This is a genomic window from Rhizobium sp. P1_E6 (genome assembly GCF_056405875.1).
This window is the reverse complement of record NZ_JBFUBG010000001.1, coordinates 228,400-283,410: the sequence shown is the minus strand read 5'-3', so window position 1 is coordinate 283,410 and position 55,011 is coordinate 228,400. Positions and strand designations below refer to the sequence as shown.

The 55,011-nt window shown below is 61.3% G+C and carries 62 protein-coding genes (2 of these 62 cut by a window edge); 29 read left to right on the top strand and 33 right to left on the bottom strand.

Annotated features, from left to right (window positions below):
* A protein-coding gene (locus AC1D35_RS01400) for an alpha/beta fold hydrolase (RefSeq protein ID WP_113311080.1) crosses the window boundary here: on the top strand, positions 1-798 show its 3' portion. 153 nt of this gene lie to the left of the window's left edge; the window shows 798 of its 951 coding nt (coding positions 154-951); its start codon lies beyond the left edge, outside the window; the stop codon is at positions 796-798.
* On the opposite strand, the gene AC1D35_RS01395 is transcribed toward AC1D35_RS01400, so the two are convergent.
* Entirely contained in the window at positions 787-1,692 is a 906-nt protein-coding gene (locus AC1D35_RS01395) for a LysR family transcriptional regulator (RefSeq protein WP_113299382.1), read from the bottom strand. The two genes, AC1D35_RS01400 and AC1D35_RS01395, sit on opposite strands and share 12 nt — an antisense overlap.
* Before the next feature lie 247 nt (positions 1,693-1,939).
* Between AC1D35_RS01395 and AC1D35_RS01390 the strand changes: the two genes are divergently transcribed.
* Positions 1,940-2,680, top strand: coding sequence for a carbon-nitrogen hydrolase family protein (locus AC1D35_RS01390; protein WP_113311081.1), 741 nt, complete (start codon positions 1,940-1,942; stop codon positions 2,678-2,680).
* Between the two features lie 74 nt (positions 2,681-2,754).
* On the opposite strand, the gene AC1D35_RS01385 is transcribed toward AC1D35_RS01390, so the two are convergent.
* Complete coding sequence (locus AC1D35_RS01385) at positions 2,755-3,087, bottom strand: low molecular weight protein tyrosine phosphatase family protein (RefSeq protein ID WP_113299383.1); 333 nt, start codon at positions 3,085-3,087, stop codon at positions 2,755-2,757.
* Between the two features lie 235 nt (positions 3,088-3,322).
* Here AC1D35_RS01385 and AC1D35_RS01380 point away from each other — a divergent pair, with 235 nt between their 5' ends.
* The 6 genes from AC1D35_RS01380 to AC1D35_RS01355 all read left to right on the top strand — a co-directional run bounded on the left by AC1D35_RS01380 (position 3,323) and on the right by AC1D35_RS01355 (position 7,348).
* The gene (locus AC1D35_RS01380; protein ID WP_113299292.1) at positions 3,323-3,637 is read left to right on the top strand and encodes a BufA1 family periplasmic bufferin-type metallophore; all 315 of its coding nucleotides are present in this window, start codon (positions 3,323-3,325) and stop codon (positions 3,635-3,637) included.
* 48 nt (positions 3,638-3,685) lie between these two features.
* Positions 3,686-4,612 (top strand): MNIO family bufferin maturase, encoded by a 927-nt coding sequence (gene bufB, locus AC1D35_RS01375; RefSeq protein WP_477853698.1) that lies wholly within the window; start codon positions 3,686-3,688, stop codon positions 4,610-4,612.
* A complete protein-coding gene (locus tag AC1D35_RS01370; protein ID WP_113311082.1) occupies positions 4,599-5,420 on the top strand; it encodes an HvfC/BufC N-terminal domain-containing protein in 822 nt (273 codons plus the stop codon). Before bufB ends, AC1D35_RS01370 begins: the two co-directional genes overlap by 14 nt.
* Position 5,421: 1 nt before the next feature.
* The gene (locus tag AC1D35_RS01365; protein ID WP_477938188.1) at positions 5,422-5,952 is read left to right on the top strand and encodes a DoxX family protein; all 531 of its coding nucleotides are present in this window, start codon (positions 5,422-5,424) and stop codon (positions 5,950-5,952) included.
* A gap of 207 nt (positions 5,953-6,159) precedes the next feature.
* Positions 6,160-6,726, top strand: coding sequence for a sigma-70 family RNA polymerase sigma factor (locus AC1D35_RS01360; RefSeq protein ID WP_113311083.1), 567 nt, complete (start codon positions 6,160-6,162; stop codon positions 6,724-6,726).
* Positions 6,713-7,348, top strand: a complete 636-nt coding sequence (locus AC1D35_RS01355; protein ID WP_477853693.1) for an NrsF family protein — start codon at positions 6,713-6,715, stop codon at positions 7,346-7,348. Before AC1D35_RS01360 ends, AC1D35_RS01355 begins: the two co-directional genes overlap by 14 nt.
* A 234-nt stretch (positions 7,349-7,582) precedes the next feature.
* On the opposite strand, the gene AC1D35_RS01350 is transcribed toward AC1D35_RS01355, so the two are convergent.
* The gene (locus tag AC1D35_RS01350) at positions 7,583-7,813 is read right to left on the bottom strand and encodes a hypothetical protein (protein WP_113299298.1); all 231 of its coding nucleotides are present in this window, start codon (positions 7,811-7,813) and stop codon (positions 7,583-7,585) included.
* A gap of 134 nt (positions 7,814-7,947) precedes the next feature.
* Complete coding sequence (locus AC1D35_RS01345) at positions 7,948-8,121, bottom strand: hypothetical protein (RefSeq protein WP_477853691.1); 174 nt, start codon at positions 8,119-8,121, stop codon at positions 7,948-7,950.
* Between the two features lie 205 nt (positions 8,122-8,326).
* Between AC1D35_RS01345 and AC1D35_RS01340 the strand changes: the two genes are divergently transcribed.
* The 4 genes from AC1D35_RS01340 (at position 8,327) to AC1D35_RS01325 (ending at position 12,458) form a co-directional block, all read left to right on the top strand.
* Positions 8,327-8,527 carry a hypothetical protein gene (locus AC1D35_RS01340; protein ID WP_113311085.1) on the top strand — a complete coding sequence of 67 codons (201 nt, stop codon included), beginning with the start codon at positions 8,327-8,329 and terminating at the stop codon, positions 8,525-8,527.
* A gap of 672 nt (positions 8,528-9,199) precedes the next feature.
* Positions 9,200-9,463 carry a DUF982 domain-containing protein gene (locus AC1D35_RS01335; RefSeq protein WP_113299301.1) on the top strand — a complete coding sequence of 88 codons (264 nt, stop codon included), beginning with the start codon at positions 9,200-9,202 and terminating at the stop codon, positions 9,461-9,463.
* Between the two features lie 123 nt (positions 9,464-9,586).
* Positions 9,587-10,726, top strand: a complete 1,140-nt coding sequence (locus AC1D35_RS01330) for a hypothetical protein (RefSeq protein ID WP_477853689.1) — start codon at positions 9,587-9,589, stop codon at positions 10,724-10,726.
* Positions 10,727-10,973: 247 nt separating this feature from the next.
* Positions 10,974-12,458: a DHA2 family efflux MFS transporter permease subunit gene (locus AC1D35_RS01325; protein WP_477853687.1), complete on the top strand. Its 1,485-nt coding sequence runs from the start codon at positions 10,974-10,976 to the stop codon at positions 12,456-12,458.
* Positions 12,459-12,574: 116 nt separating this feature from the next.
* Here the strand turns inward: AC1D35_RS01325 and AC1D35_RS01320 are convergent, their stop codons facing one another.
* Both AC1D35_RS01320 and AC1D35_RS01315 read right to left on the bottom strand, forming a co-directional pair.
* Positions 12,575-13,441, bottom strand: a complete 867-nt coding sequence (locus tag AC1D35_RS01320; protein ID WP_477938183.1) for an SDR family oxidoreductase — start codon at positions 13,439-13,441, stop codon at positions 12,575-12,577.
* 77 nt (positions 13,442-13,518) lie between these two features.
* Entirely contained in the window at positions 13,519-14,175 is a 657-nt protein-coding gene (locus AC1D35_RS01315; protein ID WP_477853684.1) for an O-methyltransferase, read from the bottom strand.
* A 92-nt stretch (positions 14,176-14,267) separates the two neighbouring features.
* Between AC1D35_RS01315 and AC1D35_RS01310 the strand changes: the two genes are divergently transcribed.
* Positions 14,268-14,894 carry a TetR/AcrR family transcriptional regulator gene (locus tag AC1D35_RS01310; protein ID WP_477938182.1) on the top strand — a complete coding sequence of 209 codons (627 nt, stop codon included), beginning with the start codon at positions 14,268-14,270 and terminating at the stop codon, positions 14,892-14,894.
* A gap of 17 nt (positions 14,895-14,911) precedes the next feature.
* On the opposite strand, the gene AC1D35_RS01305 is transcribed toward AC1D35_RS01310, so the two are convergent.
* Positions 14,912-15,670 carry an alpha/beta hydrolase family protein gene (locus AC1D35_RS01305; RefSeq protein WP_477938181.1) on the bottom strand — a complete coding sequence of 253 codons (759 nt, stop codon included), beginning with the start codon at positions 15,668-15,670 and terminating at the stop codon, positions 14,912-14,914.
* 162 nt (positions 15,671-15,832) lie between these two features.
* On the opposite strand from AC1D35_RS01305, the gene AC1D35_RS01300 reads away from it, so the two are divergent.
* The 4 genes from AC1D35_RS01300 (at position 15,833) to AC1D35_RS01285 (ending at position 20,049) form a co-directional block, all read left to right on the top strand.
* Positions 15,833-16,486 (top strand): dihydrofolate reductase family protein, encoded by a 654-nt coding sequence (locus AC1D35_RS01300; RefSeq protein WP_477938180.1) that lies wholly within the window; start codon positions 15,833-15,835, stop codon positions 16,484-16,486.
* A 290-nt stretch (positions 16,487-16,776) separates the two neighbouring features.
* On the top strand, positions 16,777-18,261 hold the full coding sequence (locus AC1D35_RS01295) for a L,D-transpeptidase family protein (RefSeq protein WP_113311092.1): 1,485 nt from the start codon (positions 16,777-16,779) through the stop codon (positions 18,259-18,261).
* A 248-nt stretch (positions 18,262-18,509) separates the two neighbouring features.
* A complete protein-coding gene (locus AC1D35_RS01290; protein ID WP_162748604.1) occupies positions 18,510-19,010 on the top strand; it encodes a DUF4405 domain-containing protein in 501 nt (166 codons plus the stop codon).
* Between the two features lie 73 nt (positions 19,011-19,083).
* Positions 19,084-20,049: a DMT family transporter gene (locus AC1D35_RS01285; protein ID WP_113311094.1), complete on the top strand. Its 966-nt coding sequence runs from the start codon at positions 19,084-19,086 to the stop codon at positions 20,047-20,049.
* A 19-nt stretch (positions 20,050-20,068) separates the two neighbouring features.
* Here the strand turns inward: AC1D35_RS01285 and AC1D35_RS01280 are convergent, their stop codons facing one another.
* Complete coding sequence (locus tag AC1D35_RS01280) at positions 20,069-20,689, bottom strand: TetR/AcrR family transcriptional regulator (protein WP_113299384.1); 621 nt, start codon at positions 20,687-20,689, stop codon at positions 20,069-20,071.
* Between the two features lie 203 nt (positions 20,690-20,892).
* Between AC1D35_RS01280 and AC1D35_RS01275 the strand changes: the two genes are divergently transcribed.
* Positions 20,893-21,924 (top strand): aldo/keto reductase, encoded by a 1,032-nt coding sequence (locus AC1D35_RS01275; protein WP_477938179.1) that lies wholly within the window; start codon positions 20,893-20,895, stop codon positions 21,922-21,924.
* A 60-nt stretch (positions 21,925-21,984) separates the two neighbouring features.
* Here the strand turns inward: AC1D35_RS01275 and AC1D35_RS01270 are convergent, their stop codons facing one another.
* A complete protein-coding gene (locus AC1D35_RS01270; RefSeq protein WP_113311176.1) occupies positions 21,985-22,725 on the bottom strand; it encodes a gamma-glutamylcyclotransferase in 741 nt (246 codons plus the stop codon).
* 201 nt (positions 22,726-22,926) lie between these two features.
* Between AC1D35_RS01270 and AC1D35_RS01265 the strand changes: the two genes are divergently transcribed.
* Positions 22,927-23,673: an aminoglycoside phosphotransferase family protein gene (locus AC1D35_RS01265; RefSeq protein WP_113311096.1), complete on the top strand. Its 747-nt coding sequence runs from the start codon at positions 22,927-22,929 to the stop codon at positions 23,671-23,673.
* A 12-nt stretch (positions 23,674-23,685) separates the two neighbouring features.
* Here AC1D35_RS01265 and AC1D35_RS01260 read toward each other — a convergent pair whose 3' ends face one another.
* On the bottom strand, positions 23,686-24,216 hold the full coding sequence (locus tag AC1D35_RS01260; protein ID WP_113311097.1) for an SMI1/KNR4 family protein: 531 nt from the start codon (positions 24,214-24,216) through the stop codon (positions 23,686-23,688).
* 247 nt (positions 24,217-24,463) lie between these two features.
* Between AC1D35_RS01260 and AC1D35_RS01255 the strand changes: the two genes are divergently transcribed.
* On the top strand, positions 24,464-24,706 hold the full coding sequence (locus tag AC1D35_RS01255) for a hypothetical protein (protein ID WP_113299315.1): 243 nt from the start codon (positions 24,464-24,466) through the stop codon (positions 24,704-24,706).
* Positions 24,707-24,739: 33 nt separating this feature from the next.
* On the opposite strand, the gene AC1D35_RS01250 is transcribed toward AC1D35_RS01255, so the two are convergent.
* Genes AC1D35_RS01250 through AC1D35_RS01240 form a run of 3 tightly spaced genes read right to left on the bottom strand, consistent with a single transcriptional unit; the run spans position 24,740 to position 26,881 of the window.
* Positions 24,740-25,138, bottom strand: a complete 399-nt coding sequence (locus tag AC1D35_RS01250; RefSeq protein ID WP_113299316.1) for a Fur family transcriptional regulator — start codon at positions 25,136-25,138, stop codon at positions 24,740-24,742.
* Positions 25,135-25,950 carry a zinc ABC transporter permease subunit ZnuB gene (gene znuB / locus AC1D35_RS01245; RefSeq protein WP_477938178.1) on the bottom strand — a complete coding sequence of 272 codons (816 nt, stop codon included), beginning with the start codon at positions 25,948-25,950 and terminating at the stop codon, positions 25,135-25,137. The genes AC1D35_RS01250 and znuB overlap by 4 nt, the downstream gene beginning before the upstream one ends.
* The gene (locus tag AC1D35_RS01240) at positions 25,943-26,881 is read right to left on the bottom strand and encodes an ATP-binding cassette domain-containing protein (RefSeq protein WP_477938177.1); all 939 of its coding nucleotides are present in this window, start codon (positions 26,879-26,881) and stop codon (positions 25,943-25,945) included. The genes znuB and AC1D35_RS01240 overlap by 8 nt, the downstream gene beginning before the upstream one ends.
* Before the next feature lie 102 nt (positions 26,882-26,983).
* Between AC1D35_RS01240 and AC1D35_RS01235 the strand changes: the two genes are divergently transcribed.
* From AC1D35_RS01235 to AC1D35_RS01220, 4 genes are all read left to right on the top strand, one after another.
* Positions 26,984-27,967 carry a zinc ABC transporter substrate-binding protein gene (locus AC1D35_RS01235; RefSeq protein ID WP_113311099.1) on the top strand — a complete coding sequence of 328 codons (984 nt, stop codon included), beginning with the start codon at positions 26,984-26,986 and terminating at the stop codon, positions 27,965-27,967.
* Positions 27,968-28,141: 174 nt separating this feature from the next.
* Positions 28,142-29,347 carry a zinc metallochaperone GTPase ZigA gene (zigA, locus tag AC1D35_RS01230; RefSeq protein WP_113311100.1) on the top strand — a complete coding sequence of 402 codons (1,206 nt, stop codon included), beginning with the start codon at positions 28,142-28,144 and terminating at the stop codon, positions 29,345-29,347.
* Positions 29,344-29,523 carry a hypothetical protein gene (locus AC1D35_RS01225; RefSeq protein WP_113311101.1) on the top strand — a complete coding sequence of 60 codons (180 nt, stop codon included), beginning with the start codon at positions 29,344-29,346 and terminating at the stop codon, positions 29,521-29,523. Before zigA ends, AC1D35_RS01225 begins: the two co-directional genes overlap by 4 nt.
* Before the next feature lie 232 nt (positions 29,524-29,755).
* Positions 29,756-30,055 (top strand): hypothetical protein, encoded by a 300-nt coding sequence (locus tag AC1D35_RS01220; RefSeq protein ID WP_113299322.1) that lies wholly within the window; start codon positions 29,756-29,758, stop codon positions 30,053-30,055.
* Here the strand turns inward: AC1D35_RS01220 and AC1D35_RS01215 are convergent.
* Complete coding sequence (locus AC1D35_RS01215; protein WP_113311102.1) at positions 30,037-31,185, bottom strand: CBS domain-containing protein; 1,149 nt, start codon at positions 31,183-31,185, stop codon at positions 30,037-30,039. The genes AC1D35_RS01220 and AC1D35_RS01215 overlap by 19 nt on opposite strands.
* Before the next feature lie 44 nt (positions 31,186-31,229).
* Positions 31,230-32,126: a LysR family transcriptional regulator gene (locus tag AC1D35_RS01210; protein ID WP_113311103.1), complete on the bottom strand. Its 897-nt coding sequence runs from the start codon at positions 32,124-32,126 to the stop codon at positions 31,230-31,232.
* 117 nt (positions 32,127-32,243) lie between these two features.
* On the opposite strand from AC1D35_RS01210, the gene AC1D35_RS01205 reads away from it, so the two are divergent.
* Positions 32,244-32,915 (top strand): 5-formyltetrahydrofolate cyclo-ligase, encoded by a 672-nt coding sequence (locus tag AC1D35_RS01205; protein ID WP_113311104.1) that lies wholly within the window; start codon positions 32,244-32,246, stop codon positions 32,913-32,915.
* A 75-nt stretch (positions 32,916-32,990) separates the two neighbouring features.
* On the opposite strand, the gene AC1D35_RS01200 is transcribed toward AC1D35_RS01205, so the two are convergent.
* From AC1D35_RS01200 to AC1D35_RS01150, 11 genes are all read right to left on the bottom strand, one after another.
* Positions 32,991-33,323: an RcnB family protein gene (locus AC1D35_RS01200; protein WP_113311105.1), complete on the bottom strand. Its 333-nt coding sequence runs from the start codon at positions 33,321-33,323 to the stop codon at positions 32,991-32,993.
* 201 nt (positions 33,324-33,524) lie between these two features.
* Complete coding sequence (locus AC1D35_RS01195; protein ID WP_113311106.1) at positions 33,525-34,022, bottom strand: GNAT family N-acetyltransferase; 498 nt, start codon at positions 34,020-34,022, stop codon at positions 33,525-33,527.
* 9 nt (positions 34,023-34,031) lie between these two features.
* Complete coding sequence (locus tag AC1D35_RS01190; protein ID WP_113311107.1) at positions 34,032-35,645, bottom strand: glycoside hydrolase family 43 protein; 1,614 nt, start codon at positions 35,643-35,645, stop codon at positions 34,032-34,034.
* Positions 35,646-35,736: 91 nt separating this feature from the next.
* On the bottom strand, positions 35,737-36,768 hold the full coding sequence (gene mgrA, locus AC1D35_RS01185) for an L-glyceraldehyde 3-phosphate reductase (RefSeq protein ID WP_113299329.1): 1,032 nt from the start codon (positions 36,766-36,768) through the stop codon (positions 35,737-35,739).
* 295 nt (positions 36,769-37,063) lie between these two features.
* Positions 37,064-38,197 carry a Gfo/Idh/MocA family protein gene (locus AC1D35_RS01180; RefSeq protein ID WP_113311108.1) on the bottom strand — a complete coding sequence of 378 codons (1,134 nt, stop codon included), beginning with the start codon at positions 38,195-38,197 and terminating at the stop codon, positions 37,064-37,066.
* An 8-nt stretch (positions 38,198-38,205) separates the two neighbouring features.
* Positions 38,206-38,970: a sugar phosphate isomerase/epimerase family protein gene (locus AC1D35_RS01175; protein WP_113311109.1), complete on the bottom strand. Its 765-nt coding sequence runs from the start codon at positions 38,968-38,970 to the stop codon at positions 38,206-38,208.
* Positions 38,971-39,009: 39 nt separating this feature from the next.
* Positions 39,010-41,475 carry a beta-mannosidase gene (locus AC1D35_RS01170; RefSeq protein ID WP_477938176.1) on the bottom strand — a complete coding sequence of 822 codons (2,466 nt, stop codon included), beginning with the start codon at positions 41,473-41,475 and terminating at the stop codon, positions 39,010-39,012.
* 125 nt (positions 41,476-41,600) lie between these two features.
* Positions 41,601-42,692, bottom strand: coding sequence for an ABC transporter ATP-binding protein (locus AC1D35_RS01165; RefSeq protein WP_477832114.1), 1,092 nt, complete (start codon positions 42,690-42,692; stop codon positions 41,601-41,603).
* Positions 42,693-42,696: 4 nt separating this feature from the next.
* Entirely contained in the window at positions 42,697-43,629 is a 933-nt protein-coding gene (locus AC1D35_RS01160; protein WP_113311177.1) for a carbohydrate ABC transporter permease, read from the bottom strand.
* Between the two features lie 4 nt (positions 43,630-43,633).
* On the bottom strand, positions 43,634-44,539 hold the full coding sequence (locus tag AC1D35_RS01155; RefSeq protein ID WP_113299333.1) for a carbohydrate ABC transporter permease: 906 nt from the start codon (positions 44,537-44,539) through the stop codon (positions 43,634-43,636).
* Positions 44,540-44,746: 207 nt separating this feature from the next.
* Entirely contained in the window at positions 44,747-45,982 is a 1,236-nt protein-coding gene (locus AC1D35_RS01150) for an ABC transporter substrate-binding protein (RefSeq protein WP_113299334.1), read from the bottom strand.
* Positions 45,983-46,437: 455 nt separating this feature from the next.
* On the opposite strand from AC1D35_RS01150, the gene AC1D35_RS01145 reads away from it, so the two are divergent.
* Positions 46,438-47,478: a LacI family transcriptional regulator gene (locus tag AC1D35_RS01145; RefSeq protein WP_113299335.1), complete on the top strand. Its 1,041-nt coding sequence runs from the start codon at positions 46,438-46,440 to the stop codon at positions 47,476-47,478.
* Between the two features lie 39 nt (positions 47,479-47,517).
* Here the strand turns inward: AC1D35_RS01145 and AC1D35_RS01140 are convergent, their stop codons facing one another.
* From AC1D35_RS01140 to gndA, 5 genes are all read right to left on the bottom strand, one after another.
* Complete coding sequence (locus AC1D35_RS01140; RefSeq protein WP_113311111.1) at positions 47,518-48,054, bottom strand: GNAT family N-acetyltransferase; 537 nt, start codon at positions 48,052-48,054, stop codon at positions 47,518-47,520.
* A gap of 98 nt (positions 48,055-48,152) precedes the next feature.
* Positions 48,153-48,692, bottom strand: coding sequence for an orotate phosphoribosyltransferase (gene pyrE, locus AC1D35_RS01135; protein ID WP_477938175.1), 540 nt, complete (start codon positions 48,690-48,692; stop codon positions 48,153-48,155).
* Positions 48,693-48,801: 109 nt separating this feature from the next.
* Positions 48,802-49,503, bottom strand: coding sequence for a lysozyme inhibitor LprI family protein (locus AC1D35_RS01130; protein WP_113311112.1), 702 nt, complete (start codon positions 49,501-49,503; stop codon positions 48,802-48,804).
* A 169-nt stretch (positions 49,504-49,672) separates the two neighbouring features.
* Complete coding sequence (locus tag AC1D35_RS01125; protein ID WP_113299339.1) at positions 49,673-50,071, bottom strand: VOC family protein; 399 nt, start codon at positions 50,069-50,071, stop codon at positions 49,673-49,675.
* Positions 50,072-50,165: 94 nt separating this feature from the next.
* On the bottom strand, positions 50,166-51,596 hold the full coding sequence (gene gndA / locus AC1D35_RS01120) for an NADP-dependent phosphogluconate dehydrogenase (RefSeq protein WP_113299340.1): 1,431 nt from the start codon (positions 51,594-51,596) through the stop codon (positions 50,166-50,168).
* A gap of 155 nt (positions 51,597-51,751) precedes the next feature.
* On the opposite strand from gndA, the gene AC1D35_RS01115 reads away from it, so the two are divergent.
* The 3 genes from AC1D35_RS01115 (at position 51,752) to AC1D35_RS01105 (ending at position 53,363) form a co-directional block, all read left to right on the top strand.
* On the top strand, positions 51,752-52,537 hold the full coding sequence (locus AC1D35_RS01115) for a helix-turn-helix domain-containing protein (RefSeq protein WP_113299341.1): 786 nt from the start codon (positions 51,752-51,754) through the stop codon (positions 52,535-52,537).
* A gap of 63 nt (positions 52,538-52,600) precedes the next feature.
* The gene (locus AC1D35_RS01110; RefSeq protein ID WP_113311114.1) at positions 52,601-52,999 is read left to right on the top strand and encodes an SRPBCC family protein; all 399 of its coding nucleotides are present in this window, start codon (positions 52,601-52,603) and stop codon (positions 52,997-52,999) included.
* 1 nt (position 53,000) lies between these two features.
* Positions 53,001-53,363, top strand: coding sequence for a VOC family protein (locus tag AC1D35_RS01105; protein ID WP_113299343.1), 363 nt, complete (start codon positions 53,001-53,003; stop codon positions 53,361-53,363).
* Here the strand turns inward: AC1D35_RS01105 and AC1D35_RS01100 are convergent.
* Positions 53,360-54,064: a PAS domain-containing protein gene (locus AC1D35_RS01100; RefSeq protein ID WP_477938174.1), complete on the bottom strand. Its 705-nt coding sequence runs from the start codon at positions 54,062-54,064 to the stop codon at positions 53,360-53,362. The genes AC1D35_RS01105 and AC1D35_RS01100 overlap by 4 nt on opposite strands.
* A gap of 199 nt (positions 54,065-54,263) precedes the next feature.
* Positions 54,264-55,011, bottom strand: the 3' portion of a protein-coding gene (locus AC1D35_RS01095) for a lipid A biosynthesis lauroyl acyltransferase (RefSeq protein WP_113311116.1). 188 nt of this gene lie beyond the right edge of the window; only the last 748 of its 936 coding nucleotides appear in the window; its start codon lies beyond the right edge, outside the window; the stop codon is at positions 54,264-54,266.

Sequence of the window (55,011 nt, the reverse complement as noted above, 5' to 3'; positions counted from 1 at the left end):
CACAATCCAGCACCGAAAGGCACCGTGCTCTTCCTGCACGGCTTTCCCGAAACCTCCGCCGTCTGGAGCAATATCGCAGCCGCGCTCGGCGACGAATTCGAGGTGCATGCCTTTGACTGGCCGGGTTACGGCAAGTCCTCAAGGCCATCAGCCGAAAACTTCTCCTATTCACCGCGTGATTATGCCGATGTGCTGAAGGCCTATATCGACACGGCCGGCATCGACCGATCGAAGCTGACGATCTATGCCGCCGATATAGGCGCCCTGCCCGCGCTGCTTCTCGCCCTCGATGAACCCGATATCGCACGGCGCATCATCGTCAGCGATTTCGCCCCCTTCAACCGGCCTGATTACATGTATGAGAGCCTGCAGAACCTGAAGACGGAGCCCGCGGCTTCCAGAACCCGCGCCTATATGAACCAGACGAGCGACGAGATCCTCGAAAACACCTACAGGCGCGGCCTGCCTGACGATAAGCAGTTCGATCTTGCCGCGGACGTGAAGGAAGACATGATCCGCGGCTGGAGCCACGGCACCCTCACCCCCGCCGATGCCTTCTACCACTACTATTCGAAATTCACGCGGGATCAGGATTTCCTCGAGGCTAACCTCGGCAGGCTCACGACGCCGGTGAAGATCGTCTGGGGCGAAAAGGACATCTATATCGACAAGCGGATGGGCCTGGAATTGTCAGGCAGGATCGGCGCCACGCTCGATATACTGCCCGGCATCGGTCACTATCCGCATCTGCAGGCGCCGGAACGCGTCGTCGCGGAGGTCCGCGCTTCACTCGATTGAGCAGTAACTGCGACAGGCCTCCCGCAGCCGGGGCAGCGTCCAGTCAATGAAGGAGCGCACCTTGAGCGCCAGAAAGCCCTGCCGCGGATAGACGATATGGATCGGCTGCGGCGCTCCCGCATAGTCACCGAGAACAGGCACCAGAGCACCCGATACAAGCTCGTCGGGGATCTGGTAGTCGAAGAGCCGCGCGATGCCCGCCCCACCAACGGCGGCGGCAACGCAGTTCGCCGCCGTATTGACCTCGATGCGACGGCGCGGGACCACTTCGAACGGCCGGCCATCGATATCGAAGGTCCAGAAGAAAGTCCTGCTGTTGAAGATGATCCCGTCATGATCGGCCAGTTCGCCCGGATGCTGCGGAGATCCGCAGCGCTTGAGATAATCGGGGCTCGCGCAGGTCAGAATCCGGAATTCGGCAACCTTCACCGCATAGAGAGAGCTGTCCGCCAGCGCGCCCAGCCGGATGGCGATATCCACCTGCTCGCTGACGAGATGCACGGTGCGATCGAGCGACAGCATGTTCAGGGAAACCTCGGGATGCTCCGCCAGAAAGCCAAGCGCGATCGGCAGCACATAGCGATTGCCGAACTCCACCGGCATGGTGATCGTCAGCATTCCCCTCGGCCGCTGGTATTCGCCGGAAGCTCGCCGCTCCGCCTCCTCCATGTCAGCAATGATCTTGCGGGCAGCCTCGACATAGTCGCGCCCGGCATCGGTCAGCTGCAGGTTCCGGCTGGTGCGGATGATGAGGCTGGCGCCAAGCAGCCGCTCCAGCTCCGCGACCTTGCGGCTGACGCTCGGCAACGGCGCATTCAGCCGCTTGCTGCCCGCCGACAAACTGCCGGCATCGACAACGGCAAGCAACACGCGCATGGCATCCAGCCGATCCATCCCTGCCGCCTTCATCCCGCTTTTCCGCGGAGAATCTTAAACCTTCGAAACTCTGACCGATAGATGATCCATGTCCATCGCGGCCAAGTCATCAGCTTCACCCGTTCCCCGGAAACGATCCCCCTCGGCCTGGCCGGCTCTGTGGCGGGGCCGGTGTTTATTTCGACGAGGCGATCATGGATGATCGTGGTGGACGAATGTTCATCTGCTCGGCTACGGATAATAGCGAGAGCAACCGGAACCCTGAATGAAAACCGTCCGCATCGCCGCCGCCCAAACCCTGGAATATCGCGAAAATGTCGAGGCCGCCCTGACATGCGCGCTCCACATGATCCGTAAGGCCGAAGCGGAAGGCGCCCGCCTCCTCTGCTTTCCGGAAGGTTTTCTGCAGGGCTACCTGACGGAATACGAAGCGGCACGACGAGCTGCGATGGATCTCGGATCTCAGGCATTCGCAACCGTCATGAGCAGGCTCGCAGATGCCGGCCCCATGATCGTCATGGGCATGATCGAGGTGCAAGGCGAAGCGTTGTTCAACACTGCGGTCGTCATTGAAAAGGGCAAGCTGATCGGCCGATATCGCAAGGCGCATCTGCTCAAGGGAGAAAGGTTCTTCCAGCCTGGCTCCGAGACGCCTGTCTTCACGATCGATGGCCTGCGGTTCGGCATCAACATCTGCTACGACACTGGTTTTTCCGAGGCCGCCCGCAAGGTCGCACTCACAGGCGCATCCCTCCTCGTCTGCTGCGCCAACAATATGATGCCGCGCGCCAATGCCGAGAAATTCCGGGACATGCACAATGCCGCCAGAGGCGAGCGCTGCCGGGAAACCGGACTTTGGCTCATATCCGCCGACGTGACAGGAGAACGCGATGGGCGCATTTCGTGGGGGCCGACGGCGGTATTGAACCCGGCGGGCGAAGTGGAAGCCCAACTCCCCCTCGAATCTCCCGGCCTGCTGATCTTCGATATCGCCGGCGAACTGTAGTCGCCACAGCAGAATTGGTGCCGACCTCAAGCGGAATATACTTCACACCAATGCGCCTTGCCGGCGCAACGCGTTCACAAATACCTCGGAACCTTGCGCTCCAGAAGGCTGACCAGCATCGGATCCATGAACTCGTAATCATCGGGAATGTCGAGGCAGATAATGCGCTTGCCATTCAGCGACTTGCGGAATTTGCGGGTGAGTTTGGCGCGATGCGCCTTCTCCATCACGAAGATGATGTCGGCCCACTCCACCTGTTCCGCATCGAGCGGATTGCAGGCATCATTATTCGTTCCTGCCGACGATACCTCGATGTCCTCGCGCACGGAAAACACCTGCTCGGCGGTCGGGCTTCTCAGCTTGTTCTGGCTGCACACGAACAGCACGTTTCGAGGTTTGATCGACATATCGAAGCCTGTCCGCAAAGTAGGATCGAACGCATGATTGCACCAGCATAAGCACCATCATCGCGCCCGGCAAAGCAGATTCCGTTGCCGGAATAGCGCGGGAAAGGCCGCCTCCGCGCGCCCAAACGCCATCACGCGTTCGTTACCTCCCCGCCTGTAACAACCAGCCCTCTCCTTGCGAATACCCCGACGTGCCCCGCTGAAACAGGGGCATTACGAGCAACGGAGACTATCAATGTTGAAGACTTCCATCAGCACCGCCCTTCTTGCCGGCGCAATCACCTCAGCACTCGCCACGATGGCAAGTGCTGCCCCGCTGACAAAGGCCGAGGCCGCGGCTGCGACCGCTGCCCACAAGGAGAAGTGCTACGGCGTCGCCCTGAAGGGCCAGAACGATTGCGCTGGCGGCCCGGGCACGACATGCCAGGGCACTTCGGTGAAGGACTTCCAGGGCAACTCGTGGAAATTCGTCCAGGGCGGCACCTGCGCCTCGCTTGATCTGCCGGGCGATCGTCATGGTTCGCTGAAGCCGCTGACGCGCGACATCTAAGCACCCGAAACCAGAGCATAAAACCAAATCAGGAAAGCGGAGGCAAACATGGCCAACGTCACCGTGACGACCAACCTTCCCATGGCGACGGAAAGCCCCCTCCGCTTTCCGACACTTCCCGTAGCCGGCCAGGCCGGCACCAGCTTCAAGCCGGAGCATCTTGCAGCCATTGCCGCGGAGACCGGCCCGCAGGGCTTCTTCGAAATCCACGCCGAGAATTACATGGGCGCCGGCGGCCCGCCGCATCGCATACTGGAACGCGTGCGCCGCGACCACCCGGTCTCGCTGCATGGCGTCTGCATGTCGCTCGGCGGCCCGCAGCCGCTCGACCAGGAGCATTTGCAGCGCTTCAAGGCCCTCGTCGACCGTTACGAGCCGGCGCTGGTCTCCGAACATCTTGCCTGGTCGACGCATGTCGATACCTACCTGAACGACCTGCTGCCGCTGCCCTATACGGCTCGGACGCTTGCCCATGTCTGCGATCACGTCGATGAGATGCAGAATGCCATCGGCCGGCCGATCCTGCTGGAAAACCCCTCCACCTACGTGCTCTTTGCGGAATCGGCGATGAGCGAGACGGATTTCATTCGCGAGATATCGCGGCGCACCGGCTGCGGCCTGCTGCTCGACATCAACAATGTCTTCGTCTCCGCCACCAATCACGGCTTTTCGGCGCTGGAATATCTGCGCGACTTTCCGCTCGCCAAAGTCGGCGAGATCCACCTCGCCGGCCATGCCGAACAGGAGGATGACGAGGGCGAGCTTCTCTTGATCGACAGTCATGGCGGACCGGTCGCCGATGCCGTCTGGCAGCTCTATGAGATCGTCATTGCCAGATGCGGGCCGATCCCGACGCTCATCGAATGGGACAGCAGGATCCCCGACTGGCCGGTACTGCGCGCCGAAGCGCTGGCCGCGCAGGCAATCCTCGATCGGCACGCTCACGACCGGGAGACCTCCCATGCGCTCGGCTGACATAGTGCCCATGCGCCGGTGCACACCCGATTTCGCCGGCCAGTTCTCGGCCGCCCTGCTTTCCCCTGATGCCCCGGCGCCTGATCTGGTCACCGGCCCGCGCGGCAAGCGGGCGGAGAAACGCTACGATGTCTACCGCAACAATGTCGCCGTCAGCCTGATTGCGGCGCTGTCATCAATCTTTCCAGCGGTCGAGCGCATCACCGGGACGGATTTCTTCCGCGCCATGGCTCGCTTTCATGTGCGCGAAACACCGCCCGCCTCGCGGCTGCTCTTCGAATATGGCCGGGACTTCCCTGATTTCATCGACCACTACGAATATGCGGCCGACATGCCCTGGCTGTCGGATGTGGCGCGCATCGAGCGCGCCTGGCTGGATGCCTATCACGCCGCCGATGCACCGGCGCTGAGCGCCGCCGCGCTCGCGGCCGTGCCGCAGGAGGATCTGGGCGCGGTGACATTCCGGCCGCATCCGGCAACGCGGATGCTTTCATCGGTTCATCCCGCCGTCACCATTTTCGCCATGAACCGCGGCTCAGAACCGGTCGGCCGCGTCGAGGATCGCCCGGAAGACGGGCTGATCACGCGCATCGACGACGAGGTGACCGTGCGTCTTCTGCCGCCAGGCGGAGCCGCCTTTTTCAACGCGCTCCTATCGGGCGAATGCCTTGCGGCCGCCGTCGCGGCAGGCCTCGATGCCTGGCCTGCTTTCGATCTCTCTGCCGCCATCGGCGAGATGATTGAGGCCCATGCCTTTTCCAATATCAGAGCCTTTTCCGCTATCGAACTGGAGATTTCCGATGTCTGATATGCTTGACTCGCTTTCTCGCAATGGGCCTCATAACGGGCCTCGCAACGGCGCTCTCTCCCCGCTGGCGAGGCTTGTGGCGACGGCTGACGGACTTGTCCGAGCCGTCGCCCAGCCCGATCTTGTCCAGGCCGTCATCCGTCTGGCGCTCGCTGTTCCCTTCTGGCGCTCCGGCATTCTGAAATGGGATGGCTTCCTGCAGCTGAACGATACGGCGATCGATCTCTTCAGCCAGGAATTCATGCTGCACCTGCCGGGCGGGCCTTACCCCTTCCCGGCACCTGCCGTCATGGCCTTTCTCTCCGGCTGCGGCGAGATCATCTTCCCGACCCTGCTCGTGCTCGGCCTCGCCACCCGCTTTGCCGGTCTCGGCCTGCTCTTCATGACCTGCATCGTCGAACTGACAGTGCCCGATGGCTGGCCGATCCACATCACCTGGGCGGCGATGGCACTTGCCATAATGCGCTACGGGCCAGGCCGCCTGTCGCTCGACCATCTGATCGCGCGCATCGCAGGCGCTGCCCATCGCTGACCTGTCGATACGACCCTCCGCTCCAGCCAACCGCCCAGCTCTTCGAGCCGGGCGGCTTTTGCGCTTTGTTGCCGCACTGCTCTTGCCGATTGCCCGCCGATGCGCTCAATAGGCGCCGACGCCGGCTCTGCCTCACGTGCCGCGTCATCAAAATTTTCAGGATGACGGTAACAAACACGTGGCCCCGTGCGTAGAGGTGAGTAGCGGATGAAATATTCGGCCCGCGAAGAGGAATGGGCGGCCTGGATGCGCGCGGCAATGGCCGGCGACGCAACGGCCTATGACCGTTTCCTGAAGGCCGTCACACCCTACCTCCGGTCTATCGCGCGCAGGCGCTGCGACCAGTTCGGTGCCCCGCCGAGCGAGGTGGAGGACGTGGTGCAGGAAGTGCTGCTGGCAGTTCACCTGAAGCGCGCGACCTGGGATACATCCCGGCCGATCGGCCCGTGGCTGTCGACCATCGTGCGCAATAAGCTGATCGACAGCCTGCGCCGGCGTGGCCGCCATGTCAGCGTGCCGATCGAGGATGTGATGGAAACGCTGGAGGCCGACCATCAGGAAGACGGAGCCGATCGCATCGATGTCGACCGCATGCTGGACGGTCTGCGCGACCCGCAGCGCGAAATCGTCCGGTCGATCTCGCTCGGCGGCGCCGGTATCAGGGAAACGGCCGAGAGACTACAGATGACGGAAGGCGCCGTGCGAGTGGCGCTGCACAGGGCGCTCAAAGGATTGGCGGCCCTCTATCGGAGCAACACGCGTGAAAACGGATGACCTGATCAACATGCTGGCAAAGGATGCGCGCGTCCGCCTCCGCTTCGGCCGCGTCTTCCTGATCGCGCTCGTGATCGGCGTTGTGATCTCCGCCGTCCTGCTCATCTCGACCATCGGCATCCGCAGAAACATGGCCGACATGATCGAGACCCCGCGCGTTCTCTTCAAACTCGGCATCACCCTTCTGCTCGCCGTCACCGCCACACGCCTCGCCTTCCGGATCGGTAAACCGGGGCTCTCGCTACGCTCCGCGGCGATGGCGCTTGTGCTGCCACTGGCGGTCCTCGTCATCGGCATCGTCACCGAATTCTTCGTCGTGCCGCAGGCGGACTGGGGGAGCCGTATGGAGGGCCATTTCTCGGCCTTCTGCCTGTTCTTCGTGCCGACCCTTTCAATCGCCCCGCTTGCCGCCATCCTCTATTCGATCCGCCAGGGTGCTCCGGAAAATCCGGGCACGGCCGGCGCGGTGGCAGGCCTTGCCGCCGGCGGCATTGCAGCCGCCATCTATGCCTGGCACTGCCCCGACGACAGCCCGCTGTTTCTGGCGACATGGTATTCGATCGGCATCCTGGTCGCGACGGCAGCCGGCTTCCTGCTGGGCCGAAAGATCCTTCGCTGGTGACGGCGCGACTTCGACATCAGCCGAGCCAGCGAGACAGCCGCAGAAATAGTCATCAGCGCCGGGAACTTTTGGCGTCGACCTCAGTCTGGCATGCGGACTGTACTGCGCGCTTCATCTGATAGAACCATGCACCACAAGGCGCGTCGTGCGATCCGGCCTGTTATTTCCCAATAATTTGGCCCGCTTCGGCGGGCCTTTTTGTGCCTCGGCCGCCGGTAGCGATTGCGACACGCTTTAACGCGTCCGCTTTCCCGTCAGCGCCTGCCAGGCGAGCCGCAGCGTATCGAGGCGGGAGCGAATGCGCTCCTGTTGCGGGATGGCCAGCCGGTTGCGGAAATCGGCAAGCGCCTGGGCTTCAAGTCTGCTTCCCACTTTTTGCGGCAGATGCGGCACGGGTGCACCCGTCAGTCGGTCGATCACAGTCCAGTCGTCGTCGGTCCGACGCTCGATATCGTAGCGGTTCATAGCGGTCAGGATATCTCTGAATTAGAGGTGCGGAGGTCAAGAAAAGCGGCTTTCCCGTACACATGCAATCAGCAAAATGTGAGTGAACGTCAGAAAGTCCGTTCATGGTCAAAATTGCGTTGCCAAAGCCGTCGTCACGCGTTCGGTTTCGTGGTTCTCGTCTTGCCGAGACGCTTGCGAACCTTCGGGGGCCTGGCTTTCAGTTGAGCCTGCGCATACTTCAAATCCAGGAGCGGCAGGGGACGGGCATTGATCGCGGCAATCTCGGCCTCAAGCGCGGCCAGTCCCACCATGATCTCATCGAACATTCTTGCTTCCATATGCCCATCCTCCGCTGCGGCTCATTTCCAGCCGCTACGGTAGCATCCGATAAAATGGCAGGCCAATGCCACATTGGAGCTAGCCCGAATGAACCTCGATTGCCGTCTTTTCGCCATCGCCGCGACATGCATTCATAGCAATAGGGATTTAAGATGCCGCAAGCGTCGGAAAACCAGTCACTGGAGGATAACCATGCACGAGATGACCCCATCGGAAATGCTGAAAGATCCGCTGATCCGCCAGATGCTTCGCGCCGACAAGATCAGCCTGGCAGCCTTTGCCGCCCTGCTCGACGCTGCCGTCCGTCAGCACGCCCGTCCCTCAAACGACGGCACCTTTGCGACGTCGAGGATGTCGGACGCCTGGACCGTCGATGCCGCGGCCTTTATCTGATCGACCGTTTTTTTGCCGATGCCCGTCCGACTCCGGGCACCCCTGAGGCCCGCTCCAAGTGAGCGGGTCCTTTTTATTTGCGACGACGTGAGCCCCGGCTTACCTTCGCATTCCCCCTGGACCCCCGATTTGCTGGAATAGGTCGATGAAGGCGGCAGGCCCTCATGCACGCCTGCCGCCTCCCACCTCCGAGCGTCCGCCGCCCAGCGCTCAAGGAGGGAGGGCCACAATAGCCGGGCATTGTGGCCTTTAGGGGCAGTTGCCCGGAAGATATTCCCGGTGTCATCGGGCGGTAACATCACCCATCTGGAGCAGCCCGATCGCTTTCAGACATATGTCGTTGAAAGCGTTGGGGGAGATCGGACCGCGCCTGTGGATAAGCTGTGGAAACACTGTGGATCAGAGGCCGCATGCGGGCGCAGGTCCGGTGCCGGGCGTTGCCATTTCGTTCCAAATGCAGTCTTCTGATCAGGCCTGCCGTCGGCCTCCGCCGCACCTGAAGCCGACGCAGCCACAGGGCGCTCCGACATGAGTCGTGGAGCGCCCTTTCTTTTGCCGCGGCAAATAAGTCACGTGATCAACATTCACGYATTCCGCAACTCCGAATTTCATAATTCACGCGTATAGTGTGTTCGAGGGTCTCAATCTCCGTGCCTTGAGGGGTCGAGGACAATGAGCTGGAACACGTCATCGGCATTCGCGCCGGTCGGCTTGGTTTTGCGCGGTCGGGAGACGCACACTGTCGTGCGTACGCTCGGCGATGCCGCATACCTGCTGATCCGGGACTGGCCTTTCGATGATGGCGAGGAATATATGATCGCCGTCAAAGCCTGCATCGACGCCATCTGTGGAGACGTTGCCCCGGAACAATTCCGGGAGGCGTTTTTGCGCGCCGCAGACGAGGCTGGTATCGCCGCGTTGACCATCGTTCATTGATGGGCGTCCATTGATGGGCGTCCATTGAGGCAAAAGGCACAGACCGCATTGATTTTCTCGGAAAAACCGTCATCTGCTGCCGGCGGCGCGATGATGCGCGCAGGCTGAAACATCCGAGAAGCAATGAAGACAGCAGCAATCATCGGCGCAATCGCCTGCATGGCCCTCGCGGAGGTCGCAGTCGCGCAGTCGGATCTCAATGCCGCCCCGATCCAGCCGGATTACGTCGCCGTCATGCAGGCGCTCGACAAGGACGGCAAGCCGGTTGATCCGACTGTCACCATTATCCATCACGACGGCATGTTTCTGAGCGAGACGCTGCGCGACGACCGGGCCAGCATCGGCTTCGGACCGGACAGGGACAGCCCCGTCCTGCGCTGGAGCAGGCAGGCGGATGGCGAGGTGACCTTCCTGGAGCTTCTTCTTCTCTACCGCAAACCGGATACCGCGAAAGCCGAAACGCCTCAGGCGCTCGCCGAGGTTTCAAACGTCGCCGGCGAAAACTGCATGTGGCGCGAAACGGCGAGCAACCCGCCCTCATCAGGAACGTTCATTGCGCGCGAGCAGAACTGCATCACCGACGACGGCATTGTTATCGAAACAAAGCTGCTGACGCCGAACGACGCGCCGATCTATCACACCCGCCTCGCCAGACTGGACCGCCGCACCGTCGCTCCCGAAGAGATCTACCCGCCATCGGAGATCCTGACCCCGGAATTCTGGCTGAGACCGATCCGCAGCCACAGTACCGATCCTTCCCAGCCCGATTTCGACATCGCGCTGGAAAGCGTCGGCGGCTCGACGATCCGCTTGCTGCGGCATTATCCCTGGCACTTTTGGGAAAAGCGGGACCGTGGAGGCTCTGTTCGCATCAAGATCTGGAACATACTCGACGAGGCTCAGGGCATTTCCTATCAGCAGTCTGGCAGCTATCGCAGGCTCACGGCCGGACGTCCGGCAGCCGATGGCTCTGCCTCTCTCAAATTCGATGAGACAACCGGAAAGGTCTCGCTCGGCAAGAGCGAAACCATCCTCGGCGAGACCTGCGAATGGTTTGATCTGATGCCGGGAGTTGACGATGCCGGAAACAGCGAGTGCCTCACAGGCGACGGGCTGCCGCTCAAGCTTGATATCAGCGGGATGAATCTGGCTTTCCCTTACACGGCCACATCATTCCGCCGCCGCCCTGTCGCTCTCTCGGAGATGCGCTTGCCAGCCGAAGCATTTTCGCTGGAAGAATGGGGATTGCCCGCGGCGCAGTGATGCCGATGCGGGATGTCGTCTTTTACGTCGTGCCGCGGGATATCCCCTATTGCTGCGTTGTAAAAAGCCAACAAAGCAGCCTCTTCCCTCATAAACACACCCAATTTCCATGCGCCCGCTACAAATCGCCTTGCATCCCAGCGACAGCATAAAGACATAGGAAATACGCATACCCGGTGTCGCAATTAGCCCGGCACTTTCGTCTTAAGGCAGAACTCCTTCTTTCAGATATGGATATAGGAACGCCATGACCAGTGAACCCTTGCTTTCAGAGATCGAAGAACAGGCCGAATTGCCGGTCGAGGACCATAGCGCCCGCAACAGGCTGGTGATCGGCCTGCTGCTCGTCTCCGCCTTCGTGGTCATCCTCAACGAAACCATCATGGGTGTGGCGATCCCGCATCTGATGACGGATCTGAAGATTCCGGCGAGCTCCGCCCAGTGGCTGACCTCGGCCTTCATGCTGACCATGGCCGTCGTCATCCCCGTTACCGGCTATCTGCTGCAGCGGCTGAACACGCGGCCGGTCTTCATTCTCGCCATGTCGCTCTTTTCCGCCGGCACGCTGGTTTCCGCTCTCGCGCCCGGTTTCCAGGTACTGCTCATCGGCCGCATCGTCCAGGCATCCGGCACGGCGATCATGATGCCGCTCCTGATGACCACGATCATGAACCTCGTGCCACCGCATTCGCGCGGCAAGACGATGGGCAATATCTCGATCGTCATTTCAGTGGCGCCGGCGATCGGCCCGACGATATCAGGCCTCATCCTCTCCTCGCTCGACTGGCGCTGGCTCTTCCTGCTGGTGCTGCCGATCGCGCTGGCCGCCCTTGCCCTCGGCGCCTCGAAAATCGAGAACGTTACCGTCCCATCAAAGGCGCCGCTCGATATCCTTTCTGTCGTGCTCTCGGCGATCGGCTTCGGCAGTTTCGTCTTCGGCGTCAGCGAACTCGGTGCCCCCGAAGCCGGCGTGACACCTCTCGATCCCCGCGTGATGCTCGTCGCTGGCGCCGCCGTCATCGCCATCTTCATCTGGCGGCAGATCCATCTTCAGAAATACGAAAAGGCGCTGCTCGACCTGCGCACCCTGCAGACGACGACCTTCACCATTGCCGCGGGCATGATGGCGATCCTGATGATGTCGATGTTCGGCGTCTTTATCCTGCTGCCGATCTATCTGCTCTCGGTGCTCGGCCAGACGACACTCACGACCGGTCTGCTGCTTCTGCCCGGCGGGCTGATCATGGGCCTCTGTGCCCCCTTCGTCGGCCGCCTTTTCGACCGCTATGGGCCTGCCCGCCTCGTCATCCCCGGCGCCATACTGTTTAGCGGCGTGATGTGGAGCCTGACCTTCATCTCCACGACGACCCCGGTCTGGGTGGTGCTCGCCATCCACATCGTCCTCAGCATCGGCCTTGCCCTGATGTTCACGCCGCTCTTCACCGTCAGCCTCGGCTCCCTGCCGCCGAAACTCTATTCCCACGGCAGCGCCATCATCGGCACCACCCAGCAGGTCGCCGGTGCCGCCGGCACCACGCTCTACGTCGCCATCATGACCTGGCGCGCCGGCATCCTGACTCAAGGTGAGACAGATGCCGCTACGGCAACCGTCGGCGGCATGCAATCCGCCTTCTTCGTCGGCGCGCTGATTTCGCTGGCGGCCGTGGTGGCATCCTTTTACGTCCGCCGCCCGCCCGGCCAGCCTGAGGGGCAGCCGATGGGCGGCCACTGAAATCATTCACCGAAGCTGGAGCAATTCCGGCAAAATTGTCCGGCGGATTTGTGCCGGAAATTATGTGAAAACAAACAGATAGAGGGTTTCCTTAGTTCGGAGAAAACGGAAATCCTCTAGCGCGCGTAATAGCCGGGCTGATCGAGATCATCGATCAGGCCTCGGCACGTCGGCTGCCAGCCGAGCAACCAGCGTGTATGGGCGCTGGAGGCCGCCATGTTCGTCGCCGCCATATTGGCAAACCAGCCGAAATGTTCGCGGGGGCGAGACTCCACCGGCAGGCCGAGCTGGCGTCCGATCACCTCGGCGATCTCTCGGAACGGCACTGCCTCGTCGGCGACGGCATGATAGGCGGCTTCGGTCACCCCGCTTTCGAGCGCCAGCCGATAGAGGCGTGCGGCATCCAGCCGGTGCACGCCCGACCAGCAATTCCTTCCGTCATCCGGATAGGCGGATACGCCGGTCTCTCGGGCGATGCGCACGAGGATCGGGACGAAACCATAGTCACCGATACCGTGTACGCTCGGGGCAAGACGCACCGTGGCCGCGCGTATCCCCTGCCCGGCAAGTGTGCGGGCGGCAACTTCCGATTTGCGAGGAGATGCCGGGTTTGGCAGATCCGCTTCCGTTGCACCGAGCGGAAAGCCCAGCAGGCCTGATGTGACGATGAGCGGACGATCCGATCCGGCAAGCGCGCTTCCGAGCGCATGGATCGCGCGCTCGTCCTGTGCGGCATTGTCGAGAAACTTCGAGAAGTCATGGTTGAAGGCGGTATGGATCACTGCATCAGCCTTGGCGGCCGTCTCGCCGAGAAGGTCGAGATCATCCAGCGATCCCGGAACGAGTCTTGCGCCGATGACCGCAATGGCCTTGGCTTTTTCGATCGAACGGACAAGCCCGCTGACCTTGTGACCGGCGCGGACCAGTTCCTCGACGATGGCGGTGCCGACCCAGCCGGTCGCGCCCGTTACGAATATGTGCATTGCTGCGATCTCCATTGCGGGCACCCCATCGGGCAGCCCGTGTTGACGTTAGGGTGTTGTGCGGGAAGTAGTCGAAGTCAGGCCACGCGCATCGACAGCTCGATGTCGTCGGCAAACGGCGTGGACATGTATCCACCTGCGGGCGAACGGACATGATCCAGATATTGGGGGCAGTAATCGGCATCGTCGGCGATCACGAGCGCACCGGGCCGAAGCCGGCCTTCGACCAATGCCAGAACCTCAGGATAAAGCGACTTCGCTCCGTCAAGCAGAAGCAGGTCGATATTGTCAGGAAGATCGGTGCTCAATGTCTTGAGCGCATCGCCTTCCCGGATTTCGACGAGATCGGCAAGGCCGCCTTCGACGAGGTTCTGGCGAGCCCGCGCAACCTTCGAAACCTCGAATTCGCTGCTGATCAGCCGCCCGCCGCCATTGTCGCGGAGGGCCGCTGCAAGATAAAGCGTCGAAAGGCCGAAGGACGTACCGAACTCCACGATGGTCCTGGCATCGGTGCTGCGCGCCAGCATGTAGAGCAGCTCTCCCGTCTGGCGGGAAACCGGCAGCCACAGGTCCTTCATGCGTCCGTAGAAATCGAGATATTCGGTCTTGCTGTGCATGAGCCGTTCCCGCTCGTCGCGGGAGAGCGCAGCCATGGCCGGGCTGGTGGCTTTGTCGGCCTCGGCAAACAGTTGATCGAGAAGCGGCGCGAGCGGTGCGCTTGCGAGGGTGTTCATCAGAGAAATCCTTCATGTCGAGATGGCTTGCTTTCGAAATGAAAATACGAATAATCCGTCGCATTCGCTAATCGCATTTGCGGAACACCTCGATGGCCGATCGCCCAAGTCACGGAATTTCTTCGAGAAAATCGCCCAGACAGGCGCGCTCTAATGAGCTCGTAAACACCATTCTGCAAGCTGCTGTTCAGGTTTTGGCGCAGGAAGGCGCACAGCGTTTCACGACCGCCAGGGTGGCTGAAAGAGCCGGCGTCAGCGTCGGCTCGCTCTATCAATATTTCCCCAACAAGGCGGCCATCCTGTTCCGGCTCCAGAGCGACGAATGGCGGCAGACCTCCCATTTGCTGGGCGAAGTCTTGAACGACACCGCCCGCCCGCCCCTCGACCGGCTACGATCGCTCGTCCACACCTTCATTCGCTCAGAATGCGAGGAAGCCGCCGTCCGTGTGGCGCTGAACGACGCGGCACCTCTCTATCGCGACGCCCCCGAAGCCCAGGAGGCACGGCAGGCCGGCGACCCCATTGTCGAGCAGTTCATGCGGGAAGCGCTGCCCGATGCATCGGACGCAATCCGCACCATGGCCGGAGACCTGGTCACGACGACGATGAGCACGGTCGGAAAGGAATTTTCGGAAACAGCGCACAACGAGAGCGAGATCTCGGCCTTCGCAGACGCCATGGCCGACATGTTCTGCGCCTACCTCCGCAGCCTGGGCTGAGCGAGCCGCTCACCGGCTTAATGATATGTCACAACCGGATCGAACATCCTTTGCAGAAAGGAGCGCTGCGCCGCCTGCGCATATTCCCGGGGAATGTGGTGCCCGCATTCGAAGACGTGGAGCATGACCGGCACTCCGGCATCCGACAGCGCATCCGAGAACCGTTCGGCCTGGACAACGGGAGCACGCTCATCGAGCCTTCCGTGCAGCAGCAAGGTTTCCGCCCGGATTTTCGGTGCGTGATGCAGGGCCGAGCGGGCCAGGAAGGCTTCGCTCGACAGGCCCGCTTCCTGCTCGATCGCCCGCCGCAAACCTTCCCAACTGGCCTCATAGGCAGCTTTGAGATCGTAGATACCGCTGCGCAGAATGACGGCTCTGAGATCGGGAACCTGGGCTGCGACCATGGCCGAGGCGACCGCTCCCCGGCTGTTGCCATAGAGAAGGATGCGGCCAGGGTCGACGCAAGGCTGCTCCCGCAGGAAGGAGAGTGCGGCCATGATCGCCCGCTGGGTGTTCGGACCACAGAAATCCGCCGGTCCATCAGAAGCCCCGAAGCCCGGCTGCGAGACTGCCGCCGCGGTGATATTCAAACCGGCACAGAACCGGAGCAGCGTACCGGTATCGACGGCCTCTTTCGCGCCAATGAGACGGCCGCCCTGATTGCCGTGGACGAACAGGATGGCTCCTGCAGGCGTTTTGCTCTCAGGCTGAGCTTGAAAAAGCTCCACACTTGCCCCGTCGCCTCTGTCGATGAGATGTCGTGTCACATCAGGCATTTTCACCCTCGAGTTCCAGCAATAACGCGCAATGAAACTCGCATGTGCGGACAGGCAAGTCTCCTATAAATTTCTGCGGAATTTGTCGGTGCGATGTTCCCTTCTTCGTCCTTAGGCCGAGATCCGGCCCTACTAGCAGGATCACCAAGAGGAGAAGCATCCATGAGAAAGATCATCGCCTCGACATTCGTCAGCCTCGACGGTGTCATGCAGGCACCCGGCGGCCCTGAAGAGGATCCCGTCAACGGTTTCAGGTTCGGCGGCTGGGTATTCCACTGCTGGGACGACGCGCTGGGCGGCGTGATCGGCGTGCTCTTCGCAAAGCCCTTTGCGCTGCTGCTCGGCCGCAAGACCTACGACATCTTCGCCGCCTACTGGCCCTATCAGAAAGATTCGATCGCCGACGCCTTCAATCCCGCAACCAAATATGTCGCGACGCACCGGCCTGAAGCCCYCACCTGGCAGAATTCGCAGGCGCTCGGACCTGACGTCATCGCGGCACTACAAAAAATCAAGCAGGAGAACGGGCCGGACCTGCTGATCCAGGGATCGGGCAATCTCATCCAGACCCTGCTTGCCAACGACCTGATCGACGAAATGACGGTGCTGACCTTCCCGCTGCTTCTCGGCAAGGGCAAACGGCTGTTCGAGGGCGGCGGCGCGGCACCTGGCGCCCTCAAGCTCACGAGATCGGCGGTGTCGAGCACCGGCGTCATCGTCGCGACCTATGAGCGGAACGGCGAAGTCCAGGCAGGCTCGTTCGTGTCTGATCAACCGTCCGAGGCCGAGCTCGAACGCCGCCGGAACTGGCAATAGCCGTGCTGTCATGGTCGCCGCGGCCTCCGGCGGCGGGACCCAAGCTTATGCCGATTCCGCCGCCATCATAATGATGCCGCTGCCTGCCCGGTATCCAGGCCGCTCGGTGCTGCCGAAAAAGTGATTTCCTTCCAACGGCTTCTGTTCTCTATGGGCTTGCCAGAAACGCTCTACGCCCATCTTCTGCCCGAATGTTGGCGTTCTAGTCAGGCTTCACCCTGGACGGGCTGCCCATGCGGACTGAATACGCGCCGCGACAGTATTTTTTATCAGGTTTCGAGGACATCAGAATGCCACTGAGAACATCTTCCCGCTGGATCGCACCGCTTGCCGGCCTGCTGGTGCTCTCGGGAAGTGCAATTGCCGTGCGCGCCGAGCCGCAGCCGGCACCGCCGGTCACACAGGCCAGCCCAAGAATCGGCTACACGGTCCCCGCCCGCCGGCCGGCCCATATTTCCAGGCAGGATACGAGCTCCTCGCTGTCTGCGCTCTTTGATTCCGCCAGCGGCAATCAGGCCAAGGTGTTGAACGAAATGGGCGGACTGTCGGTCTCGATGAACAATGACATCGCCGATGCGATCGAAGCCTATTACGCCCAGCCGAAGGCAAAGCTCATCTGGATCGATGGCAGGGGGCCTACCCCCAAGGCAGCACAGGCGCTCAGCCTTCTGAAACAGGCCGACGACTGGGGATTGAATGCCGGCGACTATGCCGTTGCCCCTCCTCAGAGATCGGATGCGAAGTCGCTGTCCGAGTTCGAAGTCTCCCTCTCGGCCAAGATGCTGATGTTCCTTCAGGACAATTTCCGGGGCCGCATCGATCCCAACAAGCTGTCGAACTATTATGATTTCAAGCGCAAGCCGGTCGATCTGAAGGGCACGATCGCCCAGCTCTCGGCCACGCCTGATCTGATGGTGGTCTTCGACCGCCTGCTGCCGAGCAACCCGAAATTCGCCCAGCTCGCCGCCGAGCTGCACTACCTGCGCACCTCAGGCCAGGGCGGCGATAGCGCCGCCAACATCAACAAGGTGATCGTGGCAATGGAGGAAATGCGCTGGCTGCCGCAGGAATTCCCGGAGCGATATGTTTTCATCAACCAGCCGGCCTACATGGCCTACTATTATGAAAACAGCACGCTGACGCTGTCGATGAAGGCCGTGATCGGCCAGCAGGACCACCAGACGAATTTCTTCGACGCCTCGATCAAGACGGTCCAATTCAACCCCGACTGGGGCGTGCCGCAATCGATCATCCGCAACGAGATGCTGCCGCACCTGAAGCGCGACCCCGCTTATCTGGACAAGGAAGGCTATGTGGTCTCGGTCAAGGGCAAGACGATGCCGTCCGCCAAGGTCGACTGGTCGCAGCCGCTCGAAAATATCGGCGTCGTCCAGCCGCCCGGAGCGGACAATGCGCTCGGCCAGTTGAAGATCCTCTTCCCGAATTCGCACGACATCTACATGCACGACACCCCCGCCCGCGGTAAATTCGCCTCGCAGGACCGCATGTTCAGCCATGGCTGTGTGCGCCTGGAAAACCCGAAGGCGATGGCAGCCGCAGTCCTGAAAACCTCGGTCGAGTTCGTCGATCAGCAGATCGCGGACGGCGCCAAGAAGGATATGCCGGTTCCGGAACAGGTTCCGGTCTATGTCTCCTATTTCACCGCATGGCCGACCGACGATGGCGTCATCCACTATTTCGACGACATCTATGGCCGCGATGCGGAAACGCTGACGGCGATTTCGGCGACGACCGCAAGCCGCGCTCGATCGTAAATCGGCCGGGGCTATGCAGCCCCGCATCCTCCATCGCCCTGTCTATCGGTCTTCCGCAGCCACCAGATATGTGCGCTTTACACATATTTGTTGACGGCGTTTTCCGCTCCTGATATATGTGCATTATACACACAATGGAGCGGATATGGCACAGGAAATCTCAACCGGCGCACGGATGTGCGGTGCCGGCGCGGCAGAACCGCGCCTGGCGATCAGGCCGGTCGACACGATCATCCGGAGTGGCTCCGATGGCCGCTAGGCTCACGACACGCAGTTGGGCGACACCGCTGACGATCGGCTCCTTCCTGCTAATGGCAGGTACGGGCGTCATGATGTTCTTCGAGTGGGAACGAGGCCTGATGACCGTCGTTCACCAATGGTTTTCCTGGTTCTTCGTGGCAGGCGCCATCGGTCACATCGTCGCGAACATCAAGCCCTTCAAGTCGCATCTGAAGGCACGATGGGGCCGCTACAGCATTGCCGTTTTCATGATCGTGCTTATCGCCTCCGTCTTCAGCTGGGGGCAGATCACCGGGCCGCAGCTGGAGCGGCCGATCGAACAGGCGCTGATCTATGCCCCGCTCTCGGCTCTTGCTGATGTCACCGGGCAGTCATATGCAGAGCTCATCGCAAAGCTCCGGGAAAAGGGCATAGAGGCCGAGGCACATCAATCCGTCGCAGACCTCGCCCGCCTGCACGACATCGATGAGAACCGCGCGCTCGCAATCATCTTCGGCGTCGATGGATAGGCCTTGATCTTACCGCTTATTGCGACGGTAACCTCACCTGTGCGGCGCCCGGAAACTGTGGCATAACTAGCCGATGGCGATACATGTCTTGGCAGTCCATCGTGATACTGTCGGGACGGAACAGGCGGCAGGCGGTTCGCTTGCAGGGGCCTATTCCGTGGGCGTGCTCTGCTGGCTCCTGTCGGCCGGCATCTATATCGCCGCCAAATGGGTCTCGACGGAAATGCCGCCCTGGGCGCTCTGCTTCTGGCGCGTGCTCATCGCCTTCGCGATCCTGCTGCCGATCGTGCGCCACCATTTTTCCGAGATGCTAGCGCTGGTCCGGGCGCGCGGCCTGGAACTGCTTTTCATCGGCGGCATGGGACTGGCCGTCTGTCAGGGCCTGATCTTTGTCGGCCTCGAACATGCCGATGCCACCACGGCCGGCATCATCATCGCGCTGATCCCGATCATCACCATGATCCTCGCCCGCCTGATGCTGGCAGAGCCGATGGGAAGCTGGCAGGTGGCCGGCTCGATCCTCGCCTTCCTCGGTATCGTCGTCATCATCGTCAAGGGCAGTCCGGCAGCACTTCTGCGCCTCGACCTCAATCCCGGCGAACTCTGGATCGTCGCCGGCGCCTTCTGCTTCAGCCTCTACACCGTGCTGCTGCGCCGGGCGAAATTCGATCTGAACCGCCTTGCCCTGCTCGTCCTGCTGCTCGGCGCCGCTGCGCTGACCGCACTGCCCTTCTATCTCTACGAACTCGCCTCCGACGAACGCACGACGCTGAATACGAGCGGCCTCATAGCGCTCGCCTATGTCGCGATCCCTGGCGGCGCGCTCATGTATTATCTCTTCAATCGCAGCATCGAGGCTCTTGGAGCCGCCCGCGCCGGCGTGCTCCTCTACGTCCAGACGATCTTCATCGCCGTACTCGCCTACCTGATCCTCGGCGAGAAGCTGCAGACCTATCACCTCGAAGGTGCGGCCCTCATCATCGCCGGGCTGTTGCTGATCATCCTGCTGAAACCGAAGGCGAAGACCGCAGCCGCCTAACGCGGCGGGCAAAGAAACCTCAGCCCTTCACGTCAGCCCCATAACGCAGCCCATCCACCAGCAGCGCAATCATCCGCCGGGTCTTGGCCGGATCATCCCCCTGCCCGAGATTGGAAAGCTGTGCGCCGGCGCGGATGAGTTCGCTCGCCTCGACATCGCCGCGCGCTGCTCCCGCTGCAACGGCTCTATCCAGCAGGCCCTGCAATGCCGGGATCATGCGCTGATCGAAATAGACCGGCAGCGCCTGATAGGCCGGGTCGCCGGAATGCAGTGCTGCAGCAAGGCCGCGCTTGGCCATGATGAAATCAGCAAAACGCTGCATCCACAGCGAGAGCGCCTCGCCGGGCTCATGCTCGGCGGCAAGCGTCACTGCCGCATCGGCGCAGGCATCCACCTCGTTGCGCATGACCGCCTTGATGAGATCCGAGCGCTGCGGAAAATGGCGATAGACAGTGCCGACGCCCACGCCCGCCTTTTCCGCAATCTCACGCACCGGCGCATCCACGCCCGAGGTCGCAAACACCGCCAGGGCAGCTTTCAGCAGCAGATCGAGGTTGCGCCGCGCATCCGCGCGCACCGGCCTTTCATGGCCGCTATCAGCCTCGCGCGCCTCGCCCGGGCTGTCCGTCCCGTCAGTCACATCAACACCTCTTGCAAAACGGAACATTGTTCCGTATAAACGGAACCGCGTTCCGGATGCGCCCTTATACCCTGTTTGCCAGGACTTTGCCAACAGCAAAGCCTGTCCGTCAGGGCTTTTGACAGATTCAAAACCTGCCCTCGCGGGCAGCGCAGGTTCAAGCCTGCCCTCACGGGCAGCTCAGATTAAAAGAGGAAACGAAGATGCAATACCGTCCCCTTGGCCGCACCGGCATCATGGTCAGCCCCTATTGCCTTGGCGCCATGATGTTCGGCGCCATCGGCAATGCCGATCACGACGATTCCATCCGCATCATTCACAAGGCACTCGATACCGGCATCAACTTCATCGATACCGCCGACATGTATAGCCATGGCGAATCCGAGGAGATCGTCGGCAAGGCGCTGAAAGGCCGGCGCGACAACATCGTGCTCGCCACCAAATGCTTCATCCCGATGGGCCAGGATCCGAACCAGCAGGGCAGCTCGCGCCGCTGGATCTACCGCGCCGTCGAAGATTCGCTGCGCCGCCTGCAGACCAATTATATCGACCTCTTCCAGATGCACCGCCCCGCCCCCGATACCGATATAGAGGAAACGCTTTCGGCCCTGACCGACCTGATGCGCGAAGGCAAGATCCGCGCCATCGGCTCCTCCACCTTCCCCGCCTCCGATATCGTCGAGGCACAATGGGTGGCCGAAAAGCGTGGCCTCGCCCGCTTCCGCACCGAGCAACCGCCCTACTCCATCCTGCATCGCGGCATCGAACGTGAGGTCCTGCCGACGCTCGAACRTTACGGCATGGGTGCGCTGGTCTGGAGCCCGCTTGCCATGGGCATGCTCACCGGCCGTTACCGCCGTGGCGCTGCCCAGCCGGACAGCACCCGCGTTGCCTATTTCCCCAAGCAGATGTCGAATGAAAACAGCCTCGATGCCGTCGAGCAGCTCATCCCGCTCGCGGAAGGTGCCGGCATCTCGCTCACCCATATGGCGCTTGCCTTCGTCATCGCCCACCCGGGTGTCACATCGGCGATCCTTGGGCCGCGCACCATGGAACAGCTCGATGATCTCCTGGCCGGCGCGCAAGTCCGTCTGAGCGACGAACTGCTCGATGCCATCGACGCAATCGTACCATCCGGCACCGAAACCGGTCCGCTGGAAGCCAACTACAAGACCCCGGCGATCCAGACCGCGAGCTTGCGCCGCCGTCCGCCCGCCGAACGCGCCGCCGCTTGATCGACAAAGCAGCCTCCGAAGGCTCCGCTATGCCAGCGGAGCCTTCGGCACGACGGCGGATCAACGCTCGTCGGCAGGCAATTGCTGCAGCCTGCGCTGCGCTTCCTCCACCTCGATGGCGAGCTCGTCCAGAAACTCGTCCCACATATCGAGCGCCCTCAAGCCCTCACGCGTGCGAAACAGATAGTCGGCCGAACTGCCGATGCTGCCCGAAGCCGTCGCAAGCCGTTGAATAGTCGCCTCGCGGGAAAGCCCGCCGGCATAGGTATTTGCGAGCGGGTTCATGGTGAAAGTGATGCCGCTTCCAAAGCGGATACCCCCTTCATCGAGAAGGTCGACCCACCGAGGAATATAGGCCTCGGCCACCATCTCCCGCCGCCACAGCAGCTCGAGTTCGTGCAGAAGATCCTCTTCCTGCAGCCGCAGCGCGACGCCATCGCAGGCTCCGCCCGCATCAAGGCCGAGCACGAGACCTGGATTGTCGGGCGAACCCCGCCCGGACGTTGTGGCAAGGCAAAAGGAGCGGCGCCAGCCTTCGATACGGGCTTTCCGGCTTTCGACGCTGAGAATGATCGGATTCCAGATCAGCGAACCATAGGCGAAAATCCAGACATCGCCCGCCGGCCGCTCCGCAAGTATCGATGCGAGAGATGCCTGTCGCTCCTCGTCGCTGAGAAGTTTGAGCGACGGCGCCTCCCCGGCAATCAGGTTTGCGAATGTGCCGCTCAGCAGCAGCTCGCGCGACAGGATTTCCTCGCCACAGCAGGCGATCGCATCTGAGCTTCTATTGTTGATGGTCATGACGCCCCCATTCTCGGCCATGCATATCAGCAATGGCCCTGTTTCGCCGCCATCATCCACGGCTAGCGCGCCGGATAAAGCCTGCCAGCGCAGACACAGTGTCTCCGCAGCCGCAACAATCGACGCATCATCATCCCTCTTTCCGCCACGGAAATGAGCACCACATCGTTTGAAACACACCCTAGGAAATGGGAGCCCGACATGAGCGAAATTGGCCGTCTGCTCGGCGCCGGTAAGGAAGCGGAAGTCTATGAACATGGCAGGCTGGCCCTGAAGCTCTACAGGCCCGGCCGCCCGAAGGCCCCGGCCTTCCGCGAGGCCGCCAATCTGGCGATCGTCGAACGGCTCTCCCTGCCCGCGCCCAGGGTCCACGTCGTCGGCGACTATCATGGGCGCTGGGGCCTGCTGATGGATCGCGCAATCGGCAGAAGCCTTGCCGACGAGATGTTGCCGGAGCCGCCGCTGTCAGCCATCAAGGAGATGGCAGCACTCCACCAGTGCCTGCACCGCGAGCCCGGCACCGGCCTTCCCTCATTGAAATCAAGACTGTCGGCAAATATCGAGCGCGCCGAACCTCTAACACCGGACCTGCGCGACCGGTTGCTTCTGGCGCTTGCCGCCCTGCCAGATGACGACAGGGTCTGCCACGGCGACTTCCATCCCTGGAATATCCTGGGCTCCGGCGACGACGCCATGATCGTCGACTGGCTGGACGCCTGCAGCGGCAATCCGGCCGCCGATGTCTGCCGCACCTATCTCCTGATGCGTCGTGTGCTTCCGGCGATCGCCGAAGCCTATGTCGTCACCTATGCGAAGGCGGCCGAACTGACACCGGACGAAATCTTCACCTGGCTGCCGGTCATCGCCGCCGCCCGACTTGCGGAGGATGTGCCCGAGGAAAACGAGGATCTGCTACATCTTGCAGCACTCGCTCCCTCGGAAGCATAGGCTGGATGCCCCTCACAGACGACTTGGAGTCAGGCCGGTGAGGAATGTCTCGAAATCATCCGCGACGTGGCCGATCTGTTCCCACCCATAGCCCCGATCGCCGAAGGTCTTCGCCTTTATGACGATGTAGAGAATGCGGCCATAGCTGTGCGCATTGAGGTCCAGCAGGCAATGCCCGTAGCCGGCGTCGAAGGTGAGCGGGTAGAGTGCCGCGGGCAGCCGCGGACCGGAATTTCCATAGAGCGGGTCCATGTAGCGCTGCCGCGCTTCGATCATGGTGCGTGGATCGGCAACCACGCCGACATCCACCCTCTTTCGCTTGCCGTTCGGGAACGTGGCTTTCGTCTGGAAGCTGAAGACCGTTTTGCTGTTGAACTGCCGCCCGCCGTAGCGCTGCCAGTATTGTTTGAGCGCATCCGGCAACGCCACACCCTCTGAATGTTCGAAGCCCTCGACCTCCTGCGGTGTTACCGGCTCCTCCGGCCTTCCCCATTCATCCGGCGCTTCGAGAAAACGGTAGATTGCTGCATTGGCGACATCCATTCCGCGTCCGGCCTCCTCATGCCGTTGTAGACGGCATGGGAGATAAGGCGGGAAGGCGTGTTGCAAAGCCCCTGCCCGTTCAGACGCCCGATCTGACAGGACTGCTGATTTCAGTTTCGAAATATTCGTATTCAGTTGCGAATAATTCTCAATTATGCTTTGCTAATGCAAGTGATTAGCAATTGCATTTCAGTCGGCCTCTAGAATCGTTGGTGCGGTCGTGTCCAAGACAAAGGGAATCGATGAAATGACGAGGGACGAGATCGAGCAGCTGCTGCATAAGCTCAGCGACACGCTCCATCTTTCCTCACCGTTCGCCAGCCGGCAAGGTGGCAGCCTCTCGCAGGCGATGGAAAACCTTGCCGACCTGCTGCAGAATTACGAGACCATTTCCGGCGATCCGGACGAAGTCGCAAACCGCATCGCCGAAGCGATCAAGATGGTCGGACAGGCCCGATTTAGCCGCCCCGACGAAGGGACAGTCCACTAAGCAAAGGCCAAATGCCCTGCTGTTGCTGTCGGTTCACGCAGCACAGGCCTCGCAGGTGCCGCGGATTTCGATCGTCGTCTTCGCCGGCTTGAATTTTTGGCTGCGCACCCAGCCCATCAGGCGGTGATCCACCTCATGGTCGTGGAACTCGATCACCTGGCCGCAGCTTTCGCAGATCGCGAAAGCGACGATGCCATGGCTGTGGCAGTCCTCGCCGGGATGGGCGCAGGCGACGAAGGAGTTGATGCTCTCGAGCCGATGCACCACGCCGAATTCGAGCAGCTTTTCCAGCGCCCGGTAAACCTGCAGAGGCGCGCGGAAACCCTGGTCGCGCAGCTTGTCGAGGATCGTATAGGCGCTGAGCGGTCCCTCGGCCTTTTCGAGCACATCGAAAACGAGTGACTGGTTGCGGGTGAGTTGAGGTGCGTTCATGAGCCTTGTCCTTGCAGGTCCCTGCGCCCGCGCCAGGCGGGAAGCAGGCTCAGAATGAAGAGAATGAGAGCGGCGACGACAATCGACGGCCCGGATGGCGTGTCATAAGTCAGCGAGCCAAAGAGCCCGCCGACGACTGCGACTGCGCCGATCAGCGAGGCGAGAACCGCCATCCGTTCTGGCGTCGAGGAGAAGCGCCGCGCCGCTGCCGCCGGAATGATCAGCAGCGAGGTGATCAGCATGATGCCGACGATCTTCATGGCAATGGCGATGACGACGGCCATCAGTAGCATGAAGAACAGCCGCGCCCGCTCCGGCTGCAGGCCCTCGGCCTCCGCCAGTTCCGGATTGACGGTGGCTGCAAGCAACGGCCGCCACAGCCAGGCGATCGCCACTAGCACCAGAATGCCGCCGCCCCAGATCATCGCGATATCCGTGGTCGAGACTGCCAGGATATCGCCGAACAGGAAGGCGATGAGATCGATGCGCACCCAGGACATGAAGGCGACCATGACGAGGCCGATCGCCAGCGTCGCATGTGAGAGAATGCCGAGCAGCGCATCGGCCGACAGCGCCTGACGCTTCTGCAGGAGGAGCAGCAGGATCGAGACGGCAGCGGCGACGACGAAGACGGCCAGTGTCAGGTTGAAATCGAAGAGCAGCGACAGTGCGACGCCAAGCAGCGCCGAATGGGCAATCGTATCGCCAAAATAGGCCATGCGCCGCCAGATGATGAAGCAGCCCAGCGGCCCTGTTGTCAGCRCCAGACCGACGCCAGCCAGGATTGCGCGCACGAAGAAATCGTCAAGCATGGCGGCCCTCCCCGCTTTGGGAGTGGGAATGGGCGTGAGCATGGGCCTCGGCATGCGCATGCCCGTCGTGATGGTCGTGAGCATGGTCATGCCCGTGCTCATGATGATGGCCATCGTCAGGGTGGCAATGGTCCGTTACCGAACCGTCCTCATGCAGAACGCGCCCGTCGGGCAGATGCGTATGGTCGTGGTGATGGCTGTAGACTGCAAGCGTCGGCGCCGCGCGGCTGCCGAAGAGGCGCACATATTCCGGGCTCTGGCTCACCGCCTGCGGCGTGCCGCGGCAGCAGACATGGCCGTTGAGGCAGATGACGGTATCCGTCTCCGCCATGACGACATGCAGGTCGTGCGAGATCAGCAGGATACCGCAGCCGGTGGTATTGCGGATCGACTTGATAAGTTCGTAAAGCGCGATCTCGCCGGCGAAATCCACACCCTGCACGGGCTCGTCGAGAACGAGAAGATCGGGCTTGCGGGCAATGGCGCGTGCCATCAGCGCCCGCTGGAATTCGCCGCCCGAGAGATGCTGTACCTGTGCATCCAGCATATGCGCCATGCCTGATGCTTCGAGTGCCACCATGATATCGGCCTCGGGCAGAGGCCCGGTCAGCGTCATCAGCCGGCGCACCGAAAGCGGCAGCGTCCAGTCCACCGCAAGCTTCTGCGGTACATAGCCGACCTTGAGGCCGGTCTTTTTCGTCACCCTGCCCTCATCCGGCTTCAAAACGCCGATCRCAGCCTTGGCGCTGGTCGACTTGCCGGAGCCGTTCGGGCCGATCAGCGTAACGATTTCGCCGCGCGACACGGAGAAATCCACACCGCGCACCAGCCAGCGACCGCCGCGACGAATGCCGAYATTGTCGAGCGAAACCAGCGGTTCGGCGCGGATACTTGCGGCGTTACCAACGGGGTTATCTGCGGGAGAGAGCATCAATTTTTCCGAAAGTGCTGTTGCGTCCTGCTATTGCACACGTTATAGCATAACGCAATTGATGTAATAACATTACAACTGCAATTCAAGCGGAGCATGCTGATGAAACTGGCGATGGGCCTTACCCTCGCAATCCCGGCTTTCCTTTTTGCCGGGTCCCTCCAGGCTGCTGAGGCGCCCGTCGTCGTCACCTCGATCAAGCCGATCCATTCGCTGGTTTCGGCCATCATGCAGGGCGTCGGCAAACCGGAACTGATCGTCGATGGCGCCGCCTCTCCGCACACCTATAATCTGAAGCCTTCCAATGCCCGCGCTTTGCAGGCAGCCAAGGTGATCTTCTGGGTCGGCCCCGGCCTCGAAGCCTTCCTCGAAAAGCCGCTGGAATCGCTGGGTTCCGACGCCATCGTCGCCCGGCTCGACAATGCGCCGGGTCTGGTGAAGCTGCCTTTCCGCGAAGGCGGCGCCTTTGAAGCGCATGATGACGGCGACCAGGATAGTGCTTCCGCCGATGAACATGCTGATGCTGGTCACGATCATGCCGAAGCAGATCATGACCACGACCACGGCGCCTTCGACACCCATCTCTGGCTCGATCCGGTCAACGCCAAGGCGATGGCCACCGAGATCACCACCACGCTGGTTGCCGCCGACCCCGCCAATGCGCTGACCTACGAGGCCAATGCCAAGGAGCTGGATGACAAGCTCGACGCGCTCGACAAGGAAATCGCCGCAACCGTGTCGCCGGTGAAGGACAAGCCCTTCATCGTCTTCCACGATGCCTACCAATATTTCGAGCATCGCTACCATATCCGCGTCGCCGGCTCGATCACCGTCAGTCCCGAGACCATACCGGGTGCGGAGCGCGTCTCGGAGATCCACAAGAAGGTCGGCGATCTCGGCGCAACCTGCGTCTTCGCAGAGCCGCAGTTCGAACCGCGCCTCGTCGATGTCGTCATCGAAGGCACCAGGGCGAAATCAGGCGTGCTGGACCCGGAAGCCGCCACCCTGCCCGCMGGCCCCGATCTCTACTTCACCCTCATGCGTGGCATCGCCGACAGCATGAAGAACTGCCTCGCCAGCGCATAAGCGGAGGATCGGCAAGGCGTCGGCACTGCTTGAACAATCACGGGGCGTTACCAGCGCATCCCGTCGGACTTGCAGCCCTCCCGCGAGGTCTGCGGCGAAAGAAGGCGGCGACACCCCCGTTCCGCCTTTTTTTGTGAGTGCATTTGTTACGTTATAACATAATAGGATGATATTATGGACAAGAGACTTCCCGTCACCGTGCTCTCGGGCTTCCTCGGCGCCGGCAAGACCACGCTGCTCAATCATGTGCTCGGGAATCGCGAGGGCATGCGCGTCGCCGTCATCGTCAACGACATGAGCGAGGTGAATATCGACGCGGCACTTGTGCGCGATGGCGGCGCCAATCTCTCTCGCACAGACGAGCAACTGGTGGAAATGACCAACGGCTGCATCTGCTGCACGCTGCGTGACGACCTGCTCAAGGAGGTGCGCCAGCTTGCCGACCAGGGCCGCTTCGATTACCTGCTGATCGAATCCACAGGCATTGCCGAGCCCCTGCCCGTTGCCACCACCTTCGAATTCCGCGACGAAAATGGAAGAAGCCTCTCGGATGTCGCCCGCCTCGACACGATGGTGACCGTGGTCGACGCCGCCAACCTGCTTGCCGATTACGCCTCCGTCGATTTCCTCGCCGATCGCGGCGAAACATCAGGCGATGGTGACAACAGAACCATCGTCGACCTCCTGGTCGAACAGATCGAATTCGCCGATATCGTCGTGTTGAACAAGATCGGCACGGCGAGCGAAGACCAGCGCGATGCGGCCAGAAAGATCATCACCGGCCTCAACCCGGATGCCCGCATCATCGAAACCGACTTCGGCAAGGTGGCGCTGAAGGATGTGCTCGGCACCAACAGCTTCGATATCGACAAGGCCGAGACCCATCCGCTCTGGTACAAGGAACTGCATGGCTTCAAAGACCATGTGCCGGAAACCGAGGAATACGGCATCCGCTCCTTCGTCTACCGCGAAAGGCGCCCCTTCCATCCTGGGAAATTGCAAGCCTTCCTCGACCGCACCTGGCCGGGTGTGGTGCGCGCCAAAGGCTTCTTCTGGCTGGCGACCCGCCCGCACCATGTCGGCGAAATCAGCCAGGCCGGCGCCCTCGTCCGCACCGGCAAGATGGGCCTCTGGTGGTCCGCCGTGCCGCGCGAACAATGGCCGGAGGAGCCGGCCTTCATGCGCGGCATCGGCCCCTATCTCGACCCCATCTGGGGCGACCGCCGCCAGGAAATCGTCTTCATCGGCGCCAACCCGATGGACGAGGCCTGGATCACGCGGGAGCTCGACGCATGTCTGGTGGAAAGCAAAACATTCACGCCTGAGCGCTGGCGCAACCTGCCTGATCCCTTCATCAGCTGGAACCGGCAGGCGGCATGAAGGCGGCGGCAATCAGACCCTATCGATGCCTGTGCATCGAATGCGAGCCCCTGCCCCCAATCCAGGGCTTGCATCCGCTGACCTATGGAGATCAGGCCGACGGTGAGACGCGAAAACCGAGAGGAATTCTTGCTTTCATCACCGAACGCGTGATGCCGTCGCGACGGCGAGACTAGGTGTGTCGCACATAGGCCCTTCGGCATGCCGGAGGGCCACAGCGCTAAAGATGAATTATGATGCAGATCTATCTTCTGATTGTTTTTTCATCACCCTGAATGCAATAAATGGGCACGGAGGCACGAAGCTCGGCCCTTCGCCGCCCAATCCCCGGCAGCCACAGAGCTCCGCGACAATTCCCCAACTGGCACATGGCTTGCACYGGCTTTAGCAGAAACCACCGGGTCCACCATGCCACCTATCCTGACTGACCTTCTGCTCGCAGTCACCCTCGCCCTCAGCCTGCGGCGCTTCATTCTTCCTTATGTTGTGGAAGATGACGTCCTGCGGGCTTCAGCGCCGGTGACGATGGTGGCCAGCGCCGTGTTTCTTGCCGCACTCGCCCTCACCTGCTCGGACAAGACATTCTGGAGCGCGACCATCACGCTTTCAGGCGGAGCGCTAATGGCCTTCTTCTTCGATGACAGATGGCCGAAGCTCGCCATCACCGCTGCGGCGGCCTGCCTGCTTGCCTATCTCGGCATGCGCTGATTGTCTTCAGGCCGCGTCATCGGTCCGCTTGCCCCCTTGGGTAATGCCCGCGCAACAGCGCTCAGCAGATCCGTCTGCGAAATCAGCCCGACAATACGCCTCGCCTCATCGACGATAATGACGGCATGGGCGCGCCCATCCGTCAGATCCGGCAGCAAAGCCATCGCCACATCGCCAGCACGCGCCGTCGTTGCCGGTGAGACCAGCCGCTCCACCGAACCCGAGGCGACCGCAAGCTCCCGAAGGCCCACCGTCCCGATCAGCTTTCCGGCCTCATCGCGCACCGGCAATGTCCGGATATTGTGGTTGAGCAGCAGCCACCGCGCCTGCTCGACCGTAGCATCCGCATCGATCGCAATCACATCGCGCGACATTATATCGGCGCAGCGGATCTCCGCGTTGGAGCGGGCTACCGCCTCGAACTCTACCTGACGCAGGAGCCGGGCCAGATCGGCGCGGTCGATATCGAAAGTCTCGTTGAGCTTGGCGAGTGCCGCATCGATATCCTCTTCCTGGAAACCGGCGCGCTCCGCCGGGGGGCGGTCTGCCGTCAGGTGCGTATTGACGGGTGCGGCCACCACATGCGGGTAATTGTGCCGCGACAGCTTGTGAAAGACGAGGCCGAGCGCCACCAGCAGGCAGGAGTTCAGGGCGACGGGCACGAAGGGAAAGAGCATGCCCCAGCTGGCAACGACAGGACCGCCGAGCACCGCCGTCAGTGCCGCCGCCCCACCCGGCGGATGCAGGCAGCGGGTAAAGGACATGGCGGCGATCGCCAGCGACACGCCGACACCCGTCGCGATGATCGGATCACGGATCAGGCTTGCAGCCACAACACCCATGATCGCCGAGATCGTGTTGCCGCCGATGATCGACCAGGGCTGCGCAAGCGGGCTCGCCGGCACCGCGAAAAGCAGCACGGCCGACGCCCCCATGGGCGCCACGATCAGCGGCAGATGCGACCCCTCACCGAGGAGCGCGCCGCAGAGCAGGCCGGTGAGCGCAATGGAGACGAGTGCGCCGAGACAGGCAAGCATCCGGTCGCGCAGCGTCGCACCGGCAAGAATGGGATGGAACAGCCGCGAAATGGATGACCGGCGGGGCGTCTCGTCGGGATTTGGCATGCGCATGGAATACTCTTTGAAGAAGGCTGTGAGCGATGTTGGAGGCGCTGCTATTGCAGCATGGAGGGCGGATGGGCCGACAGGAGCATGATCTGCTCGAAGGCCTGCAGCGGATCGGAGCGCTGCTGCCGCCTGGAAATCAGCAGCGTATCGACGGCTCCGAGCCGGTGGACATTGACCTCGGCTCTCCAGGGCAGCATGTCGAGCACCGAGCGCGGCATGACGCCGACGGCATTGCCGGCGATGACCTGCGCAAGGATAGCGTGATAGGACGTCATCTCCACTGTCGGCAGACTGGCGCCGCCGCGGATCCAGCGCTCGGCAATCTGGCGGTAGGTACAGCCGGGCTCCAGCGCAGCAAGCGCCGGAAGGCGGATATCCTGAGGTGCTGTGACTGAAGCATGATGAGGCGGCAGCACGAGCAGCAGGTCTTCCTCGTAGACACGCGCGGAATGGAGATCATCGGCGTCGAAACCCGCAGACGACAACCAGCCGGGCTCGCCCTGCGGTGTGGCGATCAGCGCGCAATCGAGCTCGCCGGATAAAACGGCCCTGGTCAACTCACGCGTGGCGCCGAGCGTCAGCTTCAGGGCAATATCGGGGTTCTGGCCGTTGAAGCGCGCCAGCACCGGCGGAAGACGGCTCGCCGCGGTGCTCTCCATCGTGCCGAGACGTAAGCTCGGCTGCGGGCGGACGCCCTTCAGGGCAAGCTGTGCCTCCCCGGCAAGCGCCGTCAGTCGTCGCGCATAGGAGACGAAGAGCTGTCCCTCTGATGTCAGCGTCATGCGCTTGCCGTCCCGGCTGAACAGAGCAGCATCCATCTGCCCTTCCAAAGCCTGAATGCGGGTCGTGACATTGGACGGCGCGCGCGAAAGCCTCTTGGCTGCGCGGGTGACGCTGCCCTCTTCGGCAACGACGAGAAAAATTTCCAGAGAAGACAGATCCACATCGATCTCGCTTGATGAACGAACTTGTCTATTATTCTAAATCAGAGAATGATCGCAATCGCCGAAGCGTTCAAAATCGTCGCATGAACTGAAAACTTCTTCCGATCGGACCGCCAGATGCAGAAAGACGAACCAGACGATTATGCCTCGCCGGCATGCCTGATGCACGAAGTCGATCCCGCCTATATGGGCTTGGAGGAGCCATGGGAGCTGGTGCGGGAATGGCGCCGCGGCGAGCGCATGCGGCTGATCGACGCCCGCAAACGAATAGAATCGGCCGAGCGGGAGCGGAAGACGGCGCTGATCTCATCGCATCTCGACCGGCTCCTGGGTCCCGTCATCACGGGAAAAACTGTCAGCATCTACTGGCCATTTCAGGGAGAGCCGGATCTTCGTGGCTGGATGGCCGCAATCGCCGGGCGTGCGACATGCCTGCTGCCGGTCGTGGCAGAGAAAGCAAAGCCCCTGACATTCCGGGTCTGGACTCCGGGCGTGAAGCTGGAACGCGGCGTGCTCGGCATTCTCATCCCCACCGAGGGCGAAGAGCGACAACCCGATATCGTGATTGCCCCTGTCGTCGGCTATAGCAGCGGCTGTTATCGCCTCGGCGTCGGCGGCGGTTATTTCGACAGGACGCTGGCGGCGCTCTCCCCCAGGCCGCTCGCCGTCGGCATCGGATTTTCGCAACAGCAGATCCGTACGATCAAGCCGCAGCCGCATGATATCCCGATGGATGCTGTCATCACCGAGGATGGGGTGATCAAGCGCTCAGCCGGCCTCTTCGCCTGACGACAAGGATATCATGTCCACACTCCCCAAACAAAAWGGGCGGCCGAAGCCGCCCTGTTTCTGGTGCACCTGAACTCAGCGATTACCGGCAATGATGCTGGAAATCAGGCCGGAAGCGACGCCGACGAGAAGGTAGTCGTTATCGGCCTTCACCCAGTGATAGCCACGCGGCGGCGGTGCGAGGCGATAGCGGCGGTAGTCGCGGACTTCGCGGTAGCGGCCGCGCTCGGCAGCCGACATGCGATAGCCCCTGGACCAGCGATGCTGACGGTCGACCTTTTTGTGGATGACGACCTTCTCCTTAACGACAACCGGCGGACGACGATGATCGGCGGCGCTGGCTTGCGATGCAACGATCGGCGAAAGCAGGAAAGAAGCGGAAAGAAGAGCTGCGAAAATCTTTTTCATGGGGTTTCCTCGTGTTGAACACGCCCCGAAACTACGTCCGCGAAAATGAACGAAATCTGAAAATAAAATTAAAGATTTGTAATGGAATCGGGTACTTATGCCAGATTCCTAATGTCTTAACCCGGACCTAACGCAACGTTGCAAGATCATGGCAGCGGCAATCACGTCTGCGTAATCGGTCGTGATGAAGACGGCATTCACCTACCGCAAGATCAGCGCCATATTGATCACGTCCTTGTAATCGCCATCGACATGGAACGCATCACGGCTAACCCCCTCTTTCACGAAACCGACCGTCTCATAGAGCCCGATCGCCCGCGCGTTATCGGCATGTACGCCGAATTCGATGCGGATCATGCCGGCCTCGCGCGCCGCCGATATCGCCGCCTCGATCAGCCGACGGCCAAGCCCCTGTCCGCGAAAGCCGGGAAGCAGGCCCATGCCGAGCGAGCCGCGATGGGCATGCGAGGGAAAGAAATGCCGGCGGATATCGCACCAGCCAATCACCTCGCCGCCATTGAGGGCGACGAGATTTACATTGCCTGATGCGATCGAAGAGAGCGCGAACTGGCGCGTCTCCTCAAGCGGCCGGGCTTCGAGAAGGCTGAGATATTTGCGTTCGCGAGCCACCGTATCGAGCACCAGGTGGAAGGCTTCTATATGGTCTGGGGCCATTGGCTCGATGCGGATATCAGCCATCGCCCCGTCTCACAGCTCGTCGTAGTTGAACCAGTCGAAATCGGCCGTCTTTGCCCGCCCCGACGTATCGAAGGCGAAGACGCCGGCAAAAGCGCCGGTAAACGAGCCATGCTCGCCGCGCCCGCCCTCGTCGGAGACGACACCGGCATCGAGAACCGGGCCGATCGGCTGCCACGCGCCCTTGCCTTCCGTCTGCCAGAAGAACTGCAGGTCGTTATCGCGGATCTCCATGGCTAGCTGCACACGGCCATCGGCAGGGATCGCCACGCCGGCCTCGGCGGGGAAACTCATGCGGCCGTTCGGATAATCGCCGTTGCAGGAAAAGATCGTGACGCAACGGCCAAGCTTTTCATGCAGTGTCACGACGACGGCATGGAACTTGTGGCGGTTATAGTAGTGGGTCAGACCGGCCACCTGCTGATAGGTGTCCGGCGTAAACTCCACGACCGTCTCGGCACGGAAACTGTGATGCTCCTGCCGGCGGGCGACGAGTGCCTGCTCGAACCAGGAACCGACGCTTTCACGGCCGATCAGCCTGAGATGGCCGGGGCGGTCAGTCAGGTTGAAGATGCGTTCCGGCTGTGGCGTGCGCAGCCACTGAAAATCGGCGGGCAGTTTACCGCCATCGAAATTATACCCGCTACGAACAGGCTTTTCCGCCCGCGTAGCACCACCAAGGCCGGGCACCTCTACATCGGGGACCGTCGTGCCGTTTTCGAGGTAGAGCCAGCCATCCTCGCGCCAGACGCATTTCTGCAGCGCCGTCTCGCGCCCCAGCGTGCAGCGGCGCTTCGGCGGCAGCGGCCGGCCGCAGAGATGGGTGTGATAGACTTGGCCATCCGGCGTTTCGACATATTGCCCGTGCCCTGCCCGCTGCAACACCGCTTCCGGATGGTCCTTGGAAGTGATCAGGTGCCGGTTGGGATGCAGTTCATAGGGGCCATCGATAGTGCGCGAACGCGCCATCGTCACCGCATGGTCGTAGCCGGTGCCGCCTTCCGCCGTCGTCAGATAATACCAGCCGTTCTTCCGGAAGAGATGCGGTCCCTCGACGAGGCCGAGCGGGCTGCCGGCGAAGATATTCTTGATCGGCCCCTTGAGCGATTTCGTCTGTGCATCCCATTCCTGCAGCAGGATGCCATCGAAGGCCGGCGATTTCGGCGAGCCGCCGTAGCTTTCCGTCCGGTGGTTCCACTGCATGTTGACGAACCACTTGCGGCCGTCCTCGTCATGGAAGAGCGACGGGTCGAAGCCCGAGGAATTGACGTAAACAGGCTCGGACCACTCACCCTCGATGGTGGGCGCGGTCACGATGTAGTTATGCGCATCCTTGAAGTTGCCGTCGAAGCGCTTCACGTCGGTGTAGACGAGCCAGAACTGGCCGTCGGCATAGGAAAGACATGGCGCCCAGATGCCGCAACTGTCAGGATTGCCCCGCATGTCGAGCTGCGAGGCGCGCTCGAGAGGCCGGCGCACCAGCGTCCAGTTCACCAGATCGCGCGAATGGTGGATCTGCACGCCCGGATACCATTCGAAGGTGGACGTCGCGATGTAATAATCGTCGCCGACGCGGCAGATGGACGGGTCGGGATTGAATCCGGGCAGGATTGGATTGCGGATCATGGCGGCTCCTCCTTTTGAGCAACAATTTCTGCTGCACGTACATCAGATTATATCAGAAAAACGCCCGGGGTTTTGCCCCGGGCGGTGAAACTTATTCCAGCTCTGCGGACTTCGCCCAGAGATTGATGTCGGCCTCCTTGGCATAGACATCGATCTGCTTCAGCTCTTCGGCCGTAAACTCGAGATTGTCGAGCGCATTGACGCAATCGACGATCTGCGAGGATCGGCTGGCGCCGATCAGCGCCGAGGTTACGCGATCGCCCCGCAGCACCCAGGCGATCGCCATCTGCGCCAGCGTCTGGCCACGCTTTTCGGCGATCTCGTTGAGTTTCCTGATATTGTCGATGATCTGCGGGCGGATGAAGTCCTTCTTGAGGAAGTGGTTCTGCGCCGCACGGCTGTCAGCGGGAATGCCGCCGAGATATTTCGTCGTCAGCATGCCCTGGGCAAGCGGCGAGAAGACGATCGAGCCCATGCCGACCTCATCGAGCGCATCGAGCAGCTTGTCGTCCTCGACCCAGCGGTTGAGCATGGAATAGCTCGGCTGGTGGATGAGGCAGGGCGTGCCCAGATCCTTGAGAATGGCCGCAGCCTCGCGGGTGCGCTGCGAATTATAGGAGGAGATACCGACATAGAGCGCGCGGCCGGAACGCACGATGTAGTCAAGCGCGCCGCAGGTTTCTTCCAGCGGGGTGTCCGGATCGAAACGGTGCGAATAGAAGATATCGACATAGTCGAGACCCATGCGCTCAAGGCTTTGGTCGCAGGAAGCGATCAGGTACTTGCGGCTGCCCCACTCGCCGTAGGGACCCGGCCACATGTCGTATCCGGCCTTGGAGGAGATGATGAGCTCGTCACGCAGACCCGCAAAATCGGTGCGCAGGATTTCGCCGAAAGCGGTCTCGGCGCTGCCGGGAGGCGGGCCGTAATTGTTGGCGAGGTCGAAATGGGTGATGCCGAGATCGAAGGCCGTGCGGCACATGTCGACCTTGCGGTCATGCGGGGTGTCGCCGCCGAAATTGTGCCAGAGGCCGAGGGAAACGGCCGGCAGCTTCAGGCCGGAACGGCCCGTGCGGTTATACTTCATCTTCGAATAGCGGTCTTCGGCCGGTTGCCAGCTCATCTGAGGTCTCCTCAACCTGTAAAAAGTGCTTCTCTTTCGTATCCGCACCGAGCGGCGGTCGAAAGCTAATAACGTCGCGGCCCTCGTGTCGGGCGCGCCGGCACTATTGGAGCAAGCGCCCCGTTACGGCAAGCGCGTGGCGCATGTTCTCGACAACTTCACATACTGACGTTGCTTGATAGGCCCTGCCCTCAAACACCGTCATCCTCGGGCTTGTCCCGAGGATGACGACGTTAGCGTGGTGCCTCACGGCAATCCGGAGCCGACCGTACCGACCCCGGAAAGCTCTCTCGGCTTACTTCAACAGCGCCAGTGCTTCCTCGATGCCCAGCGCCGCCGGCTGCGTGCAGGTCGTCGTCAGATCGACGAAACGGCCTTCCGCACCCGACTTCAGGATCGAGGTCATGATATCGACGCCGTGCAGCGTGCGGTCGAGCGAGCAACGCGCATCGCGGCCGTCGATTAGCGACATGGCCATGTCGGCAAGGCCGGCCGTGCGGTAGTTGGCGCGCGGGCCGTTCGGGCTTTCCTGGTTGAACTTGCCGAAGGGATGATCCCAGGCATCCAGCGCCTTGATCTCCTTGTCGCGGCCGCTTGCCTCGACGACACCGCCGAAGAAGTTCGGGTCCGGCACGTAGAGCGAACCATCAGTGCCATAGAGCTCCATATTGGCGTGGCGGTGCGACCAGACATCCCAGCTTGCCGTCAGCGTCACGGTGGCGCCGGAGACGAATTCGAGCAGCGCCTGGATCGTCGTTGGTGTCTTGACCGGGATGGACTCGCCATTGCGCGGCTGGCTGGTGATGGTGCGGGTTTCCGATGCCATCGAGGTCATGCCGGCGACGCGCTTCACCGGTCCGATCAGGTTGATCAGGTTGGCGATATAATACGGCCCCATGTCGAGGATCGGACCGCCGCCCGGCAGGAAGAAGAAGTCCGGGTTCGGGTGCCACATTTCCATGCCCGGGCCCATGACGTAGCAGGCGCCCGACGTGATACGGCCAACGCCGCCGTCATCGATGAACTTGCGGGCAAGCTGATGTGCGCCGCCGAGGAAAGTATCGGGCGCGCAGCCGACGGAAAGTCCCTTCTCCTTGGCGATGCGGCGAAGCTCTTCGCCCTGCTCCAGCGAGAGCACGAGCGGCTTTTCCGAATAGACATGCTTGCCGGCTTCAAGGGCCGCCTTCGATACCGGATAATGCGCATCCGGGATCGTCAGGTTGACGACGACGTCGATCTCGTCATTGGCGAGAAGCTCGTCGATCGTCTGTGCCGTCACATTGTATTCTTCGGCGCGCTGCTTTGCCGCCTGCACGTTGATATCGGCGCAGGCGAGCACCTTCAGCCCCTTGAAGAGCGGTGACAGCGAGAAGTAGGTGGTGGAGATATTGCCGCATCCGATGATGCCGACGCCAAGTTCCTTGGTCATGGTCTGCCTCAGTAGGTCTTGAAGGAAGCGATCGAGCGCGTGATGTTGCGGTCGATATCATTGGGATTGTCGTGCTCGACGACGAAATGCTTGGCCTTGGTGCCGGACTTGACGGCCGGAAGCAGCTTTGCCCAGCCGATCGTGCCATGGCCGACATCGGCCCAGCCGCCTTCGTCAGTGGCTTCACCAGCCGGCGCGATGTCCTTGACGTGGACGGCGCTGATGCGCGAACCGAGCTTTTCGACCCAGGCGTAGGGGTCCGCACCGCCGCGAACGACCCAGGCAATGTCAGCTTCCCAGGAAATGTCGGGCGCGCCTTCGAAAATGCGCTCGATCGGCAGCGAACCGTCGGAGAGCTTTACGAATTCGAAGTCGTGATTGTGCCAGCCGAATTCATAGCCCGCATCCTTGTAGGGCTTGCTCATGGCCTGCAGGCGCTTGCCGAAGGCGAGCCAGCCGGCAGCATCCGTCGGGCGCTGGTCGGGCATCAGGTGCGGCGCATAGATGGAATCCATGCCAAGGATCTTGGCGATCTGCAGCGACTTCTCGACGCTGCCTTCGAGGAAGTCGGGGCTGAAATGGCCGGTCGCCATCACGAGGCCGTTCTTGTCGAGATCGGCGCGCAGGCTCTTGAGGCCCGCCTCGTCGAGTTCGGCATAGATGCCGCCGAAGCCTTCGACTTCGCCATAGCCGGCCTTGCCGAGCTTTTCAAAGATCGCCGACAGCGGCGGGAAATTGCGGGCGCTATAAAGCTGATAGCTGAGCTTGGTCATGTCATCCTCCTCGGGCCTCGTGCCCGTTCTCACGTAAGATCAATCTGCCGACTGGCAGGAATGCAGGTCATAGAAGCGGAATTCCGGCAGTTCGCCCTTTTCGAGCGGCTTGGCCGGGGTAAAGGTGATGCGGCGGCTTTCGCCGGCCGCAAGGTCGAAGGCATTGTCGGAATATTTGCCATCGGTGTCAGTCTCGATCATCACGAAGAGCGCCAGGCCATTGGCGGTGACGTCAAGGTCGATCGAGCCGTTCTCCTCGACGAATTCGCGGATGACGGAAAGACCCGCCGGCTCCAGTTCCAGCGCCTTGTAGGTGCCGTTGACATGATGCCCCTCGCCGCCCATGCCGTTGGACGCGGTGAAGCGCCAGGCGAGCAGCGTGCCCTCGGGGATCTCGGACATGTCGAGCGTCGCGGCAGTGCAGGCCGCATCGGGCGCGCACATGGCCTGCACATTCCTAAGGTTCTTGCGCTCGCCCTTCATCGTMAGGATCGAGATCGACAGATCGACGCTGACATCGGCAAGCGTGTCGTTGACCAGCGAGAAGCGGATCGACTTGCCGTCGTCAGAGGGGATTGCCGCCACTGCCACCGGCTGGAAGAAGCGCTTGACGAGATAGTGCATCGCCTTCCAGCGGCCGCCGTAATCGAGGCTCGACCAGGAAGCGACCGGCCAGGTGTCGTTGAGCTGCCAGTAGATCGTGCCCATGCAATGGGGCTTCAGCGAGCGCCAGTATTCCACCGCCGTCTTGATCGCCAGACCCTGCTGGATCTGGCTGAGATAGACGAAATTCGGGAAATCCTTGGGGAAGCGGAAGTAGCGGAACATCGTGCCGGCAATGCGCTCGTTGCCGCCGGCATTCTTCTGATGCAGCTCCATGACGGGCGACGCCACGTTCATGTCCTTGGCATCAGCATAGGTCTTGATGACAGGCAGCGACGTATAGGACTGGAAGCCGAATTCCGAGCAGAAGCGCGGCCGCACCGAGCGGTAATTATCGAACGACTTGTTCTCGTGCCAGACCGACCAGTAATGCATGTCGCCGGAACCATCGGCATGCCAGGCATCGCCGAAATCGAGATAACCGGAAGCCGGGCTCGACGGCCACCAGAGGGCGCCGGRCATCGCCTTCTTCACCGCCTGTTCGATCGTGCGGTTCAGGCGATCGTAGGAGACGAGATAGCGGTCACGATCCCTACGGGACTCCTCGAACCAGGTGAGCGCGCCGACGAGCTCGTTGTCGCCGCACCAGAGTGCGATCGAAGCATGCGAGGAGAGCCGGCGGACCTGGTAATCCACTTCGACCGCGACATTCTCGAGGAAATCCTCGGTCGAGGGATAGAGGTTGCAGGCAAACATGAAGTCCTGCCAGACCATCAGGCCGAGCCGGTCGCAGATGTCATAGAACCAGTCGTGCTCGTAGAAGCCGCCGCCCCAGACACGGATCATGTTCATGTTGGCGGCCTTGGCCGAGACCAGCAGGTCCTCGGTCTTCTCCTCAGAGGACAGCGAGAAAAGCGCATCGGCCGGGATCCAGTTGGCGCCGCGGCAGAAGATTTCACGGCCATTGACCTTGAAGGCGAAACGGCTGCCGGCGGCATCAGGCGTGGTGATGAGCTCGATGGTGCGAAGGCCGATCTGCTTCGTCACACTCTCCGAGGGCAGTTCGACCGAAAGCGTGTAGAGCGCCTGCTCGCCGCTGCCGGACGGCCACCAGAGGCGCGGATTGTCGATCTGGAAGACATGGTTGACGTGGGTCTCACCGGCATTGACGCCGACATCGAGCCGCACGCGCTCGCCGTCGAGATCGAAATAGATCTGAGCGATGCCCGGATCCCTGGCAAACAGCGACGCCGTGACCTGCAGCTCGACGGAGCCATCGGCATTATGCGTCTGGCGCGTCAGCACATGCTCGATGCGCGCCGTCTCCAGCTTCTTCAGTGCGATCGTGCCGTAAAGGCCGAGCGGAGCAATGGCGATATTCCAGTCCCAGCCGAAATGGCACTGCGGCTTGCGCAGCATGTTGCCGTCAGGAATCGGCGAGTTGCCCGTGCTATAGGGAATGTAAAAGGGCTGCTGCTTCTGCCGCGCAGCACCGACAGCGACGTTGGAGGCAAAAACGATGCGGATCGTGTTTTCGCCCTTCTTCAGCATGCTGGAAACATCCGGCCGGTAGCGCCGGAAGCTGTTATCGGCCTCGAGCGCCAGGAAGCCGTTGACATGAACGCTTGCGACCGTGTCGAGATAGTCGATGTCGAGATACCAGTCGCCCTCGGCATCAGGAAGCGTGAAGCTGCGCTCGACCACCCATTCGCGCTGGGCAACCCACTGCACCTTCTCCTCGTTGCGGCCGAAATARGGATCGGGGATCAGCCCCGCGCTGTGAAGCGCCGTGTGTACGTCACCCGGCAGCGTGATGACGCTGCGGATCTCGCCATCGGCGGAGGCAAGCTGCCACGAACCCGAAAGCTCGATGTTGAAACCGTTCTTCGGCAAGGATGTCATAGTCTTATCCTGATCGGGCCGCTCCTGGGAATGCCGGACAAGCCGGACCGCGGCCGAATTTGGCTGGCCTGACGGCCGATTGGAGGACCGGGCGGCGCCGTTTTCGGCACCGCCCGCAGAACTTTCTAGAGGCGCAACTCGCTTTCGGCATCGAAGACCGAGGCGAGCGACATGTCGAAGCTGAGCTTGACCTTGCTGCCGACGCTGAAGCGGCGCGCACCGTTGATGCGTACCGACATCGTGTGACCGGCATGTTTCAGCCACAGAAGATTGTCCGCGCCCATCGGTTCCTCGATATCGACGGTGGCGTCATGCTCTTCGCCACCGGCATTCTCGTTGACCTTGATGTGTTCGGGGCGAACGCCGAGCACCACCTTGCGGCCCGGCTGCAGCTTCTCGTAGCCATCATAAGCGGCAAGCGAGAAATTCACGCCGTTGGCGGTAAAGGCGATACCGTCGCCTGATTTGACCAGTTCGCCGCGCAGGAAGTTCATCGACGGCGAGCCGATGAAGCCGGCAACGAAGAGATTGCGCGGCCTGTTGTAGATCGTCGTCGGATCGTCGAGCTGCTGGATAATACCGCTCTTCATGATGGCGATACGGTCGGCGAGCGTCAGTGCCTCGATCTGGTCGTGCGTGACGTAGATCATGGTATTCTTGAGCGACTGGTGCAGGCGCTTGATTTCGACGCGCAGTTCCGATCGCAGCTTGGCGTCGAGGTTCGACAGCGGCTCGTCGAAGAGGAAGACGTCGACATCGCGCACCAGGGCACGACCGATCGCCACACGCTGACGCTGACCACCGGAAAGCTCAGCCGGCTTGCGCTTTAGAAGCGGCTGGATCTGCAGGATCTCGGAGGCACGCGCCACCCGCTTGTCGATCTCGACCTGCGGCACCTTGGCGACGCGAAGGCCGAAGGAGAGGTTCTTTTCAACGGTCATCTGCGGATAAAGCGCATAGGACTGGAAGACCATGCCGATGCCGCGGTCCTTCGGCTCTTCCCAGGTGACATTTTTGCCCTTGATGAAGATCTGCCCTTCCGAGGCGTCGAGCAACCCGGCGATGCAGTTCAGCAAGGTCGACTTGCCGCAGCCGGACGAGCCGAGCAGCACCAGGAATTCGCCGTCGTTGATGTCGAGGTTCAGATCCTTGAGCACGCTGACCGCACCGAAGTTCAGCGACAGGTCCTTGATGGAAACACTTGCATTCATGTTCATGGGATCAACCCTTCACTGCGCCAGCGGCGATGCCACGGACGAAAAGCCGTCCCGACACGAAATAGACGACGAGCGGTACAAGTCCCGTGAGGATCGTTGCCGCCATGTTGACGTTGTATTCCTTCACTCCCTGGACGGAATTGACGATGTTGTTGAGCTGCACGGTCATTGGATAGGTATCCGGCCGGGTGAAGACCACGCCGAACAGGAAGTCGTTCCAGATGCCGGTCACCTGCAGGATCATCGCGACGACGAAGATCGGCAGCGACATCGGCAACATGATCTGCAGGAAGATCTGCCAGAAGCCCGCCCCGTCGACGCGCGCCGCCTTGAAGAGTTCCTCCGGCAGAGACACGAAGTAGTTGCGGAAGAGCAGTGTCAGGATCGGCATGCCGAAGATCGAATGCACGATGACGAGCCCCGTGAGCGACCCGTAGATGCCGATTTCGCGCAGGATGATGACGATCGGATAGATCATTACCTGATAGGGAATGAAGGCGCCGATGATGAGAACAGAGAAGAAGAATTCCGATCCCTTGAAGCGCCAGTTCGCCAGCGCATAGCCATTGACCGAGGCGATCGCGATGGAGACGATGACCGAGGGAACGGTGATGCGGACCGAGTTCCAGAAACCGCGCGAAAGACCGTCGCAGTTGAGGCCGGTGCAGGCCGTCGCCCAGGCCTTGACCCAGGGTTCGAAGGTGATTTCTATCGGCGGCGCAAAGATGTTGCCGAGCCGGATCTCCGGCATCCCCTTTAGCGAGGTGACGACCATCACGTAAAGCGGGATCATGTAATAGACCGCGGCCACGAAAAGCGTGCCGTAGACAATGATGTTGCGGCCCGAAACGACCGGCCGCGGCTTTGGTCCGGCCGAGCCGGAAACCGCCTTCTTCTCGAAGGGAATGCCGCCGCCATCGACGGCCTTGAGAGCGATCTTGTCAGCCACGTTTGCGCCCTCCGCCAAATTCCAGATATGCCCAGGGAATGACGATGATTGCCACTGTCAGCAGCATCATGGTCGAAGCTGCAAAGCCCTGACCGAGATTCTGCGCCTGGAACATGTAGTCGTAGACGTATTTTGCCGGCACTTCCGACGATATGCCCGGACCGCCGCTGGTCTGGGCGACGACGAGATCGTAGACCTTGACGATGCCGCTGGCGATGATGACGAGCGTGGTGATGAAGACCGGCCGCATCATCGGAATGATGATGAAGAAATAGGTCCGCCACATGGGAATGCCGTCGACACGGGAAGCCTTCCAGATATCCTCGTCGATGCCGCGAAGCCCTGCGAGCATCAGGCACATCACGAGGCCGGTGCCCTGCCAGAGGGCGGCGATCAGCACGCCGTAGATGACGATTTCAGACGTATAGAGCGGATCGAAACTGAAGCTCGTCCATCCCAGTGACCGCACGACCGCCTGGACACCGAATTCCGGATTGAGGATCCACTGCCACACCAGACCGGTAACGATGAAGGATAGCGCGAAAGGATAGAGGAAGATCGTGCGGAACGTGTTCTCGAAACGGATCTTCTGATCCATGAGAGCCGCCAGCATGAAACCGATGACCAGGCTGAAGATCAGCGACAGAATGCCGTAGATCGCCAGGTTCTCGATGGACACGACCCAGCGCGGGGCAGCCCAGAGACGCTGATATTGCTCTATGCCGACGAAGTTCAATCGCGGCAGGAGCTTGGAATTGGTGAAGGAATAAAACACCGTCCAGATCGTGCCACCGAGAAAGATGACCATGGCGGTGAGGATCATGGGAATAGAGGCAATCTTCGAATTCAGATTGCGAAACAATTTAAACGGTCGGCCTGCTTTCGCTTGACCTGTCATTGAGTTCCTCCTGAAGCATAGTCGCTTCGGTGACCGGGGCTCCATCCGAAGACGACCGCCCTTCCCGTCTCTGCCGCAACCGCCATGCGGTCTTGGCGCGACCGCAGCCGGTGTGACGTGCCGTCGCCGCAGGGGATCAGAGATCCGGCGGCGCGATCCGGCCCTGCAACACGCAGGACCGGACCTGATGGGCTTGAGGACCGAGGATCAGTCGGCGGCGGCGATGATGTCGGCGAAGCGCTTCTGCGCTGCGTCGGGCGTCATCGTGGTATTGGCGAAGAACTCGGCGAAGAGGTCTTCGATCTGCTTTGTCGTATCGGGCGATACGAGCTGATCGGAGCTTGTGACGATATTGCCCTTGGCGAGAATATCGAGACCCTTCTTCATGCAGTCGTTGGCGGCCGAGATATCGACGTCGCCGCGAACCGGCAGCGAGCCCTTCTTCAGATTGAAGGCAACCTGGGTCTTCGGATCGAGAAGTGTGGCGGCAAGCACATCCTGAGCCTTCGCCTTCTCGGCATCCTTCTGGAGCGGGAAGTAGAAGGCGTCGCCGCTGGTCGAGATGATCTCATTCACGCCGAGGCCAGGAAGGCAGGTATAGTCCTTGCCGGCAACCTGCTTGGCAACCTGGAATTCGCCCTGCGCCCAGTCACCCATGATCTGGCCGCCGGCCTTGCCGGTGATGACGAGGTTGGTGGCCTGGTTCCAGTCCTGCACGTTGCTGCCCTTGGACATGCGCCGTGCATCGTCGGCAGCCTTGAAGACCTTGGCGATCTCGGGGCCGGCAGCCAGTGTGGCATCCTTGTCCTTGAAGACCTTCAGGTAGTTGTCCTTGCCGCCGATAGCGATCATCAGAACGTTGAAGGCGCCGCTTGCCTGCCAGCCCTGACCGCCGACCGCAAGAGGAACGATCCCGGCCTTTTCCAGGGCCGGAGCGGCAGCGACGAATTCATCCCAGTTCTTCGGAACCGCAACGCCGGCCTTCTGGAAGGCGGCATTCGACAGCCACAGCCACTGCCAGGAATGGATGTTGACGGGTGCGCAATAGATCTTGCCGTCGATCGTGCAGGAATCGAGCAGGGTCGACGGACGGATGATTTCCTTCCACTTGCCTGCGGTCGCCACATCGGTCAGGTCCTTCATGAGGCCGGCCTGGACGAGTTCCTCGGCCTGACGGCCGTGGTTGAACTGGGTGGCACCCATCGGGTCGCCGCCGGTGATGCGGCTGATCATGATCGGACGTGCGGTGCTGCCGGAACCGGCGATTGCGCCGTCCACCCAGTGGTTACCGGTGGCATCGAAAGCCTTTGCCAGCTCCGCCACAGCGGCAGCTTCACCGCCCGAAGTCCACCAATGGGTGACTTCGAGATCGGTCGCATTGGCGGCGCCGAACGGAATGGCTACGGTAGCGGCAAGCACGGCCGCCATCATACGGATTTTCATGAGTTCTCCTCCCTCACTGAAACGTTGCCGGAAAAACTTAGAGCAATCGATTTATCCGCGCAACCGCCCGCTCGTAAAATTTTCTGTGACTGACGTTATTACAGCTTATAAGAGCATTCTTCGGTTCCGCCATTGCGCTATGAGAAGAGCGTAAGCAAGCGGTTTCGCAAGTGCGGCATGTCGATATATATCTGATTTTGCTATTTAATTTTTAATTAATCTGACAATTTCGGCTTTTCACCATTTCGCGGTCGCAAAAAAACACGGGACGAACAGCGGATTCAACCAGAGAGAACCACTCCGCAACGTTGATCAGAAAAAGGGCTCGACATTTCTACTGTATCGTTACAGATTGCCCTACTCAGGGAGGAGAGCTTTTTGAGCGGCGGCATACTTACAGTGCGCCAAAAAGCCTCTATAAGGCGAAGCAAATCGCGTGAGGCGGGCCTAGAGGGATGGAAAACAACGGAAATTTCGGCGGAGCGGCATCCGGTTCCGTTCAGCGTGAGCGCCCGACACTGAAGACGATCGCCTTCATGACGGGCCTCGGCGTGACGACCGTGTCGCGGGCGCTGAAAGATGCACCGGATATTGGCGCTGAAACGAAGGAACGGGTGCGTATGGTTGCCCGTCAACTCGGTTACCAGCCGAACAGGGCCGGCGTGCGCCTGAGAACCGGCAAGACGAACGTCATTGCCCTCGTGCTCAGCATCGACGAGGAGATCATGGGCTTTTCCAGCCAGATGGTCTTCGGCATTTCCGAGGTGCTGACCGGCACGCCATACCATATCGTCGTCACCCCGCATTCGCACAGCAAGGATCCCATGCTGCCGGTGCGCTATATCCTCGATACCGGCTCCGCAGATGGTGTCATCATTTCGCGCGTCGAGCCTGACGATCCGCGCGTGCGCCTGCTGGCCGAAAGCGGCATGCCCTTTACCACCCACGGCCGCACGGATGGCGGCCTCGCGCATCCCTATCACGATTTCGACAACGAGGCTTACGCCCATCAGTCCGTGCAGAAGCTCGTCCAGCGCGGCCGCAAGCGCATCGCCCTGCTGCAGCCGCCGAGCAAGCTTACCTATTATACCCATACCCGCATCGGCTTTCAGACTGGTCTGCATGACTACGGCGCCGAGGAAGTGCCGCTGCGTGTCAACATCGATGCCCCGCTCGCCGAAATCCGTGACGCCGTGGAGCAGCTGATGCTTTCGCCCGGCGCGCCCGACGGTATCGTCTCGTCGGCCGGCAGCGCCACCATCGCCGTCAACGCCGGCATCGAAGCCGCCGGCAAACGCCTCGGCCACGACGTCGACCTCGTCTCCAAACAATCCGCCCCGATCCTCAACTGGATCCGCCCGGAGATCATCACCGCCTACGAAGACGTCCGCCACGCCGGCCGCGAGATGGCGAAACAGGTGATCGCGCGGATCGATGGCGTGGATGCGGAGCTGCTACAGAGCATCAGCAAGCCGGAATGGCCGGCAGGGCGGTAGGAGCTTTCCTGCGGGATAGCATCCACGAGAAGCACCAGTCTATGCCTGCGCCGGAAAATCCGTCTCCAGCAACCCCATCATCATGTCGTCGTGCCACACACCGTTCACAAAGGCGGCTTCCCGCTCCCTGCCTTCGATCGTGAAGCCGCATTTCTCATAGGCCCGGATCGCCCGCGTGTTGTAGGCAAGTACCCTTATCCCGATCCGGTGCAGCCGCAACTCCGTGAAAGCATGGTGCAGGACGAGGCAAATAGCCTCGCTCCCCAGCCCTTTTCCCAGCAATTGCGGATCGTAGATGCCGATTGCCATCAAGGCGCGGCGATCGATGACATTGAGCCTGTCCAGCCGGATATCGCCGATCAGCCGGCCTTGAAAGGCGATGATCCAGGCATTCGGATGATCGATGAGATTTTGAACCCAGCGAATGGCTCCATCCCTGGTCAGCGGCTTCACATCGTCCTGGCCAATGCCGAACATCTCGACAATCTCTGCAGGGTTTCCGAGAGACAGGCGGGCATCGACGTCACCGAAAGACGCCGGCCGCAGCTCGATATTCCGACCGTTCAAACGCACCATGCTCGCTGCCAACAACCCGGACTGTTTTACCATCAGGCAGTTTAGAGCCTATCGCAACGACCGCAACTGACACATGGCGGAACCGGGAAACACATTGTCTACCGCGCATTCTCCAGATCCGCCCGCGTAAACACCGGAAACACCGCAAGCCCCGGCACTCCTTCGATCCGCGCTGCACCCTCGCCGCGCCAGATCGCGCAGACGACACCAAGCACCTCCGCCTTCTCGTCGATCGCCATCCGCCAAGCGTCCGCCACCGCCCCGCCGGTGCTGATCACATCCTCGATGAAGGTCACGCGGCGGCCTGTCACATCCTGGCCCTCGATCGCCCGGCAGGTGCCGTAGGTCTTGGCCTCCTTGCGGATGAAGGCGGCGGGCAGGCCTGTCTCCAGCGAGATCGCGGTCGCGAGCGGAACGCCGCCGAGTTCCAGCCCGGCGATGATATCGGTATCCGCAGGCAGAAGGGCGGCCATTGCCTGCGCCAACGGCTTCAGGAGGGCCGGCGTGCCTTCGAAGCGGTATTTGTCGAAATAGCGGTGCGACACCTGGCCGGAACGGAGCACGAATTCGCCCTCCAGCGTGGCGATGTCAGCGATTTGCCGGGCCAGCGCCGCATGGTCGATGGATGCCTTGATCATTTTACCTCCTGCCAAAATAAGTCCAGACGGCGCTTGCTCGCCGTCAGCCATTAGATCCTGGCCCTGCCCTTCCAGAATCGGCGGCGCGCTACGAGATACGGAAACCCGTTCAGCCCCCGCACTTGTGCTGCGCATCGGGCAGTATCCAGCTTTCCTTCGTCCTGCCATTGGTGACGAGGAAAAGCCGGCCACCCTCATCCGGCTCGCAGTCGCGATCAATCTCGACCAGGCATAGGGCGACGGGATCGCCGGGCTTTGAGCGGATCAGCATCTCCTCGCGGCTATACGAGACCTGGTAGCCGTCATTGGCATAATCGATGCCCGTGCCATTGCCAAAATCCTCATCGGTCGCGGGTGCGTCGCCACTCTCGACGCGCGGATGCACCGCCAGGATCGTGGTTGCAGCGCATTGCCCGGCCTTTGTCGGGATGTCCGAAGTCCCGGGCTGCTTGCCGCCCGTCAGCGACTTCGCGGAGATGCCCCGCATGAAGCTGCTTTTGTCCGGCGAGATTTTCCAGAGAATGGCGAGATAGGCACTGAGGATACAGGCCCGGTCGCTACCGCAATCATGCCGGTCGGCCAGGAAATTACGGGCCGCGTGGACGACATCATCCTCATCGGGAGCTGTCTTCCGTGCCGCGCCATAGCCGGCATTGAAGACATCGTCGAGGTGGGAAAGCTGAGTATCGCCGCAGACGATCTTTTCGTCGGCGCTGGCTGCCTTGGCGCAATCGAAGCCCGCGGCTTCTGCTGATGCGGTGAAGAGGATGCCGAGGCAGAAGGCGATGAGGAAGGTGGAAATGGATCGCATGATGGTCCCTCGGTCCGGCAGGTCGGCCTCAACCTAAATGCGGCGGCGAGCTTGTGTGAGTGTTGTGCAGCGTCGTTCGAATGTCTGGCGGGGTATTCCACATCACAACGTGAACTGAGGCATACCGGATATACGTCCGCTCAACGCTATTCCAATCGGCCCGCCAGCCTCATTCCACCTGATTGAAAACCGCCTCGATACGATACCCATCGGGATCGATGACAAAGGCAGCAAAGTAATTCGGCCCGTAATGCTGTCTTAGCCCCGGCGCACCGTTATCGACGCCACCCTGGGAAAGCGCTGCGGCATGAAAATCAATGATCGACTGCCGATCCGGCGCGGCAAAGGCCAGATGGAAGCCCGCACCCGGCGCACCCTGCCCCGCCTCGATCGATTTGATCGCCAGCTTATCGCCGCCGCCGGGCACACCATAGCCGACGGCCTGTCCGGCCTCACCGGGGCGCAGATCCTCCCAGACGCGGATATAGCCAAGCGCGCCGAGGGCGGCATCATAGAACCGCGCGGCTCGTTCGATATCGGCCACCCCGAAAGATGCATGGTGGAGCATAATATGGACCTCCCGATTGCAATCACCCGCTTCGCGGCAGGATAACAAAAAGCCCGGCGCAATGGCCGGGCTTTCAACTCTATTTTCGCAAACCTCAGAAGGTCGATGCACCGCTGCCCCAGGGGCCGTGGTGGAAATCCTTGCCGTCGAGGCGGTCGAAGCCGTGGGCGCCGAAGAAGTCGCGCTGCGCCTGGATCAGGTTGGCAGTGCCGCGGCCCTGGCGGTAGGCGTCGAAATAGCTGAGCGCCGAGACCAGCGCCGGAACCGGCAGGCCGGCGGCCAATGCTGCGGTCACGACGCGACGAAGCGCCGGGATCGATTCCTTGACCATGGCCGAGAAGGCCGGCGTGACGATGAGGTTTGCCGCGTCAGGCGCATCGGTAAACGCCTTGGTGATCTCGTCGAGGAACTGCGAACGGATGATGCAGCCGGCGCGCCAGATACGGGCAATCGTCGGCATCGGCAGCGACCAGTTGAACTCCTTGGAAGCTTCCGCCATGACGGCAAAGCCCTGCGCATAGGCGCCGATCTTGCCGGCAAACAGCGCCAGTTCCAGATCCTTGTTGAAATCAGGACCGTAGGCGATCGGGAAGGCCGCGCCGAGATCGCCGAAGATCTTTTCAGCAGCGACGCGCTGGTCCTTCATCGACGACAAGCTGCGGGCGGCAACGGCAGCTTCGATACCGGTTGCCGGAATGCCCATGTTCTGCGCTTCGATTGCCGACCACTTGCCGGTACCCTTCTGGCCGGCCTTGTCGAGGATCATGTCGACCATCGGCGTCTTGGAGATCGGGTCCTGCGCGGCCAGAACCTTCTCGGAGATTTCGATGAGGTAGGAGTTCAGACGGCCCTTGTTCCACTCGCCGAAGATGCCGGAGATTTCCGACGCGCTCTTGCCGAGGCCGTCGCGCAGGATGCCGTAGATTTCGGCAATCATCTGCATGTCGGCATATTCGATACCGTTATGGATCGTCTTGACGAAATGGCCGGCGCCGTCATTGCCGAGCCAGGCAACGCACGGATCGCCGTCGTACTTGGCGGCAATCGAGGTCAGCACCTTTTCGACACGCTTCCAGGACTCTTCCTTGCCGCCGACCATGATCGACGGGCCGTGGCGGGCACCTTCCTCACCACCGGAAACACCCATGCCGATAAAGGTCAGGCCGGTATCCTTGAGGCGGTCGAAGCGGGCGACGGTGTCGCGGAAGTTGGCGTTGCCGGCATCGATCATGATGTCGTTCTTTTCCAGATGCGGGCGCAGTGCCTCCATCTGCTGGTCGACCGGCTCGCCGGCCTTGATCATGATGATGATCGGACGCGGCGGGCGGATTGCATCGACGAACTCCTCGATCGTCTTGCAGGGAATGATCTGCTTCTTCAGATCACCAGCGCTCTCGTAGAACTCATCCGTTTTTTCAGGGGTGCGGTTGAAGACCGCGATCTTGTTGCCCTTTTCTGCAATGTTGAGCGCCAGGTTGGACCCCATGACGGCAAGGCCGATCAGTCCGATTTCTGCCTTTTCCACGACAAACCTCCGATGAGTGAAATGGTGCGATGTTGTGGCACTCTCTCGCCCAAACGGCAAGGTCGAAGACCGCGATTCGGATCGAAAAAAGGCTGTCGGAACAGGCTTTTCGAATGGCCACGGAAGCACCATATGCATAGGTTTGGGAGGCCTGAATGACTGCTACCGCGGCAAGGCAGAGCGATATCAAGCCGCTGCTCGCAAAGAGAGCCGGCCGCTACCGCGAATATGCGCCCTCACCGGTACTCGCACCGCATTTCCGCTGCCTCTGGTCGCATGAAATTCGCACAGCGAGCCCGGTCGCCATCGTCCCTGATGGTTATTGCGACCTGCTTTTCGCAGACGGCCGCCTCTTCGTTGTGGGACCGGACCGCACCGCCGCCTTCCCGCCGATGACGCCGGGGATGCGCATTATCGGCGCGCGTTTTGCACCGGGCGCCGGCGCCGCCTGGCTGAATCTGCCTCTGTCGGAGATCACCGGCCTCTCCATTCCCTTGAGCGATCTCGCGCCTCGAAAGGCTGCCCTTCTCGAACCGCATCTGTCCGACTGTCCCGATGGGGCTACCGCCCTCTCACTCTTCGCCACCCTGTTGAGTGAACTGGCAGGGGAAGAAGCGGAGCCGGCCCCCGAGGCTCGCCTGATCTTTGCCGCCGCTGACCATGGGCCGGGCCGCATCGGCGATCTGCAGCAGAAGCTCGATATCGGCGAACGGCAATTGCGCCGCCGCGCCCACCACCATTTCGGCTATGGCATCAAGACGCTGGAGCGCATCCGCCGCCTGCAGCGCTTCATGGCGCTCTGCCGGGCGGATGAGGCGCTGCCGCTGGCTAGCCTCGCCCTCGAAGCCGGCTTCTCCGATCAGCCCCATATGACCCGTGAGATCGGCGAACTGACGACGCTGACGCCATCCGCCATGGTCGATCAACTGACCGGCCGCTGACCGTTTCGTTCAAGACAGTCCGTGCCGGCCTGCTAGTCTGGCACAAAGCAAAAGGACAGACCGATGACCACAATGCCCACCCGCATCGTCCACGTCACGATCAAAAGAGACTGGCGCGATGTCTATGATTTCGCCGGCAGACCGGAGAACATGCCGCTCTGGGCCTCCGGCCTTGCGAGCGGTCTGGAACCCGATGGCGAGGACTGGATCGCCCACGGCCCGCTCGGCAGCGTCCGCGTGAGCTTCGTGCCGCCGAACGAATTCGGCATCATCGACCATACCGTCACCATCGAATCCGGCCTGCGCGTCTATAATGCGTTGCGCATCGTGCCGAATGGCGATGGCTGCGAGGTGATGTTCACGCTGTTGCGCCTGCCGGGCATGACCGACGAGCAATTTGCCGCCGATGCCGCCCATATCCAGAAGGATCTGGCGGCGCTGAGATCGCTAATGGAGAAATAAGATGGCCGACAACGACGCTGAAAATGACCGCCGCATCGACTATGTCGAGTTCAACGTCGCCGACATCGGCGCGGCAAAAGCCTTCTATGGCGCGGCCTTCGGCTGGCGCTTCACCGATTACGGGGAGAACTACTGCGAGTTCGACGATGGAAGGCTGAAAGGCGGCTTCACCAATCTCGGCCCGGTGCGCACATCGGGCGGCCCACTCGTTATCCTCTATGCCGAGAAGCTGGAGGACGTGCTCGAAAGCGTCGAGAAGGCGGGCGGCACGATCGCCAGGCCGATCACGCCCTTCCCCGGCGGCCGCCGCTTCCATTTCGTCGACAAGGACGGCTACGAACTCGCCGTCTGGAGCAAGGACTAAGCTCGGGCCGGTGCGTTGGCGCCGAGATTCTGGATGGTGATCAGCGCCCCGATCACCTTCTTCGATGCGTCGTGCAGCGGCACCATGCGGCAGCGATTGTGCCGCTCGTCCCGCGCATAGGTGTAATCCGCCGACATGCCGTCGAAGCAGGCGTCGAGCTTTTCCTTCACCTCGTTTGCAAAACGCTCCGGGCCGATGAAGTCGACGATATGGCGGCCGATGAGCTGCATGGCAGTCTTGCCGAGATGGGCGCAGTTGACGGGATTGGAATAAAGGTAGCGGTAATCCTTCGTCAGCACCGCCACGCGGTCCGGCAGCGTCTGCAGGATCGCCGCATTGAGGAACTGCCCGTTATCGGTATCGGGAACATAGGCGGCCGGCTGGCGAAGTTTCCTATCCGCCGGCAGCGGCACGCGCCAGTCCGGCGCATGGGCGCCGAAATAGCGGTCGAGCAGATAGGAGAGCACGGCGGCATATTGCGTCACGAAAGCCCCGTCATCGGCATCTTCAGCGATGAGGTAGCTTACAAACTGAAGTTGCATATAGACTTCGACAAGACTGGACGCCTTGCATGCGAGGATTGCCTCTGCCAGCGGCTGGATATCGCGGTCGAGCGCGGCCACGCGCTCATCATCCCCTAGCCTTATCGCTTCCTCGATCTGCGCGCAGCGCAAGGAAAAGGCCCTGAACAACTCAAGCAAGATACCCCCAATATCAATTTCCTGAGAAACGTTCCGAAGACCGGTCGAGGCCTATGTTTATGAAAGATTACGCGCTCCGGTAGGTACTTTGCGCGCCCTAGTAGAGACGCGTAACATGAACTCTGCTCAGTTTCAACTGAAGCGGACCTGTCGCTTCTCACCGATTATAAATCAGGAGCAAAATCTTACAGGCAGAATCTTACAGACTGACGGAACGCTTTATATCCCAACGGTCGTGATACCACAGCCACTGGGCCGGGTACTCGCGCACCCAGCTCTCAACCTTGTCGTTCATCATCTGCGCGGTGGCGGGAAGATCGAGATTACCCTTCTCGTCGCGCGGCATCTCCATCTTCGGTTCGATCTCCAGCCGGTAGCGATTGCCGGGAAGGCGGATGCAACGGGCCGGATAGACCTCGCAATTGAACTGCCGCACGAGCTTTGGCAAGAGCGGATTGGTCTTGGTGTCGAGCCCGAAGAATTTCGTCTTCAACCCGCGGCTGAACTTCTGGTCGACGAGAACGCCGACCCCTTGGCCCGCTTCGAGCTGGCGCGCCAGCGCAAAGGAGGAACCGGCATGCGAAGGCACCAGCTTGCCCATGCGGCCGCTGCGGAAATCGAAGACCTTCTGCGCGATGTAAGGATTGTTCGGCGGCCGGAAGAGCACCGTCACGCTGAGACCGAAGGCATTGCCGGCAACCGGCAAGAGCTCGAAATTGCCGGTATGGCCGGTAAAGACGATGAAGGGGCGCGGATTGTCGCGCAGCTCCAGGAAGATCGGAATGCCCGAGACTTCCACCCTGCCCGGCTCGGCGCTTTCAGGATCGAAATCGAAGAGCTGGTCGAGAAAGACATATTCGGCCGCAAGCCGGCCCATATTGCCCCAGCTTTCCAGCGCGATTTCCTCAAGCTCCGCGTCACTCTTTTCCGGAAAGGCCCGGCGCAGA

Bases quoted from the DNA above. Each gene is read 5' to 3' on its own strand.
- AC1D35_RS01395 (WP_113299382.1), bottom strand. From the start codon at position 1,692: ATGGATCGGCTGGATGCCATGCGCGTGTTGCTTGCCGTTGTCGATGCC.
- AC1D35_RS01390 (WP_113311081.1), top strand. From the start codon at position 1,940: ATGAAAACCGTCCGCATCGCCGCCGCCCAAACCCTGGAATATCGCGAA.
- AC1D35_RS01385 (WP_113299383.1), bottom strand. From the start codon at position 3,087: ATGTCGATCAAACCTCGAAACGTGCTGTTCGTGTGCAGCCAGAACAAG.
- AC1D35_RS01380 (WP_113299292.1), top strand. From the start codon at position 3,323: ATGTTGAAGACTTCCATCAGCACCGCCCTTCTTGCCGGCGCAATCACC.
- bufB (WP_477853698.1), top strand. From the start codon at position 3,686: ATGGCCAACGTCACCGTGACGACCAACCTTCCCATGGCGACGGAAAGC.
- AC1D35_RS01370 (WP_113311082.1), top strand. From the start codon at position 4,599: ATGCGCTCGGCTGACATAGTGCCCATGCGCCGGTGCACACCCGATTTC.
- AC1D35_RS01365 (WP_477938188.1), top strand. From the start codon at position 5,422: ATGCTTGACTCGCTTTCTCGCAATGGGCCTCATAACGGGCCTCGCAAC.
- AC1D35_RS01360 (WP_113311083.1), top strand. From the start codon at position 6,160: ATGAAATATTCGGCCCGCGAAGAGGAATGGGCGGCCTGGATGCGCGCG.
- AC1D35_RS01350 (WP_113299298.1), bottom strand. From the start codon at position 7,813: ATGAACCGCTACGATATCGAGCGTCGGACCGACGACGACTGGACTGTG.
- AC1D35_RS01345 (WP_477853691.1), bottom strand. From the start codon at position 8,121: ATGTTCGATGAGATCATGGTGGGACTGGCCGCGCTTGAGGCCGAGATT.
- AC1D35_RS01340 (WP_113311085.1), top strand. From the start codon at position 8,327: ATGCACGAGATGACCCCATCGGAAATGCTGAAAGATCCGCTGATCCGC.
- AC1D35_RS01335 (WP_113299301.1), top strand. From the start codon at position 9,200: ATGAGCTGGAACACGTCATCGGCATTCGCGCCGGTCGGCTTGGTTTTG.
- AC1D35_RS01330 (WP_477853689.1), top strand. From the start codon at position 9,587: ATGAAGACAGCAGCAATCATCGGCGCAATCGCCTGCATGGCCCTCGCG.
- AC1D35_RS01325 (WP_477853687.1), top strand. From the start codon at position 10,974: ATGACCAGTGAACCCTTGCTTTCAGAGATCGAAGAACAGGCCGAATTG.
- AC1D35_RS01320 (WP_477938183.1), bottom strand. From the start codon at position 13,441: ATGCACATATTCGTAACGGGCGCGACCGGCTGGGTCGGCACCGCCATC.
- AC1D35_RS01315 (WP_477853684.1), bottom strand. From the start codon at position 14,175: ATGAACACCCTCGCAAGCGCACCGCTCGCGCCGCTTCTCGATCAACTG.
- AC1D35_RS01310 (WP_477938182.1), top strand. From the start codon at position 14,268: ATGGCCGATCGCCCAAGTCACGGAATTTCTTCGAGAAAATCGCCCAGA.
- AC1D35_RS01305 (WP_477938181.1), bottom strand. From the start codon at position 15,670: ATGCCTGATGTGACACGACATCTCATCGACAGAGGCGACGGGGCAAGT.
- AC1D35_RS01295 (WP_113311092.1), top strand. From the start codon at position 16,777: ATGCCACTGAGAACATCTTCCCGCTGGATCGCACCGCTTGCCGGCCTG.
- AC1D35_RS01290 (WP_162748604.1), top strand. From the start codon at position 18,510: ATGGCCGCTAGGCTCACGACACGCAGTTGGGCGACACCGCTGACGATC.
- AC1D35_RS01285 (WP_113311094.1), top strand. From the start codon at position 19,084: ATGGCGATACATGTCTTGGCAGTCCATCGTGATACTGTCGGGACGGAA.
- AC1D35_RS01270 (WP_113311176.1), bottom strand. From the start codon at position 22,725: ATGACCATCAACAATAGAAGCTCAGATGCGATCGCCTGCTGTGGCGAG.
- AC1D35_RS01265 (WP_113311096.1), top strand. From the start codon at position 22,927: ATGAGCGAAATTGGCCGTCTGCTCGGCGCCGGTAAGGAAGCGGAAGTC.
- AC1D35_RS01260 (WP_113311097.1), bottom strand. From the start codon at position 24,216: ATGGATGTCGCCAATGCAGCAATCTACCGTTTTCTCGAAGCGCCGGAT.
- AC1D35_RS01255 (WP_113299315.1), top strand. From the start codon at position 24,464: ATGACGAGGGACGAGATCGAGCAGCTGCTGCATAAGCTCAGCGACACG.
- AC1D35_RS01250 (WP_113299316.1), bottom strand. From the start codon at position 25,138: ATGAACGCACCTCAACTCACCCGCAACCAGTCACTCGTTTTCGATGTG.
- zigA (WP_113311100.1), top strand. From the start codon at position 28,142: ATGGACAAGAGACTTCCCGTCACCGTGCTCTCGGGCTTCCTCGGCGCC.
- AC1D35_RS01225 (WP_113311101.1), top strand. From the start codon at position 29,344: ATGAAGGCGGCGGCAATCAGACCCTATCGATGCCTGTGCATCGAATGC.
- AC1D35_RS01220 (WP_113299322.1), top strand. From the start codon at position 29,756: ATGCCACCTATCCTGACTGACCTTCTGCTCGCAGTCACCCTCGCCCTC.
- AC1D35_RS01215 (WP_113311102.1), bottom strand. From the start codon at position 31,185: ATGCGCATGCCAAATCCCGACGAGACGCCCCGCCGGTCATCCATTTCG.
- AC1D35_RS01205 (WP_113311104.1), top strand. From the start codon at position 32,244: ATGCAGAAAGACGAACCAGACGATTATGCCTCGCCGGCATGCCTGATG.
- AC1D35_RS01200 (WP_113311105.1), bottom strand. From the start codon at position 33,323: ATGAAAAAGATTTTCGCAGCTCTTCTTTCCGCTTCTTTCCTGCTTTCG.
- AC1D35_RS01195 (WP_113311106.1), bottom strand. From the start codon at position 34,022: ATGGCTGATATCCGCATCGAGCCAATGGCCCCAGACCATATAGAAGCC.
- AC1D35_RS01190 (WP_113311107.1), bottom strand. From the start codon at position 35,645: ATGATCCGCAATCCAATCCTGCCCGGATTCAATCCCGACCCGTCCATC.
- mgrA (WP_113299329.1), bottom strand. From the start codon at position 36,768: ATGAGCTGGCAACCGGCCGAAGACCGCTATTCGAAGATGAAGTATAAC.
- AC1D35_RS01180 (WP_113311108.1), bottom strand. From the start codon at position 38,197: ATGACCAAGGAACTTGGCGTCGGCATCATCGGATGCGGCAATATCTCC.
- AC1D35_RS01175 (WP_113311109.1), bottom strand. From the start codon at position 38,970: ATGACCAAGCTCAGCTATCAGCTTTATAGCGCCCGCAATTTCCCGCCG.
- AC1D35_RS01165 (WP_477832114.1), bottom strand. From the start codon at position 42,692: ATGAACATGAATGCAAGTGTTTCCATCAAGGACCTGTCGCTGAACTTC.
- AC1D35_RS01155 (WP_113299333.1), bottom strand. From the start codon at position 44,539: ATGACAGGTCAAGCGAAAGCAGGCCGACCGTTTAAATTGTTTCGCAAT.
- AC1D35_RS01150 (WP_113299334.1), bottom strand. From the start codon at position 45,982: ATGAAAATCCGTATGATGGCGGCCGTGCTTGCCGCTACCGTAGCCATT.
- AC1D35_RS01145 (WP_113299335.1), top strand. From the start codon at position 46,438: ATGGAAAACAACGGAAATTTCGGCGGAGCGGCATCCGGTTCCGTTCAG.
- AC1D35_RS01140 (WP_113311111.1), bottom strand. From the start codon at position 48,054: ATGGTGCGTTTGAACGGTCGGAATATCGAGCTGCGGCCGGCGTCTTTC.
- pyrE (WP_477938175.1), bottom strand. From the start codon at position 48,692: ATGATCAAGGCATCCATCGACCATGCGGCGCTGGCCCGGCAAATCGCT.
- AC1D35_RS01130 (WP_113311112.1), bottom strand. From the start codon at position 49,503: ATGCGATCCATTTCCACCTTCCTCATCGCCTTCTGCCTCGGCATCCTC.
- AC1D35_RS01125 (WP_113299339.1), bottom strand. From the start codon at position 50,071: ATGCTCCACCATGCATCTTTCGGGGTGGCCGATATCGAACGAGCCGCG.
- AC1D35_RS01115 (WP_113299341.1), top strand. From the start codon at position 51,752: ATGACTGCTACCGCGGCAAGGCAGAGCGATATCAAGCCGCTGCTCGCA.
- AC1D35_RS01110 (WP_113311114.1), top strand. From the start codon at position 52,601: ATGACCACAATGCCCACCCGCATCGTCCACGTCACGATCAAAAGAGAC.
- AC1D35_RS01105 (WP_113299343.1), top strand. From the start codon at position 53,001: ATGGCCGACAACGACGCTGAAAATGACCGCCGCATCGACTATGTCGAG.